44 protein-coding genes, 1 tRNA gene and 1 pseudogene (2 of these 46 cut by a window edge) are annotated in these 57,671 nt (G+C 49.5%); 31 read left to right on the forward strand and 15 right to left on the reverse strand.

Going from position 1 to position 57,671, the window contains the following annotated elements; translation table 11 throughout:
- Positions 1 to 1,067: the 5' portion of a peptidase T gene (pepT, locus tag BQ8005_RS08565; protein ID WP_075317759.1), read on the reverse strand. It extends 157 nt beyond the left edge of the window; 1,067 of the gene's 1,224 nt are visible here — the first part of the coding sequence; the start codon lies at positions 1,065 to 1,067; its stop codon lies beyond the left edge, outside the window.
- Between the two features lie 124 nt (positions 1,068 to 1,191).
- On the reverse strand, positions 1,192 to 2,601 hold the full coding sequence (locus BQ8005_RS08570; protein ID WP_075317760.1) for an amidophosphoribosyltransferase: 1,410 nt from the start codon (positions 2,599 to 2,601) through the stop codon (positions 1,192 to 1,194).
- Positions 2,602 to 2,824: 223 nt separating this feature from the next.
- Between BQ8005_RS08570 and BQ8005_RS08575 the strand changes: the two are divergent.
- Positions 2,825 to 4,381, forward strand: a pseudogene (locus BQ8005_RS08575) (IS1182 family transposase); the annotation flags it as partial.
- 204 nt (positions 4,382 to 4,585) lie between these two features.
- Here the strand turns inward: BQ8005_RS08575 and BQ8005_RS08580 are convergent.
- Positions 4,586 to 6,751 (reverse strand): glycoside hydrolase family 97 protein, encoded by a 2,166-nt coding sequence (locus BQ8005_RS08580; RefSeq protein WP_075317761.1) that lies wholly within the window; start codon positions 6,749 to 6,751, stop codon positions 4,586 to 4,588.
- 316 nt (positions 6,752 to 7,067) lie between these two features.
- On the opposite strand from BQ8005_RS08580, the gene nagA reads away from it, so the two are divergent.
- Together nagA and BQ8005_RS08590 are read left to right on the forward strand one after the other, a co-directional pair.
- Complete coding sequence (nagA, locus tag BQ8005_RS08585; RefSeq protein WP_021848713.1) at positions 7,068 to 8,231, forward strand: N-acetylglucosamine-6-phosphate deacetylase; 1,164 nt, start codon at positions 7,068 to 7,070, stop codon at positions 8,229 to 8,231.
- 40 nt (positions 8,232 to 8,271) lie between these two features.
- Positions 8,272 to 10,263: a glucosamine-6-phosphate deaminase gene (locus BQ8005_RS08590; RefSeq protein ID WP_075317762.1), complete on the forward strand. Its 1,992-nt coding sequence runs from the start codon at positions 8,272 to 8,274 to the stop codon at positions 10,261 to 10,263.
- Between the two features lie 102 nt (positions 10,264 to 10,365).
- Here the strand turns inward: BQ8005_RS08590 and BQ8005_RS08595 are convergent, their stop codons facing one another.
- Positions 10,366 to 11,250 (reverse strand): AraC family transcriptional regulator, encoded by an 885-nt coding sequence (locus BQ8005_RS08595; protein ID WP_075319057.1) that lies wholly within the window; start codon positions 11,248 to 11,250, stop codon positions 10,366 to 10,368.
- A gap of 161 nt (positions 11,251 to 11,411) precedes the next feature.
- On the opposite strand from BQ8005_RS08595, the gene BQ8005_RS08600 reads away from it, so the two are divergent.
- From BQ8005_RS08600 to BQ8005_RS08625, 7 genes are all read left to right on the forward strand, one after another.
- Positions 11,412 to 12,767, forward strand: a complete 1,356-nt coding sequence (locus BQ8005_RS08600) for a sugar porter family MFS transporter (protein ID WP_075317763.1) — start codon at positions 11,412 to 11,414, stop codon at positions 12,765 to 12,767.
- Positions 12,768 to 12,907: 140 nt separating this feature from the next.
- On the forward strand, positions 12,908 to 14,206 hold the full coding sequence (locus BQ8005_RS17660; RefSeq protein ID WP_234984021.1) for a sugar-binding domain-containing protein: 1,299 nt from the start codon (positions 12,908 to 12,910) through the stop codon (positions 14,204 to 14,206).
- Positions 14,207 to 14,466: 260 nt separating this feature from the next.
- Positions 14,467 to 15,645, forward strand: a complete 1,179-nt coding sequence (locus tag BQ8005_RS17665) for a hypothetical protein (RefSeq protein WP_234984022.1) — start codon at positions 14,467 to 14,469, stop codon at positions 15,643 to 15,645.
- A gap of 19 nt (positions 15,646 to 15,664) precedes the next feature.
- Positions 15,665 to 18,016: a beta-galactosidase gene (locus BQ8005_RS08610; protein ID WP_075317764.1), complete on the forward strand. Its 2,352-nt coding sequence runs from the start codon at positions 15,665 to 15,667 to the stop codon at positions 18,014 to 18,016.
- 147 nt (positions 18,017 to 18,163) lie between these two features.
- Positions 18,164 to 18,484, forward strand: coding sequence for a hypothetical protein (locus BQ8005_RS08615; RefSeq protein WP_075317765.1), 321 nt, complete (start codon positions 18,164 to 18,166; stop codon positions 18,482 to 18,484).
- 2 nt (positions 18,485 to 18,486) lie between these two features.
- Positions 18,487 to 18,699, forward strand: a complete 213-nt coding sequence (locus BQ8005_RS08620) for a sulfurtransferase TusA family protein (RefSeq protein ID WP_075319059.1) — start codon at positions 18,487 to 18,489, stop codon at positions 18,697 to 18,699.
- An 18-nt stretch (positions 18,700 to 18,717) separates the two neighbouring features.
- Entirely contained in the window at positions 18,718 to 20,541 is a 1,824-nt protein-coding gene (locus BQ8005_RS08625) for a YgiQ family radical SAM protein (protein WP_075317766.1), read from the forward strand.
- Here the strand turns inward: BQ8005_RS08625 and BQ8005_RS08630 are convergent.
- The 3 genes from BQ8005_RS08630 to BQ8005_RS08640 form a co-directional block, all read right to left on the reverse strand.
- A complete protein-coding gene (locus tag BQ8005_RS08630) occupies positions 20,465 to 21,076 on the reverse strand; it encodes a glycoside hydrolase family protein (protein WP_075317767.1) in 612 nt (203 codons plus the stop codon). The genes BQ8005_RS08625 and BQ8005_RS08630 overlap by 77 nt on opposite strands.
- Positions 21,077 to 21,113: 37 nt before the next feature.
- The gene (locus tag BQ8005_RS08635; RefSeq protein ID WP_083610531.1) at positions 21,114 to 23,546 is read right to left on the reverse strand and encodes a glycoside hydrolase family 95 protein; all 2,433 of its coding nucleotides are present in this window, start codon (positions 23,544 to 23,546) and stop codon (positions 21,114 to 21,116) included.
- Between the two features lie 174 nt (positions 23,547 to 23,720).
- Positions 23,721 to 24,344: a DUF1963 domain-containing protein gene (locus BQ8005_RS08640; RefSeq protein WP_075317768.1), complete on the reverse strand. Its 624-nt coding sequence runs from the start codon at positions 24,342 to 24,344 to the stop codon at positions 23,721 to 23,723.
- Positions 24,345 to 24,926: 582 nt separating this feature from the next.
- On the opposite strand from BQ8005_RS08640, the gene BQ8005_RS08645 reads away from it, so the two are divergent.
- From BQ8005_RS08645 to BQ8005_RS08665, 5 genes are all read left to right on the forward strand, one after another.
- A complete protein-coding gene (locus BQ8005_RS08645; RefSeq protein ID WP_083610532.1) occupies positions 24,927 to 25,511 on the forward strand; it encodes a very short patch repair endonuclease in 585 nt (194 codons plus the stop codon).
- A 98-nt stretch (positions 25,512 to 25,609) separates the two neighbouring features.
- Positions 25,610 to 26,914 (forward strand): DNA (cytosine-5-)-methyltransferase, encoded by a 1,305-nt coding sequence (gene dcm / locus BQ8005_RS08650; protein ID WP_075317769.1) that lies wholly within the window; start codon positions 25,610 to 25,612, stop codon positions 26,912 to 26,914.
- On the forward strand, positions 26,911 to 28,083 hold the full coding sequence (locus BQ8005_RS08655) for a type II restriction endonuclease (protein WP_075317770.1): 1,173 nt from the start codon (positions 26,911 to 26,913) through the stop codon (positions 28,081 to 28,083). Before dcm ends, BQ8005_RS08655 begins: the two co-directional genes overlap by 4 nt.
- A gap of 168 nt (positions 28,084 to 28,251) precedes the next feature.
- Positions 28,252 to 30,207 carry a competence protein CoiA family protein gene (locus BQ8005_RS08660; RefSeq protein ID WP_075317771.1) on the forward strand — a complete coding sequence of 652 codons (1,956 nt, stop codon included), beginning with the start codon at positions 28,252 to 28,254 and terminating at the stop codon, positions 30,205 to 30,207.
- Between the two features lie 40 nt (positions 30,208 to 30,247).
- The gene (locus BQ8005_RS08665) at positions 30,248 to 30,904 is read left to right on the forward strand and encodes a DUF1847 domain-containing protein (RefSeq protein ID WP_075317772.1); all 657 of its coding nucleotides are present in this window, start codon (positions 30,248 to 30,250) and stop codon (positions 30,902 to 30,904) included.
- Here BQ8005_RS08665 and BQ8005_RS08670 read toward each other — a convergent pair.
- Positions 30,874 to 32,217, reverse strand: coding sequence for an MATE family efflux transporter (locus BQ8005_RS08670; RefSeq protein ID WP_075317773.1), 1,344 nt, complete (start codon positions 32,215 to 32,217; stop codon positions 30,874 to 30,876). The two genes, BQ8005_RS08665 and BQ8005_RS08670, sit on opposite strands and share 31 nt — an antisense overlap.
- Before the next feature lie 396 nt (positions 32,218 to 32,613).
- Between BQ8005_RS08670 and BQ8005_RS08675 the strand changes: the two genes are divergently transcribed.
- On the forward strand, positions 32,614 to 32,892 hold the full coding sequence (locus BQ8005_RS08675) for a LysO family transporter (RefSeq protein WP_075317774.1): 279 nt from the start codon (positions 32,614 to 32,616) through the stop codon (positions 32,890 to 32,892).
- A complete protein-coding gene (locus BQ8005_RS08680; protein ID WP_075317775.1) occupies positions 32,889 to 33,509 on the forward strand; it encodes a LysO family transporter in 621 nt (206 codons plus the stop codon). Before BQ8005_RS08675 ends, BQ8005_RS08680 begins: the two co-directional genes overlap by 4 nt.
- 25 nt (positions 33,510 to 33,534) lie before the next feature.
- Here the strand turns inward: BQ8005_RS08680 and mfd are convergent, their stop codons facing one another.
- On the reverse strand, positions 33,535 to 36,939 hold the full coding sequence (gene mfd / locus BQ8005_RS08685; protein WP_075317776.1) for a transcription-repair coupling factor: 3,405 nt from the start codon (positions 36,937 to 36,939) through the stop codon (positions 33,535 to 33,537).
- A 137-nt stretch (positions 36,940 to 37,076) separates the two neighbouring features.
- Here mfd and BQ8005_RS08690 point away from each other — a divergent pair, with 137 nt between their 5' ends.
- Both BQ8005_RS08690 and BQ8005_RS08695 read left to right on the forward strand, forming a co-directional pair.
- Positions 37,077 to 37,826 carry a polyprenol monophosphomannose synthase gene (locus tag BQ8005_RS08690; RefSeq protein WP_075317777.1) on the forward strand — a complete coding sequence of 250 codons (750 nt, stop codon included), beginning with the start codon at positions 37,077 to 37,079 and terminating at the stop codon, positions 37,824 to 37,826.
- 5 nt (positions 37,827 to 37,831) lie between these two features.
- Positions 37,832 to 39,181 carry a dihydroorotase gene (locus tag BQ8005_RS08695; RefSeq protein WP_075317778.1) on the forward strand — a complete coding sequence of 450 codons (1,350 nt, stop codon included), beginning with the start codon at positions 37,832 to 37,834 and terminating at the stop codon, positions 39,179 to 39,181.
- 77 nt (positions 39,182 to 39,258) lie between these two features.
- Here BQ8005_RS08695 and BQ8005_RS08700 read toward each other — a convergent pair whose 3' ends face one another.
- Positions 39,259 to 40,179: a helix-turn-helix domain-containing protein gene (locus BQ8005_RS08700; protein ID WP_075317779.1), complete on the reverse strand. Its 921-nt coding sequence runs from the start codon at positions 40,177 to 40,179 to the stop codon at positions 39,259 to 39,261.
- A 195-nt stretch (positions 40,180 to 40,374) separates the two neighbouring features.
- Between BQ8005_RS08700 and BQ8005_RS08705 the strand changes: the two genes are divergently transcribed.
- The 4 genes from BQ8005_RS08705 to ald all read left to right on the forward strand — a co-directional run bounded on the left by BQ8005_RS08705 (position 40,375) and on the right by ald (position 47,389).
- On the forward strand, positions 40,375 to 41,484 hold the full coding sequence (locus BQ8005_RS08705) for an efflux RND transporter periplasmic adaptor subunit (RefSeq protein ID WP_075317780.1): 1,110 nt from the start codon (positions 40,375 to 40,377) through the stop codon (positions 41,482 to 41,484).
- A gap of 10 nt (positions 41,485 to 41,494) precedes the next feature.
- A complete protein-coding gene (locus BQ8005_RS08710; RefSeq protein ID WP_075317781.1) occupies positions 41,495 to 44,686 on the forward strand; it encodes an efflux RND transporter permease subunit in 3,192 nt (1,063 codons plus the stop codon).
- A gap of 12 nt (positions 44,687 to 44,698) precedes the next feature.
- Entirely contained in the window at positions 44,699 to 46,072 is a 1,374-nt protein-coding gene (locus tag BQ8005_RS08715; RefSeq protein WP_075317782.1) for an efflux transporter outer membrane subunit, read from the forward strand.
- A gap of 210 nt (positions 46,073 to 46,282) precedes the next feature.
- On the forward strand, positions 46,283 to 47,389 hold the full coding sequence (ald, locus tag BQ8005_RS08720) for an alanine dehydrogenase (protein ID WP_021848657.1): 1,107 nt from the start codon (positions 46,283 to 46,285) through the stop codon (positions 47,387 to 47,389).
- 110 nt (positions 47,390 to 47,499) lie between these two features.
- Here the strand turns inward: ald and BQ8005_RS08725 are convergent, their stop codons facing one another.
- A complete protein-coding gene (locus BQ8005_RS08725) occupies positions 47,500 to 48,072 on the reverse strand; it encodes an HdeD family acid-resistance protein (protein WP_075317783.1) in 573 nt (190 codons plus the stop codon).
- 320 nt (positions 48,073 to 48,392) lie between these two features.
- On the opposite strand from BQ8005_RS08725, the gene BQ8005_RS08730 reads away from it, so the two are divergent.
- Complete coding sequence (locus BQ8005_RS08730) at positions 48,393 to 50,030, forward strand: B12-binding domain-containing radical SAM protein (protein ID WP_075319062.1); 1,638 nt, start codon at positions 48,393 to 48,395, stop codon at positions 50,028 to 50,030.
- Here BQ8005_RS08730 and BQ8005_RS08735 read toward each other — a convergent pair.
- Together BQ8005_RS08735 and BQ8005_RS08740 are read right to left on the reverse strand one after the other, a co-directional pair.
- Entirely contained in the window at positions 49,994 to 50,542 is a 549-nt protein-coding gene (locus tag BQ8005_RS08735) for a methylated-DNA--[protein]-cysteine S-methyltransferase (protein ID WP_075317784.1), read from the reverse strand. The two genes, BQ8005_RS08730 and BQ8005_RS08735, sit on opposite strands and share 37 nt — an antisense overlap.
- An 80-nt stretch (positions 50,543 to 50,622) precedes the next feature.
- Positions 50,623 to 50,696, reverse strand: a tRNA-Thr gene (locus BQ8005_RS08740).
- Positions 50,697 to 50,945: 249 nt separating this feature from the next.
- Between BQ8005_RS08740 and BQ8005_RS08745 the strand changes: the two genes are divergently transcribed.
- The 6 genes from BQ8005_RS08745 to BQ8005_RS08770 are packed head-to-tail and all read left to right on the forward strand — an operon-like array spanning position 50,946 to position 55,331.
- Positions 50,946 to 51,470: a DUF4199 domain-containing protein gene (locus BQ8005_RS08745; protein ID WP_021848661.1), complete on the forward strand. Its 525-nt coding sequence runs from the start codon at positions 50,946 to 50,948 to the stop codon at positions 51,468 to 51,470.
- 48 nt (positions 51,471 to 51,518) lie between these two features.
- On the forward strand, positions 51,519 to 52,475 hold the full coding sequence (locus BQ8005_RS08750; protein ID WP_021848662.1) for a glycosyltransferase family 2 protein: 957 nt from the start codon (positions 51,519 to 51,521) through the stop codon (positions 52,473 to 52,475).
- Between the two features lie 7 nt (positions 52,476 to 52,482).
- On the forward strand, positions 52,483 to 52,971 hold the full coding sequence (locus tag BQ8005_RS08755) for a DUF6452 family protein (protein WP_075317785.1): 489 nt from the start codon (positions 52,483 to 52,485) through the stop codon (positions 52,969 to 52,971).
- Entirely contained in the window at positions 52,940 to 53,713 is a 774-nt protein-coding gene (locus BQ8005_RS08760; protein WP_075317786.1) for a DUF6048 family protein, read from the forward strand. The genes BQ8005_RS08755 and BQ8005_RS08760 overlap by 32 nt, the downstream gene beginning before the upstream one ends.
- A 15-nt stretch (positions 53,714 to 53,728) precedes the next feature.
- Entirely contained in the window at positions 53,729 to 54,316 is a 588-nt protein-coding gene (locus BQ8005_RS08765) for a manganese efflux pump MntP (RefSeq protein WP_075317787.1), read from the forward strand.
- Complete coding sequence (locus BQ8005_RS08770; protein WP_021847274.1) at positions 54,309 to 55,331, forward strand: FAD:protein FMN transferase; 1,023 nt, start codon at positions 54,309 to 54,311, stop codon at positions 55,329 to 55,331. The genes BQ8005_RS08765 and BQ8005_RS08770 overlap by 8 nt, the downstream gene beginning before the upstream one ends.
- A 128-nt stretch (positions 55,332 to 55,459) precedes the next feature.
- Here the strand turns inward: BQ8005_RS08770 and BQ8005_RS08775 are convergent, their stop codons facing one another.
- Positions 55,460 to 55,828, reverse strand: coding sequence for a DMT family protein (locus BQ8005_RS08775; protein WP_021847275.1), 369 nt, complete (start codon positions 55,826 to 55,828; stop codon positions 55,460 to 55,462).
- A 24-nt stretch (positions 55,829 to 55,852) separates the two neighbouring features.
- Entirely contained in the window at positions 55,853 to 56,596 is a 744-nt protein-coding gene (locus BQ8005_RS08780) for a PP-loop family protein (RefSeq protein ID WP_075317788.1), read from the reverse strand.
- Between the two features lie 125 nt (positions 56,597 to 56,721).
- On the opposite strand from BQ8005_RS08780, the gene BQ8005_RS08785 reads away from it, so the two are divergent.
- A protein-coding gene (locus BQ8005_RS08785) for a tetratricopeptide repeat protein (protein WP_083610533.1) crosses the window boundary here: on the forward strand, positions 56,722 to 57,671 show its 5' portion. 505 nt of this gene lie beyond the right edge of the window; 950 of the gene's 1,455 nt are visible here — the first part of the coding sequence; the start codon lies at positions 56,722 to 56,724; the stop codon falls past the right edge of the window.

Raw genomic sequence — 57,671 nt, forward strand, 5'->3', positions numbered from 1 at the left:
GTGCCACCACGGATGGCCTTCACACGAGGTTCTACACCAGCATCTTTCATAGCTTGGAAAGCAATATCGATTACATGCATCACAGGCTCTATCTTCTCACGCATATTGTAATACTGATCGTGCAGGTCGAGTGTAGCTGTGCCCTCGCCATACTCAGCATTGATTTTCCGAACGAGATGTTCTATCTCCTGCTTACGGCTTTCAAAACGGGTGCGGTCATGATCGCGAATGATATAAGATACCACGGTCTGCTCCACTTCGCCACTGATACCCACCAGATGGTAAAAACCCTCGTAACCTTCGGTATGCTCGGGCGTCTCATGACTGGGCAGCATAGCCATAAAACGATTGGCCACGCGAATAGAATTAATCATCTTATGCTTGGCATAGCCCGGATGTACATTGCGTCCCTTGAACGTAACCTTGGCAGAAGCAGCGTTGAAGTTCTCGAATTCCAGTTCGCCTAGCTCGCCGCCATCCATCGTATAGGCCCAGTCGCAACCGAATTTCTCGACATCAAATTTATGGGCACCCAAGCCGATTTCTTCATCAGGATTGAAACCAATACGTATCTTACCATGCTTGATTTCGGGATGCTCCTGCAAATAGACAATAGCCGAAACAATTTCGGCAATACCAGCCTTGTCGTCAGCCCCCAACAACGTTTTGCCATTGGTCACGATCAAATCCTCCCCCTTATGATCCAACAGTTCGGGGAACTGTGCTGGTGATAAAACTATGTTTTCGTCGGCACAAAGCACTATTTCTCCACCATCATAACACTGTACAATCCGTGGTGACACATCCTTACCGCTCATATCGGGACTCGTATCCATGTGAGCAATGAAACCTACTGTAGGCAGAGGCTTATCAGTGTTAGCAGGAAGTGTGGCAAACAAATAGCCATTGTCGTCCAACGTAACATCTTCAAGTCCCAAAGACTCCAGTTCTTCCTTCAAATAGCGGGCAAAAACCATCTGCCCCGACGTACTGGGAGTAACACCAGTCTCTTCACTCGACTGAGTATCGAAGCTGACATATTTCAAAAAACGTTCTACTAAAGTCATATCATTCAAAAAAATTACGATTCAACATTTACAATTTGTATTATGCCCGTAAAGGTAGAAAAAGGGGCGTGAATTGGCAAGCAATCCACACCCCTTTTTTATCCGAAACTTAACGATTTGTCAATCAGAAACAGCTACTGCCATCGAAACAATGCGTACAAAGTTTGCATTTAGGCAGGCCGATAGACTCGACCAACGTTTCTAGCGTATTGAAACGCAAGGAAGTAAAACCAAAACGCTCACGCATGATCTCTACCATACGATTGTACTCAGGAGAGCCAGTAGTGGCATACTTCTCCAAATTCTTGTTCTCATCACCCTCCAGCTCCTTGATAATACGACGGGTTATCAATTCCAACGGACTCTTGGAAGCAGTAAAGCCAATAAATGGACAAGCATATATCAATGGCGGACAAGCTATACGGATGTGTACTTCCTTGGCTCCATATTCGTAGAGCACTTTCACATTATCGCGAAGCTGAGTTCCACGCACGATAGAATCGTCGCAGAAAAGCAGACGTTTTCCCTGAAGCATCGCACGATTGGGAATAAGCTTCATCTTGGCCACAAGGCTACGCATCTCCTGACGGCTGGGAGTAAAGCTACGTGGCCAAGTCGGCGTATATTTAGCAATGGCACGATGATAAGGGATTCCCTTTCCTTCGGCATACCCCAACGCCATGCCTACTCCTGAATCAGGAATTCCACATGCACAATCTACTTCGGAAGTATCAGTTTGGCCCATTTTCACACCACTGGTAAAACGAACTTCTTCTACATTACGACCTTCATAGCAAGAAGTCGGGAATCCATAATATACCCACAGGAAAGAACACACTTGCATCCGTTCCTCTGGTTTACGCATCTGCTCAATACCTTCGGCACGTAAGCGAACGATTTCACCCGGCCCCAAATAATGTTCAACTTCATACCCCAAATTCGGGAAGCTGCTTGACTCGCTGGTTGCCGCATACGCTCCTTCCTTCTTTCCGATAACAATTGGCGTGCGCCCCCATTTGTCGCGAGCAGCGATAATGCCGTCTTCCGTCAGCAACAACATGGAACAAGAACCTTTGATACGATTGTATACATTCTCTATCCCCTCTACAAAATTCTTGCCCTGAATGATAAGCAAAGCTATCAGCTCCGTCTGATTAGTCTGTCCTGAACTGAGTTCTGAAAAGTGCATATTCTGCTCTAACAATTCTTCCTCCAGTTCGACAATATTCATAATCTTGGCAACTGTAACAATAGCAAAACGTCCTAAATGAGAATTCAGAATGATAGGTTGAGCGTCCGTATCACTAATGATTCCTATGCCGGAGTTTCCTTTAAACTTGTCCAGTTCGTCTTCAAACTTGGTACGGAAATAGGTACTTTCCAGATTGTGGATAGAACGACTGAAACAGTTGGTCGTTTCATCATAAGCAGCCATACCGCCGCGTTTCGTTCCTAAATGAGAATTATAGTCTGTCCCATAAAACAAATCAGTCACACAACTCTCTTTGGCGACTGTCCCGAAGAAACCTCCCATATTATTTATACTTTAATAATTACGTATGGTTTTTAAAACGTCGACAAAGGTACAAATTAGTCGGCAGGTAGCCTTCTGTCATCACCTGTTTTTTTAATAAAAAAATAAGAAGGTGTGTCAAAAAGCACACCTTCTTTGTTTAGCACAAAGCCCCGACTTTCACAAGCTGGGGCTTTGTTGTTACCTAAAGATTTTGTATCTTTAAGCCTAAAGATTTATACATATGGCAAAGATACATTTTCGTCCCTACACTCCCAACCAAACGGTACTATTTCCGCAAAGAATCGATGAAGATATTGCAGAAAACGATCCTATACGCATGGTTGACGCTTTGGTTGAAAGCCTGAATCTTGAAGGTTTCAGGAAGTTATACAAAGAATGCGGCCGTAGTCCTTACCATCCCAAGATGATGCTAAAGGTTATCTTGTATGCCTATATGAACAATATATACTCCTGCCGGAAAATAGAAAAGCTCCTTCGTCGTGATATCCATTACATTTGGTTAGCCGGTTATGAGAAACCGGACTTTATTACTATCAACCGTTTCCGTAATCGGGTGAAGAAGGAGATCAACGAAGTGTTTACCCAAACCGTACTTCTGCTTTCATCCAAAGGTTTCATCAGTCTGAATGTGGAATATATTGACGGAACAAAGATTGAGTCCAAGGCCAACAAATATACTTTTGTATGGCGGAAGAGCGTTGAGCGAAACCGTGAACGACTGATGAAGAAAATCAGTGTTTTGTTAAGCCAAATAGATGACGTCATCGCTCAGGAAAAAGCTTCGGAAAACAACGAGGAAATTGAGTTTACTCCTTCCATGCTGACAGAAATGGCGGGAGAATTACGCACTGCTCTTGAACAGACTTCAGAACCATCCACGAAAGAGCAGAAATCTGCGCTGGGAAAGAAACGCAAGCAGCTGAAAGAACTGGAAGCACATAGAGATAAGCTTCAGGAATACAATAACCATCTGGACAATCTTCAGGACCGCAACTCTTATTCCAAGACAGACAAAGAGGCCACTTTTATGAGAATGAAGGAGGATGCCATGCACAACGGTCAGACAAAACCAGGATATAATCTTCAGATTGCTACGGAAAATCAATTCATTATCGATTATTCTCTTTTTCCGAATCCGACTGACACCTTGACGATGATTCCCTTTCTGAAGTCCTTTGCCGACAGATACGGCCGTTTGGCTCATACGGTGGTTGCTGATTCCGGTTACGGATCAGAAGAGAATTACCACTTTATGTCGGAAAACGGGATGGAAGCATACGTCAAATACAATTGTTTCCACATGGAGCAGCGGCCAAGATTTAAACCGAATCCTTTTAAAGCCGAAAACTTTTTCTACAATGAAGAACAGGACTACTGCGTCTGTCCAATGGGACAAAAGATGCAGAGGGCAGGTACCAGGCATACGAAAACCGAATCCGGATATGTAGTCGAATATGCCAGGTATAGGGCTGTCAGATGCGAAGGGTGTCCGTTAAGATGTCTGTGTTTTAAAGCTAAAGGAAACAGGACGATAGAACTGAATCACCGACTCAGGATATACAAACAGAAAGCCCGGGAACTTCTCTGTTCCGAAGAAGGACTGAAACACAGAGGGCAAAGGTGTATAGAACCGGAAGCTGTATTTGGACAGATAAAATTCAACATGAACTACAAGCGCTTCCGTCATTTTGGAAAGGACAAGGTCCTTATGGACTTTTCCTTCCTGGCCATCGCCTTCAATATAAAAAAGATGTGTACCAAGATGAATAAAGAGGGGATAAATTGGCCAATTAAACACCTTTACGGCCTTATTACCACTCATTTAAGCTATTGGGAACAAAATATCGAGATTATCTTCAGAATATCGCTGCTTGAAAAAGTTAACAACGCTCTTATCGTTGATAAAGAAAAGAGGGTGAATCGCGTATTACGACACACCCTCATCCAACCAATACCTATTGACCTATCTTTTTACCCCTTCTCAGTTTCTCCACTTTTTTACAGACTTCAGGTCATCGCCCGTTGCCTCCATCAGGCTGAGCGCGAAACCGCCACTGCGAGCTTCTTTGACAGAAAGCTTAGTTTTAGAAGTCACAATACCTTTCTTTATCTGATAAGAAGTAGGATCGTCCTTGTAATCGGCGTCTTTTCCATCAGCATAGAGAATAGCGACATATTTCTTACCTGCATCAAGAAAATCAAGTTTGAATTCAGCCGTACGTGCATTTTCATCGGTGATACCACCAACAAACCAATTACCACTGTTTTTTGCCTTACGGGCTATAGTGATGTAATCACCTGGCTCGGCTTCGATATACTTGCTTTCATCCCAATCGACAGCTACGTCCTTGATAAACTGGAAAGCATCCATATGTTTCTCGTAGTTGTCCACCAAATCAGCAGCCATCTGCAAGGGGCTATAAAGAGTAACGTAGAGAGCAAGCTGCTTGCAGAGAGTCGTCTGTACTTGTCCGTGCGGCAGGTCACCCATAAAATCAAGTTTAGTATCAAAAATACCCGGCGTATAATCCATTGGGCCTCCAATAAGACGATTGAACGGTAAAAGCGTCGTATGGAAAGGCTTGCTTCCGCCAAAGGCTTCGTACTCTGTACCACGAGCAGATTCATTGCCAATCAGATTGGGATACGTACGACACAGACCTGTAGGGCGAACAGCCTCATGGCCATTGACCATAATTTTGTATTCAGCAGCTTTCTTTACTGCATACAAATAGTGATTATTCATCCATTGACCATAATGATGCTCGCCTCGAGGAATAATATTGCCTACATATCCACTTTTCACTGCGTTATATCCATGGTCTACCATAAACTGATAGGCCTTATCCAAATGGCGTTCGTAGTTACGTACCGAAGCAGAAGTTTCGTGATGCATCATCAATTTCACTCCCTTGCTATGAGCATAGTCGTTCAGCATCTTCACATCAAAATCAGGATATGGAGTCACAAAATCAAAGACATAATCCTTAGATTTGCCGAACCAGTCTTCCCAACCTTCATTCCAACCTTCGACAAGTACCTGATCAAGTCCATGCTCAGCTGCGAAATCAATGTATTTCTTCACATTCTCATTGGTAGCACCATGACGTCCGTTAGGCTTCAGCGTCGAATAGTCTGTCTGACCCAGCTTCACAGAAGGCAGATCGTCTGTATAAGCCCAGGTACTCTTACCTGCAATCATCTCCCACCAAACGCCCACATATTTAACAGGTTTAATCCACGATACATCTTCATAAGCACAAGGCTCGTTCAGGTTCAGCGTGATACGTGAGGCTAAAATATCACGTGCATCGTCACTCACGATAACCGTACGCCAAGGTGAAGTACAAGGAGCCTGTAAGTATCCTTTATTGCCTTGCGCATCAGGAGTCAGCCAAGATTCGAACACAAGATTCTTATCATCCAGATTGAGATGCATGCACGAATAATCCACAAGAGCAGCTTCGTGTAAATTGATGTAAAGTCCGTCTGCCGTTTTCATCTGCAAGGCCGTCTGCACACCTGTGGGTGAAAATGGAGTCTGCGAAGAATTGGGCGTAATGGCACCTTCCATCAGGCCACGTATCTCTGTCAGTTTCGATTCAGTATAATCATATTCTTGCGTATCATAGTCGCCAGGAATCCAGAAAGCCGTATGGTCACCAGCCATAGCAAACTGAGTATGTTCCTCTTTGATAACGAAATAATTGAGATTCTTCTGCAAAGGGAATTCATAACGGAAGCCCAAACCGTCATCGAAGAGGCGGAAACGGATAACTATGTTACGCTCTTGCGCTTTCTGGTTCAACGTTACCGCCATTTCATTATAATGGTTACGTATTTCTTTTTCCTCACCCCACACAGGCTGCCAGGTTTCATCAAACGTAGAATTTTTCACCTCACCTAAAGTAAATCCAGCCATCAGGCCTGGATCATCCTTCAGTTCCAATCCTAACTTGGAAGGTTTAATAACCACCTTTTCTTTATAATACAATTCATAGACAGGCTCTCCCTGCCCGTTTACTGTAAATACCAGTCTAAGTAACCCATTAGGAGAAGTAAGTTCCTCGGCAACAGCCATACCAGCTATGCAAAGGAATGATAACAAAAATAAGATTCTAGAAGTGAATGTTTTCATGTTTCTCATGTGTAATATTATTCTTTGCAGACAAAGATAAGCAAAAGTACAATAAGCGGTTATCCAATTCTGACACAAAGAAGAATAAAGGGACAGCAAACGTTTGCATGCCATTAAACTTTACTTAACACTACCAACAGTAAATAAACCAAATCAGCCAGTATATTCTTCCTGCTTTTTTATATACAAGTACTGTTTTTTAGAGTATTTAAGACAAATACCTCCAATGAGTAGTGCATATTTAACAGAAAGTCGCTACTTTTGTAACTGGAAAATAAAATCCAATGAAAACAATTAAGAAACAATAATCTAACCCCTAAATCCTATGCTGACTCAACTCATCAATGCCCGCATCCTTACTCCACAAGGGTGGTTGAAAGATGGTTCCGTTCTGATAAGAGACGGAAAAATATTGGAAGTAACCAACTGTGACTTGGCCGTTATCGGTGCTACACTCATCGATGTCAAAGGCATGTATGTACTGCCCGGTGGTATCGAAATTCATGCCCACGGTGGTGGTGGACGTGATTTTATGGAATGTACCGAAGACGCTTTCCGCCAAGCAGTACAGACGCATATGAAATATGGTACAACCAGCATATTCCCGACAATGTCATCGTCTACAGTTCCCATGATAGAACAGGCAGCCGAAACCTGTACGAAACTGATGGCAGAACCCGACAGCCCTATTTTAGGTCTCCATCTTGAAGGACATTACTTCAATATGGCAATGGCTGGCGGACAAATACCCGAGAATATCAAAAACCCAGATCCCAACGAATATATTCCTCTGGTAGAACGCTGGTCATGTATCAAACGTTGGGATGCAGCTCCTGAACTTCCAGGTGCTATCCAATTCGGCAAATACATCTCCGGCAAAGGTATTTTGGCAGCCGTAGGCCATACACAAGCTGAATTCGAAGATATTCAAGCTGCACATGAGGCAGGATATACCCATGCAACACACTTCTATAATGCCATGCCTGGCTTCCATAAACGCCGCGAATATAAATATGAAGGTACTGTAGAAAGCATCTATCTGCTGGACGACATGACAGTAGAAGTCGTTGCCGATGGTATTCATGTACCGCCAACAATCTTGCGATTGGTATATAGAATAAAAGGTGTAGAACGTACTTGCCTGATCACAGACGCCTTGGCTTGTGCCGCCAGTGACAGCAAAGAAGCTTTCGATCCACGCGTCATCATCGAAGACGGTGTCTGCAAGTTAGCCGACCGTTCAGCTTTGGCAGGAAGTATAGCCACAATGGACCGACTGATCAGAACCGTCGTACAGAAAGCCGATATTCCATTGGCCGATGCTGTCCGTATGGTATCTGAAACTCCTGCAAAAATCATGGGTGTATACGATCGCAAGGGTTCATTGCAACGAGGAAAAGACGCAGACATTATCGTCATGGATGACAACCTGAACGTACGCGCCGTATGGGCAATGGGAAAACTTGTGCCGGATACATATACCATATAATATCCCCACTGCAATCCATTTACTTTAATACAATCAATTTATGAAGACAAATCTTAGCTCGCAAATCACCTTGAACAGAGTATCGACGAGGTACTACCGTCCGGAAAATGCCTTTGAACGCTCTGTTCTGACTCGGTTGGAAAAGATTCCTACTGACATCTACGAAACAGTGGATGAAGGCGTCGACCAAATAGCCCGCGACATCGCCCAAGTGATACGTGATAAGCAAAAAGCTGGACGTTTCTGTGTACTGGCTTTAGCTGGAGGTAACTCTCCACGCAATGTATATGCAGCTTTAGTGCGTATGCACAAAGAAGAAGGGCTGAGTTTCCGCAACGTTATTGTATTCAATCTCTACGAATACTATCCACTTGCACCCGATGCAATTAACAGCAATCTCAATGCATTAAAAGAAATGCTGCTCGACCATGTGGACATTGATAAACAAAATATTTTCAGTCCTGATGGTTCAATAGCCAAAGATACTATTTTCGAATACTGCCGCCTTTACGAGCAACGTATCGAAAGTTTCGGAGGCTTGGATATTGCCTTACTGGGTATTGGACGTGTAGGTAACATTGGGTTCAACGAACCAGGCTCCCGCCTGAACTCTACCACACGATTAATTCTGCTTGACAATGCATCACGTAACGATGCAGCCAAGATGTTTGGTAATATAGACAGTACTCCTGTAAGCTCTATTACAATGGGGGTATCTACTATATTAGCAGCCAAGAAAGTCTACCTCATTGCCTGGGGTGAAGAAAAAGCCAAGATGGTGAAAGAATGCGTAGAAGGCCCTATTACGGATACAATTCCGGCTTCTTACCTGCAAACTCACAACAATGCCCATATTGTAACAGACTTATCAGCAGCTTCGAACCTGACACGTATCCAACGTCCTTGGCTGGTAACCTCCTGCGAATGGAACGACAAGCTCATCCGCAGTGCCATCGTATGGTTGTGCCAGCTGACAGGTAAACCTATCCTGAAACTGACAAACAAGGACTACAATGAAAATGGCTTAAGCGAATTGTTGGCCCTTTATGGTTCAGCCTATAATGTGAATATAAAAATATTCAATGACCTGCAACATACCATCACTGGATGGCCAGGCGGAAAGCCAAACGCAGACGATACCTATCGCCCCGAACGTGCCCTTCCCTACCCCAAGCGTGTCATTATCTTCTCACCCCATCCTGACGACGATGTTATCTCTATGGGTGGCACGTTGCGCCGTCTGGTAGAACAAGGACACGACGTTCATGTAGCCTACGAAACAAGCGGTAATATTGCTGTTGGTGACGAAGAAGTGATCCGTTTCTTGCATTTTATCAATGGTTTCAATCAACTGTTTAATGACAGTGCAGATCAGGTCATCAATGAAAAATATGCAGAAATCCGCAAATTCCTTCGCGAAAAGAAAGATGGTGACATGGATACACGCGATATTCTCACCATTAAAGGACTTATCCGCCGCGGCGAAGCACGTACAGCCTGTACGTACAACAATATCCCGTTGGATCACTGTCATTTCCTTGACCTGCCTTTCTATGAAACAGGCAAGATTCAAAAAAATCCAATTAGCGAAGCTGATATTGAAATAGTCCGCAATCTGTTGCGCGAAGTAAAACCTCACCAGGTCTTTGTGGCTGGCGATTTAGCAGACCCCCATGGCACACATCGTGTCTGCACAGACGCTGTATTCGCTGCTATCGACTTGGAAAAGGAAGAAGGTGCTGAATGGTTAAAAGATTGCCGCATATGGATGTATCGTGGTGCTTGGGCAGAATGGGAAATTGAAAACATCGAAATGGCTGTTCCTATCAGTCCAGAAGAACTACGTGCCAAACGCAATTCTATCCTGAAACACCAAAGCCAGATGGAAAGCGCTCCATTCCTCGGCAATGACGAACGCCTCTTCTGGCAACGAAGCGAGGATCGCAATCGCGGTACCGCTAATTTGTATAACAGTCTGGGACTTGCCAGCTATGAAGCTATGGAAGCTTTCGTAGAATACATTCCACTATAAAAACAAGTAGAATAAAAATAAAAACAGGAGAATGAGAAAAGAGATTTATACTCTTGCTTTCATTCTCCTGTTTGCTATTGTCAACCAATATTTCTATACTTATTATCCCTTTTTTGACTTCCTGTATTCTTTGGGAGACATACCCATAATTTTACTGAAAAGACGCGAAAAATAAAACATATCCCCAATGCCAACCTTATAGCAAATCTGATTAATCTTCATATCTGTCGTATCCAACAAAGAACAAGCATACTGTATTTTCAACAAATTGGAATAGGCCGACGGACTATGTCCTGTCTTCTGCCTGAACATAGCTGAAAAATACGAAGGTGAATAACCTGTAAGCGCAGCAAGATCTTGCAAAGACACATGCTTTTCCATATTCTCTTTCATATAATGAATAGCACGCTCTACTGTATCCGATTCAGTTGTTCGATTACTGGCATTCCGATATTGCTGAACATAACGCAACGAACCCAGGAAATAATGAAAAAGAGAAGAAACATATAACAGGTTTTCACTGCTATATCCCGATTTTAATATCATAAACATTTCCTCAAACAATCCGATACGATCACTGATACGCGAGCTGTCACTCGGACAAAGATCCATAGGATAGACAGTATCCTTGGCATAATAAGGAGCCATCTCACCTTTAAAATGTATCCAATAAATTGTCCATGGAGTTGTTTCACTGGTTCCGTATGCATGTGGAACCCCAGCAGGAAGAATGAAATATTGATTAGCCGTAACTGTATAAGTATGTTCTCCCACACGGTACCAACCATCACCATCTATACAATATATAAATACAAACTGATTAATTGGAGCCTTTCGCTCCCTACGATGATGCAAAGCCTTCGGAAAATAGCCGATATCCGTTATATGCAACCTAGACAACAAAGGGTCTGCCTCCATCGCATCTACTATCAATTTGGGAAGTACCAATATCTGCTCCCCCTGAAATCCATCTTTCAGCTCTATCATATACCATCTGTTCAAAATCCCAGCAACAAACATACACAATGAAAATGGGAAATTCAAGCAAAAAAGTAAGATTGTACATATAAAGTATAAAACTTTCTATTTTTCAGTCTGCTGATAGTTACTAATTTTGCAAACGAAAAACATATTTTCCATCTGATCACATGAAAACGTACAACAAAGGATTCATCTACTTTATCTGCCTTGTATCAGCTATGGGCGGATTGCTATTTGGTTACGACTGGGTTGTAATCGGAGGCGCTAAGATTTTTTACGAACAATTCTTCAACATAGTCGACAATCCATCAATGCAGGGACTTGCGATGAGCATAGCCTTGGCAGGATGCCTCATTGGCGCATTAACTTCAGGAATGTTGGCTGACAAACTTGGCCGAAAGCCTCTGTTACTGCTTTCTGCTCTTATTTTTGTATTAACAGCATATGGAACAGGAGCATTCAGCAATTTCCACTATTTTCTGTTGGCACGTTTCTGTGGAGGTATCGCTATCGGTATTGCTTCAGGGCTCTCCCCTATGTATATCGCCGAGGTAGCGCCTACCCACATCCGTGGCAAACTGGTTTCACTCAACCAACTCACCATTGTCATCGGCATCCTGGCAGCACAAATTGTCAACTGGCTACTGGTCAGTGACGACACAACTTGGAATATTGAAATGGCTTGGCGTTGGATGTTTTGGTCAGCAGCATTCCCTGCACTAGCCTTTTTAGTGCTTGCCGCATTCATACCTGAAAGTCCACGCTGGCTAGCCATAACAGGGCAACGGGAACGAGCCGTAGCCACACTGACCCGTATTGGAGGTGCAAACTATGCGCAAAGCGAGCTAACAGCCTTACAAACAGATATGCAACATAAGCAAAATCAAGGCGGCCTGTCTCTGCTTTTCAGCAAACCATATCGCCGGGTTCTTTTGCTAGGCATTATCGTAGCTATGTTCCAGCAATGGTGTGGAACCAATGTCATATTCAACTACGCACAAGAAGTCTTCCAGTCGGCTGGCTACGACGTAGACAATACATTTATCAACATCGTTGTTACGGGTATTGCCAACCTGATATTTACCTTTGTAGCCATCTATACCGTTGACCGTCTGGGACGCCGTGCATTGATGTTGCTTGGCGCAGGTGGTTTGGCAGGAATTTACCTCATACTCGGCACTTGCTACTATTTCGAAGTAAGCGGCATTTTCATGGTTATCCTGGTTGTAGCTGCCATTGCCTGCTATGCCATGTCCTTAGGACCTGTCACTTGGGTATTATTATCGGAGATTTTCCCCAATAAAGTAAGAGGAATAGCTGTAGCTACAGGAACGTTCGCCTTGTGGATTGCCAGCTTTATACTGACCTACACATTCCCTTTCTTGAACAAAGCATTGGGAACAGCCGGCACTTTCTGGATATATACAGCCATCTGCGCTGCAGGATTTATATTTTTCTCTTTCCGCTTGCCTGAAACAAAAGGTAAATCGTTGGAGCAACTGGAAAAAGAAATGGTCGGCTAATATACTAAAAACGACATAACGGTCCTTACTAGACCCAATAACAATACAAACTATAACACACTCAAGCTACCATGAAAACACACTTTTTTTTATTACAATTACTATGTTTGTCATTCTACTTGTCAGCGCATGCTCAAGTAATGGATCTCTCTGGAACCTGGCGTTTTGCTGTCGATCGTAACAATGAAGGCATCTCTGCCCAATGGTATCTTCAGACACTAAACGACCAGGTTCAACTTCCAGGTTCTATGATTACCAATGGAAAAGGTGATCCTGTCAACCTGGCTACCCCCTGGGTAGGTAGTTTCAATGACCAAACTTTTTTCAAACAGGACCGTTATGCTCGTTATCGCACACCTGACAACTTCAAGATACCCTATTGGCTACAACCCGACAACTATTATGCTGGAGTAGCTTGGTATCAGCGTGACATTGAAATCCCAAAGTCGTGGAAAAAGAAGAGTATCCATCTATTCTTCGAACGCTGCCATTGGGAAAGTCGTATATGGATCGATGGTAAGGAAGTAGGAATGCAGAATGCGTTAAGCGCTCCTCAACAATACGATCTGACCAACTACCTCACTCCTGGTAAACATACCCTCTCCGTACGTGTTGACAACGCCGTACGTGACATCGATCCAGGTGAAAACTCTCACTCCATTTCCGACCATACACAAGGGAACTGGAACGGCATAGCAGGTTCCATGTATCTGGAAGCCAAAGGAAATTCTTATTACAAGCAACTTCACGTTTTCCCACAAGCCGAAAAAGGACATCTAACGATAAAGGCCAACATCTGTAACACGACTTCCAAACGACAAAAGATCGATTTGATTTTCCGCCTGAAAGATACGAAAACCACCAGAAGTTACACCATTCAACCTGGTGACAATAAACTGGAAATCAATCTTTCCATGCCAAAAGACATCAAAGTTTGGGATGAATTTAATCCCAATCTGTACACACTGACCTGTACACTCCAAAAAGGGAAAGAACAACTGGACTACCGTGAAATCACTTTTGGCTGTCGTACATGGAGCATTCAAAACGATCAATTAACCCTCAACGGACACCCTGTTTTCCTTCGTGGTACGCTGCATTGTGCTTCTTTTCCTCTGACTGGCTACCCTGCTACCGACAAGGAAGAATGGTTGCGCGAACTCCGCATTTGCAAACAATATGGTATCAACCACATCCGCTTCCATTCATGGTGCCCACCCGAAGCTGCCTTCCAAGCTGCTGACGAACTAGGAATATATTACATGATTGAATGCTCTTCATGGGCCAACCAGTCATCAGCTATCGGTGACGGGAAACCTATCGATGATTTCATCCGTCAGGAGGCTGAACGCATCGTCAATGCCTATGGCAATCATCCTTCTTTTTGCATGATGGCCTACGGTAACGAACCTCCGGCAAGCATTCCAATGATTACCTGACCCAATTTGTCAGCTACTGGAAAGAAAACGATTCACGTCGCCTTTATACTTCAGCCGCAGGCTGGCCCAACCTGCCTGTCAATGATTTCCTAAGTGATTCCAATCCACGTATCCAGCAATGGGGAGCCGGAGTCACCAGCATCATCAATGCCCAGCCACCTTCCACTACTTATGACTGGAGCGGCTATACAAACAAATTCCATCAACCATTCGTCAGCCACGAAATAGGTCAATGGTGTGCATATCCCAACTTCCGCGAAATGCAAAAATACACAGGTGTCTACAAGGCGCGTAACTTCGAAATATTCCAAGAAAGGCTCAAAGAAAACGGCCTCATCCAACTGGCCGACAGCTTCCTCCTGGCATCAGGCAAGCTACAGACACTCTGCTATAAAGCAGACATCGAAGCCGCATTGCGAACTCCAGGCTTTGGAGGTTTTCAGTTACTTGGATTGAACGACTTCCCTGGACAAGGTACAGCACTCGTTGGTAGCCTTGATGTCTTTTGGGAAGAAAAAGGTTATGTCACCGCTAAGGAATACAGCCGTTTCTGCAACAGCCTTGTACCATTAGCACGCATACCCAAGTTAGTACTCGACAATGATGAAAATTTCGATGCAACTATTGAAGTAGCCAATTTCTACCGCCCACTACAACACCCGCAAGCAATATGGACCATTCGCAATGTTTCTGGCAAGACACTTGCTCAAGGTTCTTTCAATATTGAACAGTTGGATTTGGGTAATTGCCAACCTTTAGGCCATATCACCTTTGACTTGGCTTCCATTCACAAAGCCTGCCAACTGAAATTGGAGGTCACTGTTGACGGACGCAGTAATGACTGGGATTTTTGGGTCTACCCATCCCAAAAACAAGTATGGGATGATTCCCTGCTCCTAACCGATACTTTGGATCAAAAGACACTGGAATGTCTCCAAAACGGCGGAAAAGTATTGCTTTCACTGAAGAAAGGAAGCCTTAGCAAAGAAATGGGGGGTGATGTAGCTGTCGGATTCTCCAGCATCTTTTGGAATACGGCATGGACCAACGGACAAGCTCCCCATACGTTAGGCATCTTATGCAACCCGTCACATCCTGCTCTCAAATATTTTCCTACCGAATATTATAGCAATTACCAATGGTGGGATGCTATGAGTCATTCAAATGCCATCCACCTAAGCAAACTGTCGAAAGACATCCATCCGCTGGTACGTGTCATTGACGACTGGGTGACCAACCGTTCGTTAGGTCTGCTTTTCGAAGTAAAAGTGGGCAACGGCAAACTACTCGTATCGGGTATTGATTTCCATCAAAACATGGACAAGCGCCCCGCCGCACGCCAATTGCTCTACAGTCTGAAACAATACATGCTGAGCGAGGATTTCCAACCCTCAGTATCTTTGCAACCAGCATCCATTCATCAACTAACCCAACGATAAAAGACAAAGCTCCATTCATATGAAGAATCACCTTTCAATGGTAGCAGCCTTGTGCCTATTGTGTACAGGTGCTGCTGCCCAGCATATATACAATTTAAATGCCCCTGCGCAAGAGAAAACTATCTATACTGGCCATTTGAAATTGGGTGGAACCTCGCCCGATGGCGGACGTATCGAAGTGAACAGCTATTACATGTCACAAAACGGTATCCCCACCATTCCTGTTATGGGTGAATTCCACTATTGCCGTTATCCACGTGAGCAATGGGAAGAAGCCATACTGAAAATGAAGGCCGGTGGTCTGACCGTCATCCCCACCTACATTTTCTGGAATATCCATGAAGAACGTGAAGGTATCTTCGATTGGAGTGACAACCGTGACGTGCGGGCTTTCGTGCAACTCTGCCAAAAACATGGTATGAAGGTCTTGGTACGCATCGGTCCATTCTGTCATGGCGAGATACGCAACGGCGGATTGCCCGACTGGCTGTTTGCACGCCCCGTCGAAGTGCGCACCGACGATCCCAACTACCTGAAATACGTTACACGTCTCTACAAGGAAATTGCAACCCAACTCAAAGGTTTGTATTATAAAGATGGAGGCCCCATCATCGGTACCCAAATAGAGAACGAACTGCAACATTCGGCCGCACCATGGGCCATCTTCTATCAAGACGAACCTGTCGACCGCACTGCTGCATCTTATGATGCTTCGACGGTCTTGCCTGGTGTAGGTGTACAAACCCAGCAGATCAGCCGTGAAGAGCAAGGCAACCGTCACATGAAAACCCTGAAACGCATAGCCGAAGAAGCAGGTATCCTCACACCGCTCTACACAGCTACCGGATGGGGGATGGCAGCCGTCATCGGCAACGAAGCAATCCCCGTAACCGCTGCCTATACTTATCCGACCTGGACGCCTGCCGACCGCAAATCCCCCTTCTGCCTGTTCAAGGATATCCAGCGTAACCCCGACTACTCCCCCGTACGCTACGATGGCGAAAAATATCCGTCATTCTGCGCCGAAATGGGTGTAGGCATCCAGATGACTTATCCACGCCGTTGCATCGTCAAAGATGCGGCCGCCGAAGCTTTGATGGTACGCACCTTGGGCAGTGGAGCCAATGGCATCGGTTACTACATGTATCACGGCGGAATGACTCCCAAGCAACAAGGAGGTGTAGGCTTCTTCAGTGAAGAGCCCGGCTGTCCCAAGATTTCTTACGATTTCCAAGCACCTGTAGGCGAGTCTGGCCAAGTACGCGATTCCTATCGCTACCTTCGTCTACTCCATCTCTTTGTCAATGCATTCGGCAGCCGTCTGGCCCCCATGGAAACCGTTCTGCCCGAAGGCTACGAGCGCATCACCCCTGACGACCGCGAGACATTACGATTTGCCACCCGTATGAAAGAAGGAGCAGGATTTGTCTTCATGACCAATTTCCAGGATCACGACACCGCCCGCATCGACCAGGAAGGCCTGCAACTGCAACTGAACCTGAACGACGAAGTGCTGCGCATTCCCGCCCAAGGTACTTTCACATTAAAGAAAGACGTCAGCGCCATCCTGCCGTTCAACTTTGCTATCGAAGACGCCCTGCTGAAATATGCAACGGCTCAACCACTGACACTGATCGAAGATAAGGGGCATCCACACTATATCTTCTTTGCCCCCGAAGGTATCGCTCCCGAATACTACTTCGACCCGTCTACACTAAAATCAGGACGTAACCGCTATCGCCCCCAGCCAGGCACCCAAAGCACCTTCCACATCACTACCCGTTCGGGCAAGAAAGTCTATATCACCACCCTGACCCGCCAGCAGGCCATGCACACGTCACTTCTCGACGGCCGCATCCTCATCACACAAGCAACAGTTCTACCCCATGCTGACGGCTTTACCCTGTTGAGCCTGGGCAAGAACAAGATGGACTATATACTCTATCCTTCGCACGACGGATGGAAACCACAACATGTCGAAGTGGACAGCGTCAACGTGCCGGCAGAAAGCCGCGCCATAGGCGGACGGAGACTGGCCGTACGTATCCAACAGCCCGAAAAGCCTCAAGTCAATGAATACTTTCTAAAGATCAACTACGTGGCCGACGTAGCCATGGCGTTCATCAATGGCACAATGGTACTCGACCAGTTCTATCATGGAGCACCATGGCTCATCGGACTAAAGCGGTTCAGTCAACCCTTGCAAGCAACCGGAGAAATGAACTTCTACTTCCGCCCCTTGTCGAAGAACGCATCGTTCCTCAACGACTTGCCACCATCGGCCCGACCCGATTTCAGCCAGCAAAACAAATTACTCCACATCGACCGAATAGAAATTATACCAGAATATAAAGTCCGTATCAGATACTAAAAACGAGTAATGCTGCTCCCTGTCTCCAACAGTAAGCAGCATTCTTTTTTTGTAAGAAAATCGTCCCCATATAGCAGAATATATCACGAAAACACTATCTTTGCTGCAATCGAAGTATAAATTATCAACCTTTAAACTTAAAAAGACATGTACACCATACAAGCCAATACAAGCGGCACACGCAGCATCGAAGTGTCGGACGAACACCTCGCCACCATCCAGAAATACGGACTGTTCCAGCATCTGATAGACAGCAACGGCATCGTGGACGAAACGGTGCTCGACAAGCTGAAGCTGAACATCCGTTCACTGATTGCCGCACAAGTAGAAGACAGCAAAGACCTGCTGGACCTCTGCATCGACGTCATCTACCACAACAACATGAAGGCTTTCGGACTCCAGCAACTCATCAGGCTCTACCTGCAATGGCTGCCCGAACATTGCCCAGAAGAAGAGGAAGAAGAATGAACATGAAAACCATTAACACGTGCGGCACATCGCACTACAGCCCACTCATTCCCGCCATCAAGGCTTTGTGTGAAGCCCCCTCTGGCGAGACGCTGGAGATTGTCATGGACAATGCCTCCGCCTTCAACGACCTGAAGGAATACCTGGCCGAACAGCACATCGGTTTCCGCGAAATCTACGACGGCGAGCAGATGACCGTGCAATTTACAAAATAAGGTCGTATCTTTGTGCCCATGAAAGAATACAGACTGACAGATTGGTTGCCCACGACCAAAAAAGAAGTGGAACTCCGCGGGTGGGACGAACTGGACGTAATTATCTTCAGCGGCGATGCCTATGTGGATCATCCCTCGTTCGGCGCCGCCGTCATCGGACGCATACTGGAGGCGGAAGGGCTGCGTGTGGCCATCGTCCCCCAACCCAACTGGCGCGACGACCTGCGAGACTTCAAGAAGTTGGGTCGTCCGCGCCTGTTCTTCGGCGTATCGGCCGGTTGCATGGACTCCATGGTGAACAAATACACCGCCAACAAACGCCTGCGCAGCGACGATGCCTATACGCCCGACGCGCGCCCCGACATGCGCCCCGAATACCCCTCCATCGTCTATACGCAAATCCTGAAACGACTCTTCCCCGACGTGCCCGTCTTCTTGGGAGGCATCGAGGCCAGTATGCGACGCCTGACGCACTACGACTATTGGCAAGACCGTGTGCGCCCCAGCATCCTGGTGGATAGCGGAGCCGACCTGCTCATCTATGGCATGGGTGAGAAGCCCATTGTCGAACTGACCCGCCGCTTGATGGAGGGACGCCCGCTGGACGACGTTCCCCAGACCGCCTACCTTGCCCGCGAAGTCAGCCCTGTGGAGGGCGACATCACCCTCTACTCCCACGAAGAATGCCTGAAGGACAAGAAGAAGGAGGCCGCCAATTTCCGCCACATCGAGGAAGAAAGCAACAAGTATGCCGCCGCGCGCATCCTGCAAAAGGTAGGCAAGCAATTGGTGGTAGTCAATCCGCCCTACCCGCCCCTGACAACCGAGGAGCTCGACCATTCGTTCGACCTGCCCTACACGCGCCTGCCCCATCCCAAGTACAAAGGCAAGCGCATCCCCGCCTACGACATGATCAAGCACTCTGTCAACATCCACCGCGGATGCTTCGGCGGATGCGCCTTCTGCACCATCTCCGCCCATCAGGGAAAGTTCATCATGAGCCGAAGCAAGGAGAGCATCCTACGTGAGGTGAAGGCTGTCATGGAGCTGCCCGACTTCAAGGGCTACTTGAGCGACCTGGGCGGACCCAGCGCCAACATGTACCGCATGCAGGGCACCAACCTCGACCTGTGCAAGAAGTGCAAGCGGCCTTCGTGCATCCATCCCAAGGTGTGTCCCAACTTGAATACCGACCACCGCCCTCTGCTCGACATCTACCACGCCGTCGATGCCCTGCCCGGTATCAAGAAGTCGTTCATCGGCAGCGGAGTGCGCTACGACCTCCTGCTCCATGAGAGCAAGGATCCGAAGGTGAACCAAAGCACCCGCGAATACACCCGCGAACTCATCGCCCGCCACGTCAGCGGACGCCTGAAGGTGGCGCCCGAGCACACCAGCGACCGTGTGTTGAACGTCATGCGCAAGCCGCCATTCGCCCAGTTCGAGACGTTCAAAAAGATTTTCGACCGCATCAACCAGGAGGAGGGCCTGCGCCAGCAGCTCATCCCCTACTTCATCTCCAGCCACCCCGGTTGCCATGAGGAAGACATGGCCGAACTGGCCGTCATCACCAAGCGGCTCGATTTCCACCTGGAGCAGGTGCAGGACTTCACGCCCACACCCATGACCGTCAGCACGGAGGCGTGGTACACAGGTTACCATCCCTACACCCTCGAACCTGTGTTCAGCGCCAAGACGCAACGCGAGAAGCTGGCTCAGCGCCAGTTCTTCTTTTGGTACAAGCCCGAGGAGCGTCGCAACATCGTCAACGAGCTGCGCCGCATCGGTCGCTCCGACCTGATCGACAAGCTGTACGGCGGCAACAGAGGGGGCAGAAAATAAATTCAGGATACTCTTCCACGGCCTCGGGCACGGCATCGAGCCGCCACAGGGGCACGTAGGCCATCCCCTTCGTTGCCCTGCCCGGATAGCGTATCTCCACATCCTCTATCACCACATTCTCCACCTGCGAGCCAGGGATGCCCGTGACGGACGAAGGTATCGGATTGTGGAAGAAAGTCACCGCCGGTCCCCGAAGGTCATAATCCTCATCCGGCCGTCCGAAAGGTACCTCCACCTTCATCTGGCCGATATAAATGTTGCGCAGGTAGCCGGGTTTCTCGCCCGCACGGTGTCCCAAGCGGATGAAGAGCGGATTGCCCGTATTCCTTGCCTGTACACGTGTCACCCGCACGTTTTCCAACCCGCCGCCATCCACCGTCTCGATGGCAATGGCCGAGCGGAAGGTGTCATACACCTCGATGTTGTCGATGGTCACGTTGCGGAAACCTCCGTGCGAAGCCGACAATGCCACGACACACGACACAAGCATCAAGCAAACCGTCGTCCGCCAACCTTTCCACGCATTCCTTTCCATACGCAAAACCTAAAACCTAATACTTAATACCTAAAACCTAATCCTCCATTTCCCAGCTCTCGCCCGCCTTCAAACTGATGCGCTTCTTCTGTCCGTTGAAGCAGAGCTGTGTCTTGCCGTCGGCGCGGGCGGTGATGCGCAGGTCGGTCACGCGGCCGTCCTTCCACGTCATGTCCACCACGAAGCCACCGCGGGCGCAGATACCCTCCACGCGGCCGTCCTTCCACGCCTCAGGCAGGGCGGGCAGCAAGCTGATGGAGCTCTCGGTAGATTGCATCAGCATCTCGATGACGCCTGCACAACCGCCAAAGTTTCCGTCGATCTGGAAGGGCGAATGGGCGTCCAGCAGATTGGGATACGTACCGCCTCCGCGTCGGGCGTCCTCCCCTTTGTAGCCGTCGGGGCTCACCAGGCGGAGCAGGCGGCGATAGATGTGGTAGGCGTTCTTGCCGTCGTGCAGGCGGGCATAGAGATTGACGCGCCAACCCGTGCTCCATCCCGTCGTGTTGTCACCCTTGATTTCCAGCGTGCGGGCGCATGCCTTGGCCAGGTCGGGCGTGGCCGCTACAGAGAGGTGATGACCCGGATAGAGGCCGAACAGATGCGACTGATGGCGGTGTTGCGGATCCTGATCCTTCCAGTCGTGATACCACTCCTGCAGGTTGCCGTCGGCTCCCACGCGATAGGGCAAAAGGCGGGTCAGCGTCCGCTCCACCTGCTTCTGGAAGTCCTTGTCGGTCTTCAGCGCGGCGGCGGCCTTGGCGGCGTCCATCAGGCATTCGCGCGTCATGGCCAGGTCGGACGTACAGCCGTAGGAGGTGGCGCCCACATAGCCGTCGGGCGTCACGAACTTGTTCTCGGGCGAGGTGCCGGGCGAGGTCATCAGCTTGCCGTCCTTCTCCACGAGCCAGCCGAGGCAGAACTCTGCCGCCCCCTTCAGGACAGGGTAATATTGCTTGAGGAACTCCTTGTCGCGCGTGAACTGGTAGCGCTCCCAGATGTGGGTAGAGAGCCATGCGCCGCCCATCGTCCAGCAAGCCCACGAGGGGTCGCCCACGTTCAGGCCCACGGGGCAGGTCATGGCCCAGATGTCCGTGTTCTGCCCCAGACACCAGCCCTTGTCCACGCCATAGTAAGCCTTGGCCGTCTCTGCACCCGTGCGGCTCAGGTTGGCGATGAAGTCCATCAGCGGGCGGTGCATTTCGCTCAGGTTGGCCGTCTCCGCCGCCCAATAGTTTTCCTCCAGGTTGATGTTCGTAGTGTAGTTGCAGCTCCAGGGCGGCAGGATGCGTTCGTTCCACAGGCCCTGCAGGTTGGCGGGCACGCCCGGCGTGCGCGAGCTCGAGATGAGCAGGTAGCGTCCGAACTGGAAGTAGAGCGCTTCGAGCGCGGGGTTTGCCTGCTGCTTGTCCGTGTAGAGCTTCAGCTGCTCGTCGGTGGGCAGGGCCGCTATTTCGGGTGCCGTCTGCCCCAAGTCCAGCTTCACGCGGTCGAAGTAGTGCTTGTAGTCGGCCACGTGCGCCGCCCTCAGCTCGTCGTAGGTCTTGGCCGCCGCACGCTCCATGCGCCGCTCCACCAATCCGCGGTAGTCGCGTCCCTCGCGGGCAGGGTCCTTGTCGAAGCCGTTGAAACTCGTCACGTTGGCCACCAGCACCAGCGCCTCGCGTGCGCCCTCAATCTTCAGTTCACCCGAGGGGAAACTCTTCACGCTACCGCCCTGCGTCAGCACCCTGACCAGCGTGCGGAAGCGTGTCCCCCGTTCGGGGTCGTACAGATGTTTCTCCTTGACGCCTTTGTAATAAGACGGATAGGAATGATAGGCCGCATAACCTTCGACGGCCATCTCGTTGCCGGCGGCCGACGTGGCATGAGGCAGTTGCGAGCTGAACGAGAGCAGAGCCCTGATACCCTTCTCGCCTGCCGAGGTCAGGCGCAACACAATCACCGAGTCGGGCGCCGAAGCAAAGTAGTCGCACGCCTGCGCCTTGCCTCCACGGAGGTACTGCGTCCGTGCGGTGGCGTTGCCGATGTCCAGCGAGCGGCGGTAGGCGGTTATCTCGGCCGGCTCGTCCAGATAGGTGACGGTCAGTTGCCCCAAGGGCTGGTAGTTCTCGCTATAGTGTCCCTGCACCTTGCGCTGTTCGCGGTCGGCTCCGCGGTAGTCCTCGTTGTCCAGCAACTCGCGGATGACGGGGATGGACCGATGGGCGTCGGGCGTGGTCACCTTGCGGTCGGGCTCGCCCGTCCAGAGGGTCAGGTCGTTCAGCGAGAGCACGTCGCGTTGCGTGCCGCCATAGACGATGGCCCCCATCGTGCCGTTGCCTATCACCAGCGCCTCCTCAAAGTATTCCGCCGGTCGGTTGTAGTGTAACACCAGATTGTCGTTTTGCGCCGATGCCGCGCCTGCATACAGACATCCGCACGCCAGCGCCAACGCCTGTACGGACTTTCTCAAAAGTGTATTTTTCATCGTTTCTGATAAGATAAAAATTTTTCTGTTTATGTTGTCTCACACCGCACTTGTCCAACCCTAGGAAAGTTTGTCCGAAGTCGGCTTACAAATGTAGTGAAAATCTGCCGATGCGCCCAACAATCGGGCCGATAAATCTCCCCGCCAGAGAAGAGCTCCGCCTTTGCCATCCGTTCAGTAGAAGAACAACGCCCCTTCCACCCTGTCCCAGCAGCGTGCTCGGAGGTTCTCTTTGGAGAGGAGGAAGTAATACATGCCGCAATCGTAGAAGCGCAGCCCCCAGCGGTCGTCCTCGTCTATCTGGAGCAGCGACAGGCAGCCCGGATGCTCTCCTTCCACCTCCTCCTGATAGGGCAGGCCCAGCAGGCGGTGTCCGTCGCCCCTGGCCTCGCCCGCCACGCCGAAGTCCATCGCCTCGGCAGGGCGGAACACGCTCTCGTCCGTGTCCTCCCAGCGCAGGTCGTAGGGCTCCAACCCCTCCTCCCGCTCGTCGTAAATCACCACAGGCCTTGTGTGATAGTCGAGCGGCGACTCGTGTTCCCCCAGGAAATAATCCAGCGGCGCAAAGAAGTAGAGCATCCCCCTGTGGGGCAGCAGGTTCTCGCCGTCCAGCGGCGCCAGGTCGGCGCAACGTATCTGGCAGACGAAGGTCAGCGGCTCGTCGTAGTGCCTGCCCTCGCCGTCGTCCACGGCCACGCAGGGATATGCCACGTCCTTCGGCAGGTCGGGTGCGCCCCACCAGTGGCTCCTGCCCGTCAGGTCGCCCTGCGTTTCAACGGTCGTAATCAGAAAAGCCATATCCTTTCTATCTCGTTTTGGTCATTGTTTTCCCTAATCGAACATCACCCTCGGGTTCATCGCCTGCGGGCTTCTCCATTGCATCCACCCCAGCAAGGCCGCCAGCCGTTTGATTACACGTTTTCTGTCCATTTGTCTTTTCGATTTGCGGGGTTCTGTGGCAAATTTAAGAAAAAGGGGAAATATGTGCCACCCTTCCACCCTAAAAATCAACTTTTTTATATATGACAATAACGTCCCTAACTGTTAAGTTAATTCACATTAACAGTCACTCTCCCCCGCGCGCGCGTAAGGAAGTTGTATAGATAGGTGGCAGGGTGGCACATCCCCATTCCAAACTGCCTACATTAGCGGCGTAACTATGGACTTTGGCAGGCTAACTATGGACTCTGGCGAGCTAACTATGGACTTTGGCAACGCAAACAGCCTGTCTGCACGATGCGGACAATCTGTCCGGAGGATATATACAAGCTGCAGGCAGGATGCAGATGTTCTGTCCGAACACCTCATTTTTCATCAGCCGGAGCTGAAAGATGAAGAATTTTCGTTAAGTTTGCATGCTGTTGAGAACCTTGTTATCGCATGGCAGACAAACTTACACCCGAACAGCGGCACAAGTGCATGTCCAGCATCCGCAGCCGCAACACCAAGCCCGAAGTTTTGGTGCGTAGGTTCCTGTTTGCCAATGGGCTGCGTTTTCGCATCAACGTCCGCCGCCTGCCCGGCACGCCCGACATCGTGCTGCGCAAGTATCGCACCGTCATCTTCGTAAACGGCTGCTTCTGGCACGGCCATGAAGGCTGCCGCTACTTCGTCCTTCCCAAAACCCGTACCGACTTCTGGCAAGCCAAGATCGAGCGCAACCGCGAGCGCGACCTTGCCGAACGCCTCCAGCTCCGCCGTATGGGTTGGCACGTCATCCAGGTGTGGGAGTGCCAGCTCAAGCCCAAGAACCGCGAACTGACCTTAAAAAGTATCGTCCACACCCTGAACCAAATTTTCCTACAGGATTATTCCATCCGTCAAGCCAAGCCTTATACAGAGCAGGAAGAAGGCAGCGGCATGGGGATGGCTGCGGAAGCGGAAAGTGAATACTGCTACCAAACAACCACACCCAATAAAACAAATACAAAAAAGGATATTACTGACAAATATGAAACCTTATAAATGGTCAGAATGAAATATCGAGATATTTATAATTTCGCCATTCGATATTCTCAATAAAAAAATGTATTTTTGCAAGCATTAATTGACTAATAAATTGAATGATAGAAACAAAGACAAATATACAAAATATCAAACTCGTTGATTTCCCGGAGGAAATTGATGAGCAAAACGGTATAAAATTGTACGGAGAAATCAGTTGGGAGAATCAGCTTGCCGTGCTTAGCCATTATTTGCATAACAACGGTAATATCGAAGATAATGATTATAGAAAGGAAGTGATAAATGCAATTCGTGAGTTCTTGGAGCGAAAAAAAGAGATCAAGAACGAGGAAATAACAGAAGAATATGCAACAAAGGTGGCAGAAGATCCTATTGCTTATGATTTGTTTGCTGATTTTTTCAATGTGCCGTTTCCCGACCCGGGAGAACCTAAATTTACTTTTATAGATTTATTTGCCGGCATGGGTGGCTTCCGTTTAGCCATGCAAGCTCAGGGTGGCAAGTGCGTTTTTTCCTCAGAATGGAACAAATACGCCCAAAAAACCTACATGGCAAACTTTGGAGAAATGCCTTTTGGGGATATTACAAAAGATGTAACCAAAAGTTTTATTCCCCAAGAATTCGATGTGCTCTGTGCAGGTTTTCCTTGTCAACCATTTTCCATTGCAGGCGTTTCAAAGAAAAAAAGCCTCGGACGCGAAACTGGGTTCAAGGACAAAACGCAAGGCACTTTGTTTTTCGATGTAGCTGATATTATCAGTCGCCATCGTCCTAAAGCGTTTTTTTTGGAAAACGTGAAAAATCTAATGTCACATGACAAAGGCAATACGTTTAAAGTCATAAAAGGTACATTGGAAGAATTACGCTATTCGATTCATTATCTCGTGATGGATGGGCAAACTTACGTGCCCCAGCATAGGGAACGTATCATGATAGTAGGCTTTAATCGTGATATTTTTCATGGAGAAGAACAATTTACTTTTCCTAAACAAGAACAGGCTACTCGAAGTATTAAAGATATACTTGACCCAAACATTGATGAAAAATATACGTTGAGTGACAAATTATGGAACTACTTACAAAACTATGCCGAAAAGCACCGTGCGAAAGGCAACGGCTTTGGTTATGGATTGACGGATCTCAATGGTATTTCAAGAACACTTAGCGCACGGTATTACAAAGATGGTTCAGAAATTCTGATACCACAAGGTGAAGGTAAGAACCCTCGCAAACTTTCACCCCGTGAATGTGCTCGATTGATGGGATATCCTGATAAATATCGCCTCAACCAAGTTTCTGACGTGCAAGCTTACAGACAATGTGGAAATTCTGTTGTCGTGCCTCTTATCACTGCTGTTTCTGAACAATTAGTAAAAACTATGTTAACCGACAATAATATATGAGCGAAATATTAAATAGTGCAATAAATAAAGTACAAAACGCCCAATACGCATTTTGTCGCTTTATTACTGCTAACGATACCGGTAAAAACGGTTCGCATCAAGCAGGTTTTTACATACCAAAATGCGCAGCCGCACTTTTATTTGACACTCCGGGAGTGAAGGGTGAAAATAAAGATAAAATGGTAAAAGTAAAATGGCAAGACAAATTCACCACAGACAGCCGTTTTATTTATTACGGGCAGGGAACACGTAATGAATACCGAATTACCCGATTCGGGAAATGCTTTCCTTTCTTTGAAGAAGATAATGTGGGGGATTTACTCATCATTGCCAAACAAAGTGAAGATTATTATGATGGTTTTGTATTACAATCCGACCAAGACATAGATGATTTCTTCGCTTTCTTTAATTTATCACCGGAAATGACCAATCAATTGATTGACATTTCTCAAGCAATAACTCCTGAAAAGCAACTGGAAACGAGCATTCAAAAACTCATTTCTCTAAACACTGATTTTCCTGAAACAAATCAAATGGCAAAGTTTGCCAGAGAAATTTACAATGAAGCCCATCAAATTACAGATAATGACATTTGTAAATCTCCTGACAAGCAATTGTTGAAGTGGATTGATACGGAATATACTCTATTTCGCAATTTTGAGGAAAAAATATATGCTCCTATTTATAGCACACCATTTCCAAGCTGTCAAGAATTAGTTAAATTTTCCAACATCATCCTCAACCGTCGTAAATCCCGTGCAGGGAAGTCCTTGGAACATCATCTTGCCACCATTTTTACAGCTGCAAAATTAAAATACGAAGAACAAGCTGTAACAGAAGACAATAAGAAACCTGATTTCTTGTTTCCTGGCGGAGAAGCGTACCACAATCTCTTATTTCCGGCAGACAAACTGGTTTTCTTAGGGGCCAAGACAACTTGTAAAGATCGTTGGCGTCAAGTTTTGAATGAGGCAGACCGTATTGAAACTAAATATCTGTTCACTTTGCAACAAGGTATTTCCAAAAATCAATTGAGAGAGATGAAACATAATCACTTGAAATTGGTTGTACCGGCTCCTTATCTAAGTTCGTTTGATAAGGAGTTCCAAGCTGAAATAGAAACATTGTCATCATTTATAAACATAGTAAAGATAAAACAGCAAAGTTAAAACTTTTCTTTATCATTGAACCACTTGGCGAAATTATACTCGCAAAAAGTTCTGTAACAAGAGTAATCAAGTGTCCATTTTTTCTTTTCATTCGTAGCCGCTTATATTCATACTTTTCAACAATCCAGCTTAAGAGTTTTACAACCACAGAAAAACACAACTAACATTATGAAGCAACCTATAAAATATCAATATGCTTTGGATGAAGAGAATCATATTATTGATATCTCTATGATAAATAAGGAACATCGAATTCACTCAAACTACCATTGCCCCTCATGCGGAAGAGAACTTATTGCCAAATTAGGAGAGAAAAAACAAAAACATTTCGCCCATAAATTCGACACAGAGGGATTTCCCTGTAATAATGAGACGTATCTACACCAATTAGCAAAAATCAAAATCAAGGAGAAATTCGACAAGAGCGAATCATTCTTCATAAAACTTCGTGAAAAAGTAATATGCTCATCTGTCGAAAATTGCGAATTTGCAACAAACAAACATCTCTGCATCAAAGAGAGAGACAAACTTGTCAATCTAAAGAAATACTACAATCTGTGTAGTATAGAGAAGTCAATAAAAGACTTTCGAGCTGATTTATTATTAGAAAACACTATAACAGGAATAAAACCTATACTCATAGAAATTTTCGTTACACACCCTTGTACCCAAGACAAAATCAATTCTAAACTTCCTATCATTGAAATACCCATCCAATCAGAAGAAGATATCCAGATAATAGAAAACAAAACAGAGCTTTGTGGGCAAACATATAATTTCCCTATTAAAAATATATATGAGCCTATGGAAATAAATTATATCATACAAAAATATGTATTATTTAGTTCTGGCAAATATTCATATATACCGACACATCAAATAAGCTGTAAAAACATTGAAACTCCTCAATTTGAACACACTCTTCTGGATATCTCCGTTTACGACGGGAAACTTGAAAAAACCGAATTCTTTTACTACGCTATTTCGTTAGGGTATAATCTAAAGAATTGTTCCATTTGCCAACACTATAACTTCAAAGGTATATGTAAGAAAAGTAGAGAGATCAATACACCCATACAGCCGAATCCTTCGTATGCGTACTTTTGTAATTACTACAAAACCAATGAATTATTCCATAGAATATATAAACATGCAACTTCCAAAATCAGAATCAAAATAATTAAAAATGACACGAAATCATTCAACAATATTGACTTTAATTTTTTATACAGTCAAAAGATAGGCAATATATTGAACACCTGTATCTCTCAGTTAGAGCAATGTTACTACAAGAAAAGTCTGCGCCTACAAGTTGGAAGCATAAGCCACAATCTGAGTTGTTATTACAATTCGTGTGAGCGTTTCAAGATAAACAAATTTGCGTATGGTTTGAAATTCTATCATTCAATGCAACCTAAGAAAACACCTTTATTTCTCTATTGCATAAAAGAAGGTTTCTTCAATATAAAGAAAAAAAGCAACACAAAAAACATATATCTAAAAATAGAGGACGAACAAAGCTTAAAAGAATTCACCAGTTACACAGGAATAACCATCTATCCATGTGGACAATCCATCTTCCACAACATCGAAGAAAGGAAACATGAAAGACCCTCAAAGGAACAAACGAATCAAAAAAAGGAAAAAGAAGAACCATGTTGTATAAAAGAATTACCAAGCAAGAATACTCTTTATTTAGAAGATTTATTTAAAAATGAATCCAAAACATCTCTGACAAATAAAAATAAAGAAGAAGTTTTAGATTATATCGAAAAAGAATTCAAAGCCAGAAATATTTTCATAGAAAAACACCAAGAAAGCCCTGTAAGCTTAAGACCTTTATACAACGAATGTAAAAGAGAAGATATAAAAAGAGGGAATATATCACTAAAAATATTCAACACATCAAACGAACTTACCCCAATATTCATTCAGCCCTGTTTAAACAATGAGTCGCCTCTCAAAAATATACCTACTATTGTACTTAGGATTGATTCACAAGGAATGTGGAAAGAATGGAGTCACAAAAATTGCCTTTTAATAAAAGAAGGGAAGAATGGTGAATTTTACAACATAATTAATCTAAATGAAATAGTCCCCGACGAAACATTGAATTCGTTTTAACAGTATATTTGCATAACAATCATAAAACATTATCTACCCTATGAATACCTCCGAACAACCCTCATCCCCCACCCGCCACTCGTGCGTGGATTGCGGCACACAGAACTGTAAGTACCAGAACCGCACGTATCCCGAATTCTGCCCCACCACCCACCTGAAGGAGGAAGACCTGCAATGGGCGCTGGAGCGCTACGACGAGCCGTGCAACCACGACATCATGGTAGCCAGCGCCGAAGTGGAATACGAAGGCTACTGCCAATGGACACGCGTACAGGAAATCATGGAGTTTGCCCGAAAGATAGGGGCACACAAGATAGGCATCGCCCACTGCATCGGCCTCATCCGCGAGGCACGCATCTTCGCCCGCATCCTGCAAGCCAACGGCTTCGAACCACTGGCGGTGATCTGCAAGGTGGCGGGCAAGGCGAAGTCGTCCATCGGCATCCCGCAGGCGTGCGAATCCATCGGGGCGGCCATGTGCAACCCCATCCTGCAGGCGCGCCTGCTGAACGAGGCGCGGACGGACCTGAACGTGGTCATCGGCCTCTGCGTGGGGCACGACAGCCTGTTCTACAAGTACTCCGAGGCCTACGCCACCACCCTCGTCACCAAGGACCGCGTGACGGGCAACAACCCCGCCGCCGCGCTCTACACGGCGGAGTCGTACTATCGGAAGAAGTTCGGCTTGGAGCGGTAGTACCACACGCCCACAACATCGGCCAGCGCCCAACCGATGGGGACGGACCACCAGATGCCCGTATAGCCCACCTGGGGCAACGAAGCCAGCAGATAGGCCAGCAACACGCGCGTGCCCAGCGACACCACCGTGAGCACCACCGACATGGAGGGAAGGGCCACGGCGCGATAGAAGCCGTAGAGCAGGAAGAGGTAGCCGATGCCCACGTAGAAGCTGCCTTCGATGCGCAGATACTCCACTCCGATGGCGATAATCTCTGCTTCGGACGGAGAGACGAAGAGCGACATCAGCCAGGGAGCGCCCACAAAGACGAGGGCGGAGACGAGCAGGGCGAAGGCAGTGGTGAGCCACACGGCACTACGGATGCCACGACGGATGCGGTCGGTGCGGCCGGCTCCGAAGTTCTGGGCGATGAAGGTGGAGAAGGCGTTGCCGAAGTCCTGCACGGGCATGTAGGCGAAGGAATCGATCTTCACCGCCACGGCAAAGGCGGCCATGACGGCCGTGCCGAAGCTGTTGACCAAGCCCTGCACCAGGAGGATGCCGAAGTTCATGACCGACTGCTGGACGCACGTCAGCAACGAATAGGAGGACAGGCGGCGGATGGACGGAAAGTCGACCACCCGATCGGCCTTGCGCAGGCGCAGAGCGGGGAAACGGTGACGGGTATAAAGATAAAGCCCCAGGGCGGCCACCGTCTGAGCCACTACCGTAGCGAGGGCCGCTCCCTCGACGCCCATGTGCAAACCGAGCATGAAGAGGAGGTCGAGCCCGATGTTGAGCACCACGGACACGAGCAGGAAGCAGAGGGGCACCACGGAATTGCCCACCGCACGGAGCAGGAAGGCGTAAAAATTGTAGACGCACACAGGCACCATGCCCAGGAAGACGATGAAGAGGTAGCTGCGCGCCAGCGGCTCTACCTCGGACGGCGTGTGGAGCAGACGGATAACGGGCGTCAGCCAGAGGAGCGAAGCCACGTTGAGCACCAGCGTGACGCCGCCCACGATGAGCATGGACGAGAAGATGCTGCGCCGCAAGCCGTCGAACTCGCGCGCGCCATACTGCATGGAGAACACGGCACTGCACCCCATGCAAAGGCCGATGAAGATGGACGTGACAAACACAATGAGGGCATACGACGAACCCACGGCGGCCAGGGCATCGGCGCCCAACACACGCCCCACGATGAGCGTATCGGCCACGTTGTAGCACTGCTGCAACAGGTTGCCCAGCATCAGCGGAAAGGCAAAGCGGAGCATCGTGCCCGTGATGCTGCCTTCCGTCAGATTTCCCTTGTACAAGTCGGCCATGGTTTCGCTTCTTGAAATGACGCCCAAAATTAAGGCACGCACGTCAGATATACAACGGTTGGACGAAGAGTTTTAGGGATACAAAGGGAGAAAAAGAAATATTTCTGCATATTTATTTGGTATATATTCATAAAAGCGATACCTTTGCGGCCGCAAAACCAAGAAAAAGACTCATGAACCAGACGTTACACATATTGAACAGGACCTGTCGGAAAGTCCGCCTGCACAAAGGTACGGACAGCCAGCAGACGGTACACGTCCACTGGTTCAGCGGGTTCATCTAAGTTTCCCTCCTCCCCTATTTTTTTTGACCTCTATCTATCTGGCAGGCACGCATGACGTCTGCCCGCCCCGTTCATTGTGTTCAACCTCAAAAAAAAGAAAGAGAGAATCGTTATGTTCAGCATTATATGTACCATGCTGGCCGGTATCGTCATCGGCCGCTTCCTGCACGACGGGAAGTTTCTGAAAAATATCGAGAAGAGCACTTCGCTCACCATTACTGTCCTGTTGTTTGTGCTGGGCCTGTCCATCGGCTCCAACCGCCTCATCGTAGAAAACCTGGGGCGCGTGGGATGGCAGGCGGCCATACTGGCCGTACTGAGCCTGGCAGGCAGCATCGTAGCCGCACGCATCGTTTTCCAACTGTTTTTTGAGAAAGGAGAAGAGAAATGAAGAACAATCTGATTGTACTCGCCATCTTCGGTATCGGCTGCCTAGCCGGCGCCGGCTTCCAACCGGAGGCAAACATGCACAACTGGTCGCTCTGCATCCTCTATGCCCTGATGCTGCAGGTGGGCATCGGCATCGGAAGCAACCGAGGCCTGCAACAGGAACTGAAGAAACTAAGCCCCAAGATGCTGCTGGTGCCGGCAGCCACCATCACAGGCACCCTGGCCTTCTCGGCCGCGGCAAGCCTGCTGCTGAGCCAGTGGAGCGTGTTCGACTGCATGGCCGTGGGCAGCGGATTTGCCTACTACTCGCTGTCGTCCATCCTCATCACGCAGTTCAAGGAGCCTTCCATCGGCCTCCAGCTGGCCACGGAGCTGGGCACCATCGCCCTGCTGAGCAACATCATCCGCGAAATGATGTCGCTGGTGGGTGCACCCCTCATCCGCAAATACTTCGGACAGCTGGCTCCCATCTCGGCCGCGGGCGTGAACTCGATGGACGTGCTGCTGCCCTCCATCACGCGCTGCTCGGGCAAGGAGGTGATGCCCATCGCCATCTTCCACGGCATCCTCATCGACCTGAGCGTGCCCTTCTTCGTGAACCTGTTCTGCAACCTGTAGGAGGCGGAAACAGAAATTCCACCACTTATTCTTCCACCGCCATCGCCACCATTTCCTGCAGGGTGGCAACGGCTTCTTCGACCGTAGGCACGTCCTTGACCAGCATACTGCGTTTGCCGTTCTGCTCGCGCAAGTCGCAACGGCGGGTGTACTTCATCATGTAGGCGATGACCTTGCCGAAGGCCTGGCTCTGATAGTAAGGGCTGTCGGGGTTGGACACAAAGAAGAGGGTCATGCGGCCACCTTTGAGGAACACCTTCTCGGCTCCCAGACGGGCGGCCAGACGACGCAGGGGCACGATGCGCAGCAACTCTTCCGTCTCGGGCGGCACAGGGCCGAAACGGTCTTCGAGGCGGGCGCGGAAGGCATCAACATCCTTGTCGAGCACCAGCGAATCGAGCTCGCGATAGAGGAGCATGCGCTCGCTGCTGCCCGTAACGTAGGTGGCAGGCAAGAGGAGTTCGAGGTCGCTCTCCACCTGACATTCGTTCACAAACTGCTCGCCGCTGATCTGCCCGCTGCCGTCGGCCGCCTGCTGCTCTTCGGCCACGAGGTCAGCAAACTCGTCGTTCTTCAACTCGCGCACGGCTTCGGTCAAGATCTTTTGGTAGGTTTCGTAACCCAGGTCGGCGATGAAGCCGCTCTGCTCGGCGCCCAGCATGTTGCCCGCCCCGCGGATGTCGAGGTCCTGCATGGCGATGTGGATGCCGCTGCCCAGGTCGGAGAAGTTCTCGATGGCTTGCAGGCGGCGCTTGGCTTCGGGCGTCAGGCTGGACAACGGAGGGGCCAACAGGTAACAGAAGGCTTTCTTGTTGCTGCGTCCCACACGCCCGCGCATCTGGTGCAGGTCGCTCAAGCCGAAGTTCTGCGCCTGGTTGATGATGATGGTGTTGGCGTTGGGGATGTCGATGCCGCTCTCGATGATGGTGGTGGCGATGAGCACGTCGTAGTCGTAGTTCACGAAGTCGAAGATGATTTTCTCCAGCTCGGCCGGCTCCATCTGGCCGTGACCGATGCACACGCGGCAGTCGGGTATGTTGCGCTCGATCATGGCCTTCAGCTCGGGCAGGTTGGAGATGCGGTTGTTCACGAAGAACACCTGTCCGTTGCGGCTCATCTCGAAGTTGATGGCGTCGATGATGACTTCCTCGTTGAAGGTATGTACCTCTGTCTGAACGGGGTAACGGTTGGGTGGCGGCGTCTGGATGACGCTGAGGTCGCGCGCACCCATCAGCGAGAATTGCAGGGTGCGGGGGATGGGCGTGGCGGTCATGGTGAGCGTATCGACATTCACCTTGAGCTGGCGGAGCTTCTCCTTGACGCTGACGCCGAACTTCTGCTCTTCGTCAATGATGAGCAGGCCCAGGTCCTTGAACTTGACATCCTTGCCCAGGATGCGGTGGGTACCGATGAGGATGTTCACCTCGCCTGCGGCCAATCCCTTGATGACGGCCTTCGCCTGGGCGGCGGTGCGGGCGCGGCTCAGGTACTCCACGCGGCAGGGCAGGTCTTTCAGGCGCTCCTTGAACGTCTGGAAGTGCTGGTAGGCAAGGACGGTGGTGGGCACCAGGACGGCTACCTGCTTGTTGTCGCACGCGGCCTTGAAGGCGGCGCGCACGGCCACTTCCGTCTTACCAAAGCCCACGTCGCCGCACACCAGGCGATCCATCGGCCGGGCGCTCTCCATGTCGGCCTTCACGTCGGCCGTAGCTTTGCTCTGGTCGGGCGTGTCTTCGTAGAGGAACGAGGCTTCGAGCTCGCGTTGCAGGAAGCTGTCGGGGCTGAACTGATAGCCCTTCTCCTCGCGGCGTTGCGAGTAGAGCTTGATGAGGTCGCGGGCAATATCCTTGATTTTCTTCTTCGTGCGGTCCTTCAACTTCTCCCACGCACCCGTGCCCAGCTTGTTGAGGCGGGGCGCTTCACCCTCCTTGCCCTTGTACTTGGACACCTTGTGGAGGGAGTGGATGGAGACGAACACCACGTCGTCGTTCTGATAGACGAGCTTGATGACCTCCTGCGTGGTGTTGCCGTTGGGGATACGCACCAAGCCGGCAAAGCGACCCACGCCGTGGTCGGTGTGCACCACATAGTCGCCCGGCTGGAACTGGTTGAGCTCCTTCAGCGAGAGGGCCACCTTGCCGCTACGGGCCTTGTCGCTCTTGAGGTTGTACTTGTGGAAGCGGTCGAACAGCTGGTGGTCGGTGAAGACGCACAGGCGCAACTGGTTGTCGGCAAAGCCCTCGTGCAAGGTCTTCTCCACCGCCGTGAAGGTGATCTTCTCGCCCCCACGCTCCTCGAAGATGGCACGGATGCGGTCGGTTTGCTTGGTGCTGTCGCTACAGATATAGATGGTATAGCCGTCGGCCAGATAACGGGCAAAGCTGTCGGCCACGAGGTCAAAGTTCTTGTGGAAAATGGGTTGCGCCGACGTGTCGAACTGAAGCGAAGCGTCGGGCGTGCCTGTGGGCTTGGTGCCGAACTCCAGGCGGCGGAAGTCGAGGGCACGGACGGTAAACTCGCCGCCGTCGATGAGCTTGCCCTCCAAACGGATGTCACCGTTCTCCTCCGCCTCGCGGGCGGCGATGGCTTGGGGAGTGAGAGCTTCGTCGTGCACCTGCTGGATGCGTTCGCGCAGCCACAGGAAGTCGCGCATGGCCAGGATGGTGTCGGCGGGCAGGAAGTCGAGGAACGACACCATGCCGCCCGTGCCTCCTGCCGAGAGGTCATTGCTGAGGTCGGGCACGATGACCACGCTCTCCCGCTTCTCCTTGGACAGCTGCGTCTCCACCTCGAAGGTGCGCAGGCTCTCCACCTCGTCGCCGAAGAAGTCGATGCGGAAGGGGTATTCGCTGGAGAAGGAGAATACGTCAATGATGCTGCCTCGCACGGCATACTGACCGGGTTCATAGACATAGTCGGTATGCTCGAAGCCGTAGCTGTGGAGCACCTCAGTGACGAATGTCATGTCCACCTGCTCGCCCACGTGGAGGGTGAGCGTCTTCTCCTCGAGTTCACCCTGCGACACCACCTTCTCGGCCAGCGCGTCGGGGAAGGTGACGATGCACAAGCCGCGGCTGTCCTTCTGCAGGCGGCTGAGCACCTCGGTGCGGAGGATTTCGTTGGCGGCATCCTTCTGGCCATACTTGATGGCGCGGCGGAAGGATGAAGGGAAGAAGAGTACCTGCCCGTCGCCCAGCACCTGCACCAAGTCGTGGTAGAAGTAACCCGCCTCCTCACCATCGCCCAGCACAAAGACGAACGGGCGACCTGCCCGCCCCACCAGCACCGAGGCCATCAAGGAAGCCGACGAGCCGTGAAGCCCGCCCACAAAGAGGTGTTTCAGCTGGTCGTCGGCCAGCAGGCGCAAGGCCGCCTCGATCTGCGGATGGGCGGCGTATCGTTGTTGCAGTTCGGTAATCGTAAAGCTCATGTGCGTGAAAATTATCTGTGCAAAATTACGAAGAAAATGGATAAGAATACATCCGCCGCAAAGAAAAGCACTGTTTTCCTACTGAAAAAACAATGGAAAACACTACATTTGTGGCACATTTACAATCCACAGAAGATATGCATACATCAGACAGCATCGTCATCATCCCGACCTACAACGAGCGGGAGAATATCGAGAACATCATACGGGCCGTCTTTGCCCTGGAGCACGGGTTCCACATCCTGGTCATCGAAGACGGGTCGCCCGACGGTACGGCCGAGATTGTCCGCCGCCTGCAACGCGAAGAGTTCGCCGACCGCCTGTTCATGGTGGAGCGCCGCGGCAAGCTGGGCTTGGGCACAGCCTACATCGCAGGCTTCCGCTGGGCGCTGGAGCACGACTACGAATACATCTTCGAGATGGACGCCGACTTCAGCCACAACCCCAAGGACCTGCCCCGCCTCTACAAGGCCTGTGCCGAAGAGGGAGCCGACGTGTCCATCGGTTCGCGCTACGTGAGCGGCGTCAACGTGGTAAACTGGCCCATGGGACGCGTGCTGATGTCCTACTTCGCCTCGAAATACGTGCGCATCATCACGGGCCTGCCCATCCACGACACCACGGCGGGCTTCGTGTGCTACCGCCGCCGCGTGCTGCAAACCATCGACCTCGACTCCATCCGCTTCAAGGGCTATGCCTTCCAGATCGAGATGAAGTTCACCGCCTACAAGTGCGGCGCCCGTGTGAAGGAAGTGCCCGTCATCTTCATCAACCGCGAGCTGGGCACCTCGAAAATGAACTCCAGCATCTTCGGCGAAGCCGTCTTCGGCGTCATCCGCCTAAAGTGGGACAGCTGGTTCAAGAAGTATCCTAAAATTAACGGCTAACAGACATGAAACGTACCCTCATCCACAACGCCCTCATCGTCAACGAGGGACAAACCATACAAGGCTCCGTAGTCATCACCGACCAGGGCCGCATCGCCGAGGTACTGACCCACGGCAAACCCCTCTCCGCCCCCTGCGACGAAACCATCGACGCCACTGGCTGCTACCTGCTGCCGGGTGCCATCGACGACCACGTGCACTTCCGCGACCCGGGCCTGACGCACAAGGCCGACATCCTCAGCGAAAGCCGGGCGGCGGCCGCAGGAGGCGTGACCAGCATCATGGACATGCCCAACACCCTGCCGCAAACCACCACCCTCGAAGCCCTCGACGCCAAGCTCAACCTGCTGGACGAACGCTGCATCGTGAACCACTCGTGCTACTTCGGCGCTACGAACAACAACTACGGCGACTTTGCCCGCCTGGACCGTTCGCGCGTGTGCGGTATCAAACTCTTCATGGGTTCGAGCACGGGCAACATGCTGGTGGACCGCATGGAAAGCCTGCGCGCCATCTTCGGCAGCACCGACCTGCTCATCGCCGTCCATTGCGAGGACCCTGCCATCATCCGAAAAAACACAGAGAAATATAAGGCACAATATGCCGACGAAGACGACGTGCCCGTCAGCAAGCACCCCAACATCCGCTCTTCGGCCGCCTGCTACGCCTCGTCGAGCCTGGCCGTGAAGCTGGCGCGCGAAACGGGTGCCCGCCTGCATGTGCTCCACCTCTCCACCGCCCGCGAACTGAACCTGCTCGAGGCAGGCCCCGTCAGCGGCAAGAAGATTACAGGCGAGGCTTGTGTGGCCCATCTGTTGTTCAGCCAAACCGACTACCGCACGCTGGGCACCCTCATCAAATGCAACCCCGCGGTGAAGACCAAGGCCGACCGCGACGCCCTGCGCCGTGCCGTCAACGACGACGTGATAGACGTCATCGCCACCGACCATGCCCCCCACCTCATTACTGAGAAGAAGGGCGGCGCGCTGAAAGCCGTATCAGGCATGCCGATGGTGCAGTTCTCGCTCGTGAGCATGCTCCAGCTGGTAAATGAAGGCATCTTTACGATAGAGAAGGTTGTGGAGAAGATGTGCCACGCCCCTGCCCAGCTTTATGGTATCTGCGAACGCGGCTTCATCCGCGAAGGCTGGAAGGCCGACCTCGTGCTGGTGCGCCCCGACACCCCCTGGACGCTGGAGAAGAGCCTCATCCAAAGCAAGTGCGGCTGGAGTCCGCTGGAGGGACACACCTTCGACTGGCACGTGGAGCGCACCTTCGTCAACGGACATACCGTTTACGACGGCCGCGAAGTCGACGAAAGCTATCGGGGCGAGGCACTGCGCTTCGACCGCTAAGTTCCTATTCACACCCTGCGGATGCAACCTTATTGACAAGGCTGCATTCGCAAACTAAAAAAACAATCCGAAGGCTCTCAGAAGGCTGAGACCTCTTTATCTGCCTTGACATTGCTCCGAAATTCGGAAGGTGTTACCCCCAAATGCTTCTTGACATATTGGGCAAAAAACGAAACGTTGGAAAATTCGAAATCGGCCGCAATCTCCTTGATGCTTTTGCTGGAATGCTTCAATTCACGAATAATATGCTCTATGGCATTCTCGTGAATCAACGTCAAGGCATTCTTTCCGCTGATGCGTTTAATGATACGCGACAAGTATTTGGGCGAATAACAAAACAAATCGGCATAATATTCTAAGGTCCGATGTCTGCCACTATCCGCCGCCATTGTTTCCATAAAACGCTTGAAAATAAAGTCCGGACGATTGACCAAAGTACGCATATCTTCATTGGAAACAACTGTCTGCAGACTGATAGCCGCAACTAATTCCACAAAAAAGGCGGAGGACAAATACAACAATATTTCTTTCTGATAAGGGTCTTCACACAATGCCAGTTTGCGTTCAATCAATCCCAAATATTGATTGAACAGCTCTTTGTTTTCTTCATCAAAGTGCTTGACAGGATTTCGATGTAGATAGTGGAATGATTTCCAAGTATATTTTTCAGTCTGCGTCAGCCGTTGTATAAACCGATTCGACAAGCCAATGATTTTCACCTTATAAGAAGGAGAAGCCAGCACCTCACCAATCAGCATATTCGGCAGACTCACCAACAGATCATCAGCCTTCAAATGACAAGTCTGATTGTTCAATTCCAACTTTACCTCGCCTTCCATGCAATAAATCATCAGAAGGACTTCCATCTTGATTGTTTTACCTCCAGCCAGAATGTTCTCCAAGCGGTCGGTCACGAACAGATAGTCATCCAAACAACAGTTCTGTCCGCCGTATCGCTTCAGCGTTTCGATACCAATATGTTCAATAATCTTTTCCATTTTTATTTTTTCTGCAAAGATGGAGATTTATGCGACATTATCAATATTCAATTTTCCCCTTAACACATTCAATTTACCACGTCTAATAATTATTTTATCAAGCAAGGAGAAAATACAACATTTCTCCAAAAAAATTCATAGCAACCATTCTGGAACAAGGCACTACTTTTGCGCAAATTTTTAAAACGAACTAATATGACAATAAAAAACATTCAAAACCACATGCGATGGTTTGCTTTTACTGGATGCTTGGTCGGACTCACAGCCTGCCAGTCGGAAAAGCAAGAACAAGCCCAACAAAACTATGCCATCGCTACCATTCATGCCGATGCCAACAAAGAGATAACCACTTCCTATTCTGCCTCCATCGAAGGAATGCAGGACATCAATATCTACCCGCAAGTCTCCGGCTATCTCGAGAAACTCAACGTATCCGAAGGAGAGATTGTACGCAAAGGGCAAATTTTGTTCGTCATCGACCAAGTGCCCTATAAGGTAGCTTTGCAAACAGCCATTGCCAACGTAGAAGTAGCCAAAGCCAGTCTTGCCACTGCAGAACTCACCTACAAAAGCACTCAGAAACTACACGAACAGAAAGTAGTATCCGACTTCAACCTGCAAACCACTAAAAACGAATATCTGACAGCCAAAGCCCAACTAGCCCAAGCCGAAGCTCAGGAAGTAAATGCCCGCAACGACCTATCATATACCGAAGTAAAGAGTCCAAGTGACGGTGTGATAGGCATGTTGCCCTATCGTGTAGGAACACTCGTCAGCCCCAGCATGCCCCAACCGCTGACCACCGTTTCCGATAACTCGAACATGTACGTCTACTTCTCCATGACCGAAAACCAGCTACTCTCCCTAGCCCGCCAATATGGTACCATCGAAAAAGCCCTGCAAGGAATGCCTGACATCCAACTACAACTGAACGATGGCTCCACCTATGAAGAAAGCGGTAAAATAGAATCCATCAGCGGAGTCATCGACAAAGCGACAGGCACTGTAGGCGTACGCGCCGTCTTCCCCAACCCAGACCGACTACTACACAGCGATGCATCGGGCAACGTATTAATCCCCAGTACCTATACCAACTGTATCGTTATTCCCCAAGGAGCTACTGTGCAGCTACAAGACCAAATATTAGTCTACAAGGTTGTAGACGGAAAAGCCGTGTCTACTCTGATCAAAGTAGCTCCAGTAAATGATGGAAAAGAATACATTGTTACAGACGGCCTGAAACCTGGTGATGAAATTATCTCCAACGGAGCAGGAATGATCCGCGAAGGAACTCAAGTAAAATAACAGACGCTTTATGAAAGGAAACATATTCATTAAAAGGCCGGTTATGGCCATATCCATATCCATCCTAATTCTTATAGTAGGTTTTATCTCACTCTACACCCTGCCCGTAGAGCAATATCCCGACATCGCTCCACCTACAGTCCGCGTAGAAGCTACTTATACAGGAGCCAACGCAGAAGCTGTAATGAACAGTGTCATCATGCCACTGGAAGAAAGCATCAACGGCGTAGAAGATATGATTTACATCACTTCTACCGCCACAAATGCCGGCACTGCTGAAATTCTCGTATATTTTAAGCAAGGAACCGATCCTGATATGGCAGCGGTCAATGTACAGAACCGTGTATCCGAAGCACAAGGTCTGTTACCATCCGAAGTTACGGCCATAGGTGTTAGCACCATGAAACGCCAGAACAGCTTCCTACAAATCAATAGCCTCATCAGCCCGAACGCACGTTACAATGAAACATTTTTGGCCAACTATCTCGACATCAATGTCATTCCCCAAATCAAACGTATTCAAGGAGTAGGAGACGTACAGCTGATGGGTGATACTTACAGTATGCGTATTTGGATGAAACCTGAAAAGATGGCCCAATACGGCCTGGTTCCTTCAGACATTACATCGGTACTGGGGGAACAAAATATTGAAGCTCCTACCGGCTCATTGGGAGAAAGCTCAGATAATGTATTCCAATATACCATGAAATACAAAGGACGACTAAAGGAAGTTGAAGAATTTGAAAATATGGTCATACGGTCACAATCGGATGGTTCTGTACTTCGCGTAAAAGATGTAGCCGATGTAGAATTAGGCCGTCAATCCTATAGTTTTCATGGTGAAGCAGACGGTGTGCCTAGTGTTACGTTTATGGTATTCCAAGTGGCTGGAGCAAACGCCACTGCCGTAAATCAAGAAATTACCAATTTGCTGGACGATTTAGCCAAAGATCTGCCCGAAGGAACGGAATTTATCCAAATGATGAGTGTCAACGATTTCCTTTTCGCTTCCATCGACAACGTGGTAGAGACACTGATTATCGCCATCCTGCTGGTTATTCTTGTAGTGTACTTTTTCCTGCATGACTTCAAAAGTATACTTATTCCTTCTATCTCCATCATCGTCTCACTAATAGGTACATTCGCTTTCCTATCCATAGCAGGGTTCAGCATCAACATCCTGACACTGTTCGCTTTAGTGCTGGCTATCGGTACAGTAGTTGATGATGCTATCGTAGTCGTAGAGGCCGTACAAGCCAAATTCGATGTAGGCTATCGCTCTCCATATTTAGCCACTAAAGATGCCATGAGCGACGTAACGATGGCTGTCATCTCATGTACCTGTGTATTCATGGCTGTATTCATCCCAGTCACTTTTATGGGAGGAACTTCTGGTGTATTCTACACTCAATTCGGTGTAACCATGGCAGTAGCTGTAGGTATCTCCTGTTTGAATGCTCTGACTCTCTGTCCAGCTCTGTGCGCCATGATGATGAAACCCTCTGAAGAACAGAAAAACGCACGAAGCATCAACGGACGAGTACGCGCCGCCTATAACGCATCCTACAATGCCTTATTAAGAAAATACAAGAAAGGACTGATGTTCTTCTTCCATCACCGTTGGATGGTATGGACTTCACTTGGAATAGCCTGTATACTATTGGTTTATTTCATGGCTACAACCAAAACAGGACTGGTTCCTCAAGAAGACCAAGGAACTATCATGATCAACATCAGTACCTCACCTGGAAACTCGTTGGCCGAAACCAATAAAGTAATGGACAAAGTACAAGATATCCTTAAAAATACTCCTGAGATAGAGCATTATTCACGCATCACCGGTTACGGATTGCTTTCAGGACAAGGGACATCGTATGGTACAGTTATTATTCGTCTGTATCACTGGGATCAGAGAAAAGGTAAGGAACATACCGCAGAAGCAGTAATGAAACGCCTGAATATTCAATTCAGTAATATTAAAGAAGCTCAGGTTTTCTGCTTCCAGCCAGCCATGATTCCCGGCTATGGTACAGGTAACTCTATCGAACTTTACATAGAAGACAAAACTGGAGGCGACATGGCATCCTTCTTCAAATCAATAACTGAATTTATTGGTGCCCTGAATCAACGACCCGAGGTAGCCATGGCCTATAGTTCCTATGCCATGAATTTTCCGCAGATAGCCGTCGACGTAGATGCCGCCAAATGCAAGCGTGCCGGCATCAGCCCCAACGATGTACTTGATGCAGTAGGTTCCTATTGCGGCGGTTCCTACGTATCCAACTATAACAAGTTTGGAAAAGTATACCGTGTTATGATTCAAGCTTCTCCCCAAAACCGTTTGGACCAACATGCACTGGACAACATGTTCGTACGCAATGGTGAAGAAATGGATCCAGTCAGCCAATTTGTCACACTTCGTTCTGTGCTTGGTGCCGAGATAGCCAAACGATTCAACCTTTATAACACGATCAACGTAAACGTGAATGTAGCCGAAGGCTATTCGACCGGTGAAGCCCAGCAAGCCATCCATGAAGTAGCCGAGCAAATGCTGCCTTCAGGTTACGGCTACGAATATGGTGGTATGGCTCGTGAAGAGGCCAGTAGCGGAGGCGCACAGACTGTCTTTGTCTATACTCTCTGTACTGTACTCATCTACCTTATTCTATCGTGCCTTTACGAAAGTTTTCTTGTCCCGCTGGCAGTCATTCTTTCTGTTCCTTTCGGACTGATGGGCAGCTTCCTCTTTGCCCGCGTCTTCGGACTGGAAAACAACATCTACCTGCAAACTGGTGCCATCATGTTGATTGGTTTGCTGGCAAAAACAGCCATTCTAATTACAGAATATGCCATCGAACGCCGCCGTACGGGCATGGGAATCATCTCATCCGCCTACTCGGCTGCACAAGCCCGTTTCCGCCCCATCCTGATGACCGTACTTACCATGATTTTCGGTATGCTTCCACTGATGTTCTCCACCGGCGCAGGAGCTAACGGTAACAGCTCATTGGGTACTGGCGTCGTAGGTGGTATGCTTATCGGAACTTTGGCCCTCATTTTCGTCGTGCCTATATTCTTCATCGTTTTCGAGTACCTGCAAGAGAAACTACGAGGCCCCATGCATAAAGAACCCGACGCACAAATCATCTACGAAAAAGAACAGACACTGATCGAAAAAAGTGCCTTTAACACAGAAAAGTAAACCGAGAACATTATGAACGCAAAACAAAAATTCATTATACTAGGTACAACCCTCCTGTTGAGTGGTTGCGGGATTTATACCAAATATGAACCTCAGGACACCGTTCCCGACAACCTGTACGGTGAAGAAGTAGCCTCCCTGTCGGCCGATACAACCAGTATCGCCGACATCGACTGGCGCGATTTCTTTAATGATCCCTATCTACAAGCATTGATAGAAAAGGGATTGGCACAGAACACTGATGTGCAAACGGCCAATCTACGCATCGAAGAAGCCAAAGCTTCTCTACTCTCGGCGAAGTTAGCCTTTCTGCCCTCCTTCGCCCTGTCTCCACAAGGTTCAATAAACACGGTGGAGAGTCAAGTGTCACGCACCTACACATTGCCAATTACAGCAAGTTGGGAATTAGACATCTTCGGAAAACTTCGCAATGCCAAACGACAAGCCAAGGCTGCCTATGCTCAAAGCGAAGATTACCGCCAAGCTGTCTATTCCAGCTTGACCGCCAATATTGCCAATACCTATTATACCCTGCTGATGCTTGACGAACAGTTGGATATTTCTCGTCAAACAGCAAATAGCTGGAAAGAAACCGTATCGTCTACTCAGGCATTGATGGATGCCGGACTGGCTGACGAAGCAGCTGTTTCGCAAATGCAAGCCACCTATTACGAAGTACAAAATTCGGTAATCGACCTTGAAGAACAAATCAACCAGGTAGAGAACAGTCTTTCACTACTCCTGGCCGAAACACCCCGACACTACCCACGAGGCAAACTTTCTGATCAAGAATTTACCTCTGACCTTAGTACCGGTATCCCTCTACAAATGTTGTCACGCCGACCCGATGTACGAATGACAGAACGCCAACTGGAACAAGCCTTTTATACGACCAACCAAGCCAATGCCGCTTTCTATCCCTCCATCACGCTAAGCGGCAATGCTGGATGGACCAACTCCATAGGTAGTCTCATTTCCAATCCAGCTCAGTTTATCACATCAGCTTTGGCCTCCCTCACCGAACCGCTCTTCAACCGTGGTACACTCATCGCCCGCCGACGTATCGCCAAGGCTCAACAGGAAGAAGCTCTGCTAGCCTTCAGACAACAACTGCTGGATGCTGGCACAGAAGTGAACGATGCTCTTGTATCCTATCAGACCAGTAAACGAAAAAAAGAGAACTATCGGCAGCAAATAGAAGCATTGGAACGAGCCTACACCAGTACCTCACTATTGATGGAAAATGGTAATACAACCTATCTGGAAGTACTTACCGCCCGCCAAAGTCTGCTTGCAGCCCAACTGTCCCAGACAGCCAATCAGTTTAAGGAAATCCAAAGCCTCATCAACCTATATCAGGCATTAGGAGGCGGACAAGAACTCTGACAACGCGACAAAACTACAGTCCCTGACCACGTTTCCTAACATCTCTCTTCATTCTTAATATCTGTGTCTACAAAAACAAGCAAGGAAACAACGTCGGGGACTATTTGCCTCCTAGCTGACTGTTTCTGTTGTAAAACACACTCTTTCCGTCAACAAGATGTCAACAAAATCACTATCTTGCAACGTGTTTAACCCCTAATACATAACATTATGATTATTGGTGTACCGAAAGAGATCAAAAACAATGAGAATCGTGTCGGCATGACGCCGGCCGGAGTGGCCGAACTCGTCAAGCGGGGACATACTGTGTATGTACAGCAAACAGCTGGCGCCAACAGCGGATTTACCGATGAAGACTATACAAGCGTAGGCGCAAAGATGCTTCCCACCATCGAAGACGTCTATGCTACCGCCGACATGATTGTCAAAGTCAAAGAGCCCATCGCTCCCGAATACAAGCTCATTCGCCGCGGACAAGTGGTATTCACCTATTTCCACTTTGCCGCTGACCGCGCCCTGACCGAAGCCATGATAGCCAGTGGAGGTATCTGCATCGCCTACGAAACAGTAGAATTGCCCGACCATTCGTTACCGCTGCTTGTCCCCATGAGTGAAGTAGCTGGCCGCATGTCTGTACAGGAAGGTGCACGCTTCCTCGAAAAGCCCCAGGGAGGTAAAGGCAAACTGCTGGGAGGAGTACCAGGCGTACGCCCTGCCCGCGTACTGATATTGGGTGGAGGTATCGTAGGATGCAACGCCGCACAGATGGCAGCCGGCATGGGTGCTGAAGTGATGATCACGGACATCAACCTGGCCCGCCTGCGCTATTTGAGTGAAGTGCTGCCCAAGAATGTGAAGACTCTCTACTCCTCGGCCCATAACATTCGCATGGAATTACCCACCATCGATCTGGTTATCGGCTCCGTGCTCATCCCAGGCGACAAGACGCCTCACCTCATCACCCGCGACATGCTTTCACTAATGAAGCCTGGCACTGTACTTGTCGATGTAGCCATCGACCAAGGCGGCTGCTTTGAAACGTCGCACCCCACCACGCACAGCGATCCGACGTATATTGTAGACGGAATCGTACATTATGCCGTAGCCAACATCCCCGGCGCCGTACCTTTCACTTCAACCATGGCTCTGACCAATGCTACTCTGCCCTACACCGTAGCCCTGGCCGACAAGGGTTGGCAACGCGCCTGCAAAGATAATCCTGCCCTCGCATTAGGTGTCAATGTCGCTGATGGAAAAGTTGTCTACAAAGCCGTAGCCGACGTCTTTGGATTACCATACGAACAACTAGCACTATAAAGATAGAAATCTAAAAAAACAAAGGCACGGATTTCACGGACGAAAGCGAAAGCCACAATCAGCTTGTCACGCGTATCCGTAAAATCCGTGCCTGCTTATTATTTCTATGGTCAATTCAATATTTCGGCATCTTCTGCACTGTCTTTCATCGTTTCCAGATCCTTAGGCAACGGACGACGACTGGAAAATTTAATCCAGTTCACCAATTCGGACAAAGCGTAAACCAAACACGTCACACCGATGATAATGAAAGCAGTAGAGCGAACACCCGTAGGATTGAATAGCGTAACTACACCCGCAATCAGAATTAGCAGCGGAACAACATAAAACCCACCGGGCACTTTCATCCAACTACGAGCCGCCATGAGCGATGCTATCTGCTGTACACCTCCCATCATCAGGATAAAGCCTAATACAAAGGTCAGCAAATCTGCAAAAAAATCGGGCATAATGACCAGCCACAAACCGAAAAGCAGACTGCCCACAGCCTCGATAGGGAAGCGAAGGCGGTTCTCAGGTTTCTGCACCAGATAGCCAATCAGACCAATGAGCGAAGGAACCAGAAAAACAACGCCAATAGTAATCACCAAATACTCACCGGCCTGTGCCGGAAACAGGACCAATAGCAGTCCGATAATCAAAGCGCAGATGATGCGCATCAATGAATAATTCATTCCTTTCATATCTTTATAAATATAGTATACAACATTCAGAACGAACGATTGGTTCGCCTACCGCAAATATACACCTTTTTCCAACAAGCCAAAAAGAAATTCCACTGAATTCCGACCTGCCCCACCCTACCATTTACTTTGAAAACACAAACAGGAACTTTAGCGTCGTAAAGTGCCACTTTAGCGAGCTAAACATGGACTTTACGATGCTAAAGTTGATAGTTAGAAAAACACATTTCCAGTGCATGAAGATTTTACATTCGGACAAATTGCGTACTTTTGCACAAATAAATTTCGAACATCTGTTTCTAACCACCAACAATATCTACATGAAACTTCTCTGGATTGACCTCAACAGTTCTTATGCCCATTCTTCGCTGGCATTGCCCGCACTCCATGCACAAATGACGGATGAAAACGACATACAATGGGAAGTTGTGTCGGCTACCATTAACGAGAACATTGGAATGGTGGTAGAAGAAATCTGCCGGCATACACCCGACATTCTGGCAGGAACCGCCTGGCTATTCAATCACGAACAACTGATGCATATCGCAGCGCGTGTAAAAGCTTTATTGCCTAAATGCTGCATCGCATTGGGTGGTCCAGAGTTTCTAGGAGACAACGAACACTACCTGCGTTGCCATCCATTCGTCAGTTGCGTCTTTCGAGGAGAAGGTGAAGAGACAGTACCTCAATGGCTGGCTTGCTGGAACCGCCCTGAAGCGTGGAACAACATCGACGGCCTGTGCTATCTCGATACAGAAGGCCGATATCACGACCAAGGCATTGCCCGTGTACTCAACTTCGCTGAACTTGTACCGCCTGAAACGAGCCGATTCTTCAACTGGGACAAACCTTTCGTACAACTGGAAACCACCCGTGGATGCTTCAATACTTGTGCTTTCTGTGTAAGCGGAGGCGAAAAGCCGGTACGTACCCTCAGCATCGATGCCATTCGCCAACGACTGGACATCATCTATCGGCACGGCATTCGCAATGTAAGGGTACTGGACCGTACGTTCAACTACAACAACCGACGAGCCCAAGAGATGCTCGAACTGTTCCGTGAATACCATCCACACATCCGCTTCCACCTAGAAATACACCCAGCCCTGCTCACCGATGAGCTTCGTAGGGAATTAGCATGTCTTCCACAGGGATTGCTACACCTGGAAGCGGGTATCCAAAGCCTGCATGAAGAAGTGCTGGAAACAAGTATGCGAAAAGGGAAATTGGCCGATGCACTGGACGGCCTGAAATATCTCTGTTCCCTCTCCAACATGGAAACACATGCCGACCTGATTGCCGGACTTCCCCGCTACCATCTGGAACAAATCTTCGAAGATATTCGTACGCTGGCCGACTATAAGGCTGGCGAAATCCAACTGGAGTCACTCAAACTCTTACCAGGTACCTACATGCGCCAGCATGCGGCCGAACTAGGCATCTGTTACTCTACCTATCCACCCTATGAAGTGCTTCGGACAAACGAAATCACAACTGCCGAACTACAAACTGCCCGCCGACTGTCTCGTCTGCTCGATGCTTTTTACAACACACCGGCCTGGCAAGAAGTGACCCGCCGACTGATATTGGACAAGGCGGAATTCTTACACCATTTTCTGGAATACCTGACCGAGGCCAACCTAATAGACCAACCGATGAGTCTGGAAAAGCGAGGACTGGTACTATACGAATACGTCAAGCGCTTTGTACCCGAATATGCTACCGCTGTAAGTATCGCCTGGATAGAAGCAGGCATGTCGTTGAAGAAGCTACCGGCCGAAAAGGTACGTACCAAACGTCAAATACCTCCTGCAACGTGGCAAATCATACAAGGTACCTACCACGAAAAGCTCCGTCTGTGCTTCCTCCCGACAGCAGAAGACGAAGGACACGGCTATTGGTTTGGATTTGAGTCGGAAATTCAGAAAGCAGCTCCCGTGTTCAAGGCACGTACCTGAGGAGCATAGACAGCTTCCAGTTCCAATAGAAAATGCTTGGCTTCGAGCCCTCCAGCATAGCCTGTAAGCCGGCCATTCCTGCCGATTACCCGATGACATGGAATGAAGATAGAAAGAGCGTTCTGCCCGTTGGCAGCCGCAACGGCTCGTACGGCACGAGGCATCGCCAACCGTTCTGCTTGAACGGTATAGGTACAGATTCCACCATATGGAATATTCAAAAGCTCCCGCCACACAGATAATTGAAATTCTGTACCTACGGGTAACAATGGCAGATCGAACACCTGCCGCCTTCCAGCGAAATATTCATCGAGCTGACGAACAGCCATAGTGAGAGTATCGTCCGACCCTAACCGATATTCCGCCTGAAGCAAACGGGCTACACGGTCTTCCACTTTTATCCTACAACGACTCTCCGTCCAATTGCACAAACAGAGTTTACCTCCCATAGTCCCTAAAAGCAAAACGCCACACGGAGACTCATATTCCTGAACAGTTATCCAATTTTTCATCGCTGACTGGGAAAAAATTTTTTTCTGACTGGGGAAAAATAAAAAAGGATGCATCGTCTTTTGACACATCCTTTTTTCTGAGCCTCTTGTCGGATTCGAACCAACGACCCCGAGATTACAAATCACGTGCTCTGGCCAACTGAGCTAAAGAGGCGGGTGGGTAAGCTTACTATATCGCGCCGCTACAACCAACTACCTTTGCTGCGGTCAAGCCCTGGAGGATTCGAAGGGAGCTGGCCGTATAGGACTTACCCGTTTTTGCGGTTGCAAAGGTAGGCATTTATTTTGATTCTGCAATACTTTTCCTTCTTTTTTTTGAATGAACGTTCAAATTTTACAGAAAGACAAAGGGTTACATACAAATATTATTTATACCTTTGCGCATAATTTCTAAAAGACCAAGATGACAGAAAACAAAAGCAGCATGCAACAATATGCAATGATTTTCGGCACCTATATGGGCCTGTTTTGGATACTGAAGTTTATACTCGTACCGTTGGGACTGACGTCCCCCTTCCTCCTCTTGCTTTTTATCTGCCTGACTATCTGTGTTCCCTTTATGGGATATTACTATACCAAGCTGTACCGTAACCGAGTTTGCGACGGAAGTATCACTTTCTTCCATGCTTGGCTGTTCAACGTATTCATGTATGTATGTGCTTCCCTGCTCACTTCGGCAGCCCATTACGTTTACTTCGCTTTCATCGACCAGGGCTATATCCTCAACACTTGCCGCGAAATGCTTGCCACGTTGAACCGTGAAGAGCTGCCCGGCATGGAAGAATATCTACGGCAGATGAAAGAAAACCTGGACATGGTAAGTTCATTAACCCCGACAGACATCGTACTGAAGATGCTAGGTAGCAACATCTACTATTGCACCCTATTAAGCATCCCGACAGCTCTGGTTGCTATGCGACGCAAGTAAAGAAACACCTTATAATCCCCAATAACGAACTAATCGGATACATTAATTATGGATATATCAGTAGTCATCCCCTTATACAACGAAGAAGAATCGTTGCCCGAGCTCTACCAATGGATCGTTCGGGTGATGGACGCCAATCATTTTTCCTACGAAGTCATCTTCGTCAACGACGGTAGTACAGACCGTTCATGGCAGGTTATCGAAGATTTGAAGAAACAAAATCCTGACCACGTACACGGCATTAAGTTCCGTCGTAACTACGGGAAGTCACCCGCTCTGTTCTGTGGATTTCAAAAAGCCGAAGGCGATGTGGTCATCACCATGGATGCAGATCTGCAGGACAGCCCCGACGAAATACCCGAACTGTATCGCATGATTACGGCCGAAGGCTACGACCTTGTGTCTGGTTGGAAAAAGAAACGCTACGATCCCCTATCGAAAACGATTCCCACAAAGCTCTTCAACGCTACCGCACGCAAGGTATCGGGCATCAAGAATCTGCACGACTTTAATTGCGGCCTGAAGGCCTACCGCCGCGACGTGGTGAAGAATATCGAAGTTTATGGCGAAATGCACCGCTATATTCCCTACCTGGCCAAGAATGCAGGCTTCAAGAAAATCGGCGAAAAGGTAGTCCACCATCAGGCACGCAAGTTCGGCAAGACCAAGTTTGGTGGGCTGAACCGTTTCTTCAACGGCTATCTGGACCTGATTTCTCTATGGTTTCTCTCGACCTTCGGCATCAAGCCCATGCACTTCTTCGGCTTCCTGGGATCACTGATGTTCATTTTCGGCTTCATTGCCGTCATCATCGTGGGTATCAGCAAGCTCTACTACATGCACAACGGCATGCCCTACCGGCTGGTAACCGACTCGCCCTACTTCTACCTGTCGCTTACGGCCATGATTATCGGCACGCAACTCTTTGTAGCAGGCTTCTTGGGCGAACTCATCTCGCGCAACGCCCCTGAACGAAACAAGTATCACATAGAGAAAACAATCTGACCCTATTATGAGAAAACTATTCCATTTCTTTCTGGCAGGAGTCGTGGCTTATGCCCTGGCCAGCCTGCTTTTTAGTTGTTCGGAAGAAGCTGACTGCTCCATGACCGACAACCGTGGTATGATCGTATGCAACGTCAGCCAGATAAATCCAGAAAATAACACGGCCATGAAGGATACGCTTGATTCGCTGACCGTCACGGCCGCAGGTACCGACTCTATCGTAGCCAACCGCCTGGCACAAGTTACGGTCTTTTCCCTTCCCTTGAGATATGCCGTAGACTCCACCGAACTCGTCTTCCACTATGTCAAGAAGGTGACCGATACCGTCGTTATCCGCCACACGAACAAACCTTATTTCATATCGATGGATTGCGGATACCAGATGCAACAAAGCATCACAAGCATCCGTTACACGCGTCACAACATCGACTCTATCTATATCGCAAACCCTGAAGCCAATATCAATGGAACGAAAAACCTTGAGATATTCTATTAGTCTGATAGCCTGCCTCTGTGTCGCCTTGACCCTGAATGCCCAAGTGAGCAGTACCAGCGGCACCGACAAACGGCCTGTGGCCCACAAGCAGGAGAAGAAGAAAGACAAGGACGTCCCTGTCTATCCACTCTTCAACGGCGTGGACCTGAGTGTAGACCTCTGGGGGCCAGGAAGCTACTTATTGGGAAGCGACAACCTGAGCATGGAAGTGGCCGCCGACGTCAACCTGAAGAACCGCTTCTTCCCCACCCTCGAAGTAGGCTATGGAAAGTCCGACACCTGGAGCGAGGATGGTATCCACTACAAGACTGGCGCTCCTTACTTGCGCATCGGAATGGACTACAACACCTTCTATAAAAAGAAATTCCAGCACAAGCTACTTGTAGGTCTGCGCTACGCCGTGAGTAGCTTTTCGTACGACGTGCAAAGCCTTTCTGTAGACGATCCCATCTATGGTGGAGGATTGGGCAACCCCAACATCACCGACGGCATCTGGGGCGGTAACCTGCCTCCCTTCGACCATACCGGCATGAAGGGTACCATGCATTGGATTGAAGTATGCGCCGGCATTCGAGCTCATGTTTGGAAAGGTCTGTACATGGGCTGGGCTCTGCGCTACAAGTTCCGCCTCTCAGCCACGACAGGCGAATATGGCGATCCTTCGTATGTACCCGGTTATGGAACCTACGGATCGAATACGCTAGGCGTATCCTATACGATCACGTACAAACTACCTTTATAACGAAAAACGTAAATTATGACTACGATTGAAATCTGGCTTCTGGCCGTCGGCCTGGCAATGGATTGTTTTGCCATCTCCATCGCAAGCGGCATCCTACTGAAGCGCACCCTTTGGCGTCCGATGCTGATGATGGCCTTCTTCTTCGGCCTTTTTCAGGCATTGATGCCCCTCATCGGATGGGCCTGCGCTAGCACATTCAGCCACCTCATCGAAGACGTAGACCACTGGATTGCCTTTGCCATCCTCGCCTTTCTGGGAGGACGCATGGTACGCGAGTCGTTCAAAGAAGAAGATTGCCGACAAGACTTCGACCCTACCCGCCTGAAGGTGGTGCTCATGCTGGCCGTGGCCACAAGCATCGACGCGCTGGCCGTAGGCGTATCGTTCGCCTTCCTAGGCATGAAGAGCGTAACGACCATCCTGTCGCCTGTGGGCATTATCGGTTTCGTTTCGTTCGCCCTGTCTTTGATAGGGCTCACGTTCGGCATCCGCTTCGGATGTGGTTTTGCCCGACGCCTGAAGGCTGAGCGCTGGGGAGGCGTCATTCTCATCCTTATCGGCCTGAAGATACTCATCGAACATTTGATACAACATTATGGATAAGAAAACAAGAAGAAACTTCCTCTGGGTGGCCCTGCTCGTGCTGGGTACCATCTGGATACTGGCGCGCCACAACCAGCCCGTGCCCTACCAGAAAGACAACGGCCTGATATTCGGCACCATCTACAACATCACCTACCAGCATGCCTCCAACCTGAAGGCCGATATCGAAGCCGAACTCCACCGCTTCGATGGTTCCCTGTCGCCCTTCAACGACACGGCCGTCATTACTCGCATCAACCGCGGCGAGGATATCGCAGGTGACACCCTGTTCTGCAACGTCTTCCGCCGAAGCATGGAGATTTCACACGAGACGGAAGGTGCGTTCGACATCACCGTCGCTCCCCTGGCCAATGCTTGGGGCTTCGGCTTCAAGAAGGGAGAATTCCCCGACTCGGCTACGGTAGACAGCCTGCGACAATTGGTGGGTTACGAGAAGGTGGAGCTCACGGCCGACGGACACGTACGTCGTCAGGACGACCGAATGCAACTCTCGTGTAGCGCCGTAGCCAAAGGATATGCCGTAGACGTCATCGCCCAGCTACTTCGACGGAAGGGCGTGAAGAACTTCATGGTGGACATTGGCGGCGAAGTGGTGGTGAGCGGACAGAACCCGCAGGGCAGCCTGTGGCGCATAGGCATCAACAAGCCTGTAGACGACTCGCTCTCACTGAACCAAGAACTCCAGACGGTACTGACGCTGACCGACGTGGGCATCGCCACCTCGGGCAACTACCGCAACTATTATTATCACGAAGGCAAGAAATATGCCCACACCATCAATCCGCACACAGGCTACCCCGCCCTGCACAATCTGCTTTCGGCCACGGTCATCGCCCGCGATTGTATGAGCGCCGATGCTTATGCCACGGCCTTCATGGTGATGGGCTTGGAGCGGGCCAAAGCCTTCGTCGAGGCGCGTCCCGATCTGGATGCCTACTTCATCTATGCCGACTCTACAGGAAGCTACCAGACGTACATGACGGAGGGAATGAAACGCTACGCAGCAGAGGAATAGACATTACACTTATTTGCATAAAAAAGAAAGCGATGCTTTTTGCTCGACAAAACTATGACTTGCCGAACAGAAAGCATCGCTTTCTTGTAGACATGGAACTGAAATGATTATCCTCCAAGTCTCCTTCGTCACTTATAGAACACGAAGTACACCGCCAGCACCAGGCAGACAAAGGCGGCAAAGTGGTTCCAGTGCAACGCCTCGCCCTTGAAGAAGACGGTGGTGAAGAGGGTGAAAATCATCAGCGTGATGACCTCCTGAATGACCTTGAGCTGCATCAGCGAGAAGGGGCCGCCGTTCTCGACGAACCCGATGCGGTTGGCCGGCACCTGGAAGGAGTATTCGGCCAGGGCAATGGCCCACGAGAAAAGAATGACGGCATAAAGCGGCCAGTTGGAAATGACCTTCATCTCCTGCAACTTCAGGTGGCCGTACCAGGCGAACGTCATGAAGATGTTCGACACGATGAGCAGGAGGATGGTGTAGAATGCTTTCATATCTATCAATATTAATTGTTACTATCAAATCTTGGGCGGGAGAAGCTCCTCCTGCACGTTCGTCATGCTGGCCCAAAGACTATAGCGCGCCTCAGGGTTCATCTCCTCTAGGCGGCGGAGGACGTCGCGCATGTCCGAACGGTGAGAATCGTGCTCGTAAGGGCAGTTCTTCACCTGCTTGCGGTAGGCGTGGGCGGCGGCCAGAGCCTCGAGGTCGGCCTCGTGCACCAGGCAGAGGGGACGGATGATGGTCATGTCGAACTTCTTCATCACCAGCCGCGGCGGCATGGTGGAGAAGGCGCCCTGAAAGGTCTGGTTCATGAGGAGCGTCACGAGGATGTCGTCCATGTGGTGCCCCAAGGCGATCTTGTTACAACCCAGTTCGTGGGCGGCGGTAAAGAGCTCCTTGCGACGGTTCCACGAGCAGAGGAAGCAGGGCGACTTGCGCGTGTCGGTCGAGGCGTCGAACTCCGCCTCACGCAGGACAAAGGGCACTCCCCTCTCCTCGCAGAAGGAGCGCAGGTAATCGGCATCAATACTATAAGGAATATTACGCATGGCCACGTGGACGGCGGTCAGCGTGAAGCGCGGACGGTAGATGCGCGCACGACGAGCCAAAAGCTCCGTCAGGGCAAGCGAGTCCTTGCCGCCCGAAAGGCCTACGAGAAGGTGGTCGCCGTCCTCAATGAGGTCGTAGTCCACGATACCCTTCATCAGACGCCGCTCGATGCGGAGCATCAGTTGTTGTTCTTCCGTCCTTTTTGCCATAACCTTCGATTTGCGGGCGCAAAAGTAGTGCAAAAGAATGAATTGAGGAAGAAAAGGAGACGCGAAGGGATATTATTTGGGATAAATTCGTATCTTTGGACGCAAATGACCTATGACTTCCACATATGAAAAAGATATTCAAGAATTCGATATGCCTGTTCGGCCTGGCACTGATGCTGGGCGGCGCAGGCGCTTCGGCGCAAAGCCTGAACGAAGCCAAAGCCTGGTATGAGGCTGGGCAATATGCCGAGGCCAAGCCCGTGATGGAACGCTACTACAAATCGCAACCCTCGAACGGCAACTATAGCCTCTGGTACGGCGTATGCTGCCTGGAGACGGGCGATTCCGAATCGGCCGTGAAACCTTTGGAAACAGCCGTCCGCCGCCGTGTGGCCAGCGGCCAGTATCACCTGGCACGCGCTTACGACCGCACCTACCGTTACGACAAGGCCGAAGAAGTGTGTACCGACTACCTGGACGAGTTGAAACGCCGCCGTCGCGACACGGCCGAAGCCGAACTCCTCCTCTCCGCCATCCACACCCACTCGCGCATGCTGAAGGGCGTGGAACGCGTGTGCGTGGTCGATAGCTTCGTGTGCGACAAGCAAGACTTCCTCGAAGCCTACAAGATAGGGCCCGAGGCTGGTACCCTGAGCCGCTATGCCGACCATTTTGCAGACAACGGACGCACGGGCGGTACCGTCTACGAGAACGAGCTGGGCAACAAGCGCTACTATAGCGAGCTCCAGCCGGACAGCACCTTCGGCATTCTGAGTAGCGCCCGCCTCTCCGACGGATGGAGCAAACCCGTCCTCCTGCCAGGCAGTATCAACGAGGGCGTCAATGCAGGCTATCCCTTTGTCATGGGCGACGGTACTACCCTCTACTACGCCGCCGACGGCCCCGAATCGATGGGCGGAACCGACATTTTCGTCACTCGCTACAACACTAATACGGACACTTACCTCGTGCCCGAGAACGTGGGCATGCCTTTCAACTCGCCCTACAACGACTACATGTACGTCGTCGACGAATACAACAACCTGGGATGGTTTGCCTCCGACCGCTACCAACC

It is taken from the genome of Bacteroides togonis, assembly GCF_900130135.1.
GTDB classification, from domain to species: domain Bacteria; phylum Bacteroidota; class Bacteroidia; order Bacteroidales; family Bacteroidaceae; genus Bacteroides; species Bacteroides pullorum.

What these genes read in the sequence shown, in the direction of transcription:
- BQ8005_RS08570 (WP_075317760.1), bottom strand. Translation starts at nt 2,601, where the DNA reads ATGGGAGGTTTCTTCGGGACAGTCGCCAAAGAGAGTTGTGTGACTGAT.
- BQ8005_RS08580 (WP_075317761.1), bottom strand. Translation starts at nt 6,751, where the DNA reads ATGAGAAACATGAAAACATTCACTTCTAGAATCTTATTTTTGTTATCA.
- nagA (WP_021848713.1), top strand. Translation starts at nt 7,068, where the DNA reads ATGCTGACTCAACTCATCAATGCCCGCATCCTTACTCCACAAGGGTGG.
- BQ8005_RS08590 (WP_075317762.1), top strand. Translation starts at nt 8,272, where the DNA reads ATGAAGACAAATCTTAGCTCGCAAATCACCTTGAACAGAGTATCGACG.
- BQ8005_RS08595 (WP_075319057.1), bottom strand. Translation starts at nt 11,250, where the DNA reads ATGATAGAGCTGAAAGATGGATTTCAGGGGGAGCAGATATTGGTACTT.
- BQ8005_RS08600 (WP_075317763.1), top strand. Translation starts at nt 11,412, where the DNA reads ATGAAAACGTACAACAAAGGATTCATCTACTTTATCTGCCTTGTATCA.
- BQ8005_RS17660 (WP_234984021.1), top strand. Translation starts at nt 12,908, where the DNA reads ATGGATCTCTCTGGAACCTGGCGTTTTGCTGTCGATCGTAACAATGAA.
- BQ8005_RS17665 (WP_234984022.1), top strand. Translation starts at nt 14,467, where the DNA reads ATGCAAAAATACACAGGTGTCTACAAGGCGCGTAACTTCGAAATATTC.
- BQ8005_RS08610 (WP_075317764.1), top strand. Translation starts at nt 15,665, where the DNA reads ATGAAGAATCACCTTTCAATGGTAGCAGCCTTGTGCCTATTGTGTACA.
- BQ8005_RS08615 (WP_075317765.1), top strand. Translation starts at nt 18,164, where the DNA reads ATGTACACCATACAAGCCAATACAAGCGGCACACGCAGCATCGAAGTG.
- BQ8005_RS08620 (WP_075319059.1), top strand. Translation starts at nt 18,487, where the DNA reads ATGAAAACCATTAACACGTGCGGCACATCGCACTACAGCCCACTCATT.
- BQ8005_RS08625 (WP_075317766.1), top strand. Translation starts at nt 18,718, where the DNA reads ATGAAAGAATACAGACTGACAGATTGGTTGCCCACGACCAAAAAAGAA.
- BQ8005_RS08630 (WP_075317767.1), bottom strand. Translation starts at nt 21,076, where the DNA reads ATGGAAAGGAATGCGTGGAAAGGTTGGCGGACGACGGTTTGCTTGATG.
- BQ8005_RS08635 (WP_083610531.1), bottom strand. Translation starts at nt 23,546, where the DNA reads ATGAAAAATACACTTTTGAGAAAGTCCGTACAGGCGTTGGCGCTGGCG.
- BQ8005_RS08640 (WP_075317768.1), bottom strand. Translation starts at nt 24,344, where the DNA reads ATGGCTTTTCTGATTACGACCGTTGAAACGCAGGGCGACCTGACGGGC.
- BQ8005_RS08645 (WP_083610532.1), top strand. Translation starts at nt 24,927, where the DNA reads ATGGCAGACAAACTTACACCCGAACAGCGGCACAAGTGCATGTCCAGC.
- dcm (WP_075317769.1), top strand. Translation starts at nt 25,610, where the DNA reads ATGATAGAAACAAAGACAAATATACAAAATATCAAACTCGTTGATTTC.
- BQ8005_RS08655 (WP_075317770.1), top strand. Translation starts at nt 26,911, where the DNA reads ATGAGCGAAATATTAAATAGTGCAATAAATAAAGTACAAAACGCCCAA.
- BQ8005_RS08660 (WP_075317771.1), top strand. Translation starts at nt 28,252, where the DNA reads ATGAAGCAACCTATAAAATATCAATATGCTTTGGATGAAGAGAATCAT.
- BQ8005_RS08665 (WP_075317772.1), top strand. Translation starts at nt 30,248, where the DNA reads ATGAATACCTCCGAACAACCCTCATCCCCCACCCGCCACTCGTGCGTG.
- BQ8005_RS08670 (WP_075317773.1), bottom strand. Translation starts at nt 32,217, where the DNA reads ATGGCCGACTTGTACAAGGGAAATCTGACGGAAGGCAGCATCACGGGC.
- BQ8005_RS08675 (WP_075317774.1), top strand. Translation starts at nt 32,614, where the DNA reads ATGTTCAGCATTATATGTACCATGCTGGCCGGTATCGTCATCGGCCGC.
- BQ8005_RS08680 (WP_075317775.1), top strand. Translation starts at nt 32,889, where the DNA reads ATGAAGAACAATCTGATTGTACTCGCCATCTTCGGTATCGGCTGCCTA.
- mfd (WP_075317776.1), bottom strand. Translation starts at nt 36,939, where the DNA reads ATGAGCTTTACGATTACCGAACTGCAACAACGATACGCCGCCCATCCG.
- BQ8005_RS08690 (WP_075317777.1), top strand. Translation starts at nt 37,077, where the DNA reads ATGCATACATCAGACAGCATCGTCATCATCCCGACCTACAACGAGCGG.
- BQ8005_RS08695 (WP_075317778.1), top strand. Translation starts at nt 37,832, where the DNA reads ATGAAACGTACCCTCATCCACAACGCCCTCATCGTCAACGAGGGACAA.
- BQ8005_RS08700 (WP_075317779.1), bottom strand. Translation starts at nt 40,179, where the DNA reads ATGGAAAAGATTATTGAACATATTGGTATCGAAACGCTGAAGCGATAC.
- BQ8005_RS08705 (WP_075317780.1), top strand. Translation starts at nt 40,375, where the DNA reads ATGACAATAAAAAACATTCAAAACCACATGCGATGGTTTGCTTTTACT.
- BQ8005_RS08710 (WP_075317781.1), top strand. Translation starts at nt 41,495, where the DNA reads ATGAAAGGAAACATATTCATTAAAAGGCCGGTTATGGCCATATCCATA.
- BQ8005_RS08715 (WP_075317782.1), top strand. Translation starts at nt 44,699, where the DNA reads ATGAACGCAAAACAAAAATTCATTATACTAGGTACAACCCTCCTGTTG.
- ald (WP_021848657.1), top strand. Translation starts at nt 46,283, where the DNA reads ATGATTATTGGTGTACCGAAAGAGATCAAAAACAATGAGAATCGTGTC.
- BQ8005_RS08725 (WP_075317783.1), bottom strand. Translation starts at nt 48,072, where the DNA reads ATGAAAGGAATGAATTATTCATTGATGCGCATCATCTGCGCTTTGATT.
- BQ8005_RS08730 (WP_075319062.1), top strand. Translation starts at nt 48,393, where the DNA reads ATGAAACTTCTCTGGATTGACCTCAACAGTTCTTATGCCCATTCTTCG.
- BQ8005_RS08735 (WP_075317784.1), bottom strand. Translation starts at nt 50,542, where the DNA reads ATGAAAAATTGGATAACTGTTCAGGAATATGAGTCTCCGTGTGGCGTT.
- BQ8005_RS08745 (WP_021848661.1), top strand. Translation starts at nt 50,946, where the DNA reads ATGACAGAAAACAAAAGCAGCATGCAACAATATGCAATGATTTTCGGC.
- BQ8005_RS08750 (WP_021848662.1), top strand. Translation starts at nt 51,519, where the DNA reads ATGGATATATCAGTAGTCATCCCCTTATACAACGAAGAAGAATCGTTG.
- BQ8005_RS08755 (WP_075317785.1), top strand. Translation starts at nt 52,483, where the DNA reads ATGAGAAAACTATTCCATTTCTTTCTGGCAGGAGTCGTGGCTTATGCC.
- BQ8005_RS08760 (WP_075317786.1), top strand. Translation starts at nt 52,940, where the DNA reads ATGGAACGAAAAACCTTGAGATATTCTATTAGTCTGATAGCCTGCCTC.
- BQ8005_RS08765 (WP_075317787.1), top strand. Translation starts at nt 53,729, where the DNA reads ATGACTACGATTGAAATCTGGCTTCTGGCCGTCGGCCTGGCAATGGAT.
- BQ8005_RS08770 (WP_021847274.1), top strand. Translation starts at nt 54,309, where the DNA reads ATGGATAAGAAAACAAGAAGAAACTTCCTCTGGGTGGCCCTGCTCGTG.
- BQ8005_RS08775 (WP_021847275.1), bottom strand. Translation starts at nt 55,828, where the DNA reads ATGAAAGCATTCTACACCATCCTCCTGCTCATCGTGTCGAACATCTTC.
- BQ8005_RS08780 (WP_075317788.1), bottom strand. Translation starts at nt 56,596, where the DNA reads ATGGCAAAAAGGACGGAAGAACAACAACTGATGCTCCGCATCGAGCGG.